The sequence below is a fragment of the Yoonia vestfoldensis DSM 16212 genome (assembly GCF_000382265.1).
GTDB lineage: Bacteria > Pseudomonadota > Alphaproteobacteria > Rhodobacterales > Rhodobacteraceae > Yoonia > Yoonia vestfoldensis.
Window position 1 is genome coordinate 1 of record NZ_KB907977.1, and the last position, 57,671, is coordinate 57,671.

Sequence of the window (57,671 nt, forward strand, 5' to 3'; positions counted from 1 at the left end):
TGTTTTTTGGTTGCGGGAGTAGGATTTGAACCTACGACCTTCAGGTTATGAGCCTGACGAGCTACCGGGCTGCTCCATCCCGCGCCATTGTGGCGCACCTAATTATGGTTAGGTGCATCGTAAGAGAGATACGCTTGCTGTGAGGCAAGCTTTGCGATGTTTATTAGGTTTGGCAGTGACTTACTCTCCCACGTCTTAAGACGCAGTACCATCAGCGCTGCGGCACTTAACGGCCGAGTTCGGGATGGGATCGGGTGTTTTGCTCGCGCTATGACCACCAAACCAAAAAAACAACGCCAGATCAAAGCGACCCGGTTTCGATCTGGGTGAGCAAGGCACGTTTGCGTAGCAAATGTGCAGCTCACTCAGTTGCTGTGAGGCACCTCTTTCCAATGGTGTTGGTTAAGGTGCCCCGAGCTACCGGGCGTTCTGTTTGTTCCAAGTCTTATACGACTGTTGGTGTTTGTGTATGTATCCTGATTTTTCGCCAGTCTTACTATTACTGGATCAAATCAAGCCTATCGGGCAATTAGTACCAGTCAACTGAACGCGTTGCCGCGCTTACATCTCTGGCCTATCGACGAGGTGGTCTACCTCGGCCCTCAGGGATACCTTGTTTTGAAGGGGGCTTCCCGCTTAGATGCCTTCAGCGGTTATCCTGTCCGATCATAGCTACCCTGCACTGCCGTTGGCACGACAACAGGTCCACCAGTGGATCGTTCACCCCGGTCCTCTCGTACTAGGGGCAACTCTTCTCAAGTATCCTACACCCACGGAAGATAGGGACCGAACTGTCTCACGACGTTCTAAACCCAGCTCACGTACCTCTTTAAACGGCGAACAGCCGTACCCTTGGGACCTGCTCCAGCCCCAGGATGAGATGAGCCGACATCGAGGTGCCAAACGGTGCCGTCGATATGGACTCTTGGGCACCATCAGCCTGTTATCCCCAGCGTACCTTTTATCCGTTGAGCGATGGCCCTTCCACTCGGGACCACCGGATCACTATGGCCGTCTTTCGACTCTGCTCGACTTGTCAGTCTCGCAGTCAGGCTGGCTTCTGCCATTGCACTCAACGAGCGATTTCCGACCGCTCTGAGCCAACCTTCGCGCGCCTCCGTTACAATTTGGGAGGCGACCGCCCCAGTCAAACTACCCACCACGCAGGGTCCCGGACCCGGATAACGGGCCGCGGTTAGACATCAAGCAAGATAAGGGTGGTATCTCAAGGGAGGCTCCACAGGAACTGGCGTCCCTGCTTCAAAGCCTACCACCTATCCTGCACATATCGTGCCTGATGCCAATGCGAAGCTATAGTAAAGGTGCATGGGGTCTTTCCGTCTAACCGCGGGTATCCTGCATCTTGACAGGAAATTCAATTTCGCTGAGTCCACATTTGAGACAGCGGGGAAGTCGTTACGCCATTCGTGCAGGTCGGAACTTACCCGACAAGGAATTTCGCTACCTTAGGACCGTTATAGTTACGGCCGCCGTTTACCTGGGCTTCAATTCGGAGCTTGCACTCCTCCTTTTAACCTTCAGGCACCGGGCAGGCGTCAGACCCTATACGTCGTCTTACGACTTCGCAGAGCCCTGTGTTTTTAGTAAACAGTCGCCACCCCCTGGTTTGTGCCCCCGCCCAAAACTTGCGTTCTGAACGGGCCTCCTTCTCGCGAACTTACGGAGGTATTTTGCCGAGTTCCTTAAATGTGGTTCTCTCAAGCGCCTTGGTATTCTCTACCAGTCCACCTGTGTCGGTTTAGGGTACGATCTAGCGGAGGGCTATTTCCAGGAACCTCTAAACGGCCTCCCCAATCCGATAAGGGGAAACAATCTTCGAGATCCGTCACATCCTCCTGGCCCAGGAATATTAACCTGGTTCCCATCGACTACGCCTTTCGGCCTCGCCTTAGGGGTCGGCTTACCCTGCTCAGATTAGCTTTAAGCAGGAACCCTTGGACTTTCGGCGAGGGAGTCTCTCACTCCCTTTGTCGCTACTCATGTCATCATTCTCACTAGTGATCTCTCCACCGGATCCCTCACAGGCCGGCTTCACAGAAAGCTCCCTGCGTCCAATATACCCCGAAGGGCATTAAAGACGCTTGGAACTATGTCACACTACGCTCTGCTACCATGCAATAAATTGCATCCCAGACTTCGGCTCATGGCTTGAGCCCCGTTACATCTTCGCCGCAGGACAACTTATTTAGACCAGTGAGCTGTTACGCTATCTTTAAAGGATGGCTGCTTCTAAGCCAACCTCCTGGTTGTTTTGGTCGTCCCACTTGCTTTCCCACTTAGCCATGAATTAGGGGCCTTAGTCGTAGGTTAGGGTTGTTTCCCTCTTCACAACGGACGTTAGCACCCGCTGTGTGTCTGCCGGATATTACTCCTCGGTATTCGGAGTTTGGTTAGGATCAGTAAGACGGTGAGTCCCCATTACCCATCCAGTGCTCTACCCCCGAGGGTATTCGTCCGACGCTCTACCTAAATAGATTTCGCAGAGAACCAGCTATCTCCGAGTTTGATTGGCCTTTCACCCCTAGGCACACCTCATCCCGACCTTTTTCAACAGGTGTGGGTTCGGACCTCCAGTTAGTGTTACCTAACCTTCATCCTGGACATGCCTAGATCACTCGGTTTCGGGTCTAATGCATCTAACTCAATCGCCCTATTCAGACTCGCTTTCGCTGCGCCTACACCTAACGGCTTAAGCTTGCTAGATACACTAAGTCGATGACCCATTATACAAAAGGTACGCTGTCAGGTCTCAAGGACCCTCCAACTGATTGTAGGCGTTCGGTTTCAGGTACTGTTTCACTCCCCTCGTCGGGGTGCTTTTCACCTTTCCCTCACGGTACTGGTTCGCTATCGGTCAGTAAGGAGTACTTAGCCTTCGAAGGTGGTCCTCCGATGTTCAGACAGAATTTCACGTGTTCCGCCCTACTTAATACGTCCAATCATGCTTCTTATACGGGACTGTCACCCACTCTGGTTGTGCTTTCCAACACATTCTAATCACATTCATGGCTCGGCTGGTCCCCGTTCGCTCGCCGCTACTAGGGGAGTATCTGTTGATTTCCTTTCCTCCGGGTACTTAGATGTTTCAGTTCCCCGGGTTTGCTTTTGTAAACCTATGTATTCAGTCTACAAATACCTGGTTTTGCTCATTATTAGCTGCTCCGAAGAGCAATAATAACAAACAATCAGGTGGGTTGCCCCATTCGGAAATCCATGGATCAAAGCTTATTCTCAGCTCCCCATGGCTTATCGCAGAGTATCACGTCCTTCATCGCCTCTTACTGCCAAGGCATCCACCAAACGCCCTTTTCGCGCTTGATTTGATCCAGAAAAAGCAAGGCTTCTTCTGTGGGCCCTCCCTTTTGTATCAAAAGGGCCCTTAATCAAAATGCATACATTGCAACGCCAGCCGCTGGTTCAGCAACTGGCATCGTTCGAGCAACATTACTGTTGCTCCGGTTAGTGTACTTGACTTGGAACAAAATAGATTTTCGAGGCGTCAAAGGTTCCATGCGGAACCTCAGCCTGTCTGGCCACCCCTCACGCGGGGCGCCTCTATTCTGATGTTGTATCTCTCTATACGATGTCAAATGACCCGAAGGCCAAGTCGTCCAGTTGGACGGCAAAACAGCCAAGGCTGCTTTACGGTCAAACTGTCATGCAAGTTGTTGGTGGGTCGAGGAGGACTTGAACCTCCGACCTCACGCTTATCAGGCGTGCGCTCTAACCACCTGAGCTACCGACCCAACGAGGTTGAAGTCAGAGACTTCAGTGGTGGAGCGTGTCGCGCCGAAGGCGCGCTGCCTAAGGTGACGATATGCTCCAGAAATGGTGGAGCGTATCGGGATCGAACCGATGACCCCCTGCTTGCAAAGCAGGTGCTCTCCCAGCTGAGCTAACGCCCCAAACGGTGCGTTTCGCCGACTGAGCGAAACTGCAAACTGAAGAGATATGAGGACGGCCTGGCTCCAGGTCACTGCAAGGAAAAGCAGTGCCTGTTATGCCGGCTTTGTTTGCCGACTGCTAAGTGTTTCACGATTTTCCATGCGCTGACGCTTCGCTACTTGAGCGCGTTGGTCTCGCATAAATCATACTAGAAACATCCTTAGAAAGGAGGTGATCCAGCCGCAGGTTCCCCTACGGCTACCTTGTTACGACTTCACCCCAGTCGCTGAGCTCACCGTGGTCCGCTGCCCCCATTGCTGGTTGGCGCACGGCCTTCGGGTAAACCCAACTCCCATGGTGTGACGGGCGGTGTGTACAAGGCCCGGGAACGTATTCACCGCGTCATGCTGTTACGCGATTACTAGCGATTCCGACTTCATGGGGTCGAGTTGCAGACCCCAATCCGAACTGAGACATCTTTTGGAGATTAACCCATTGTAGATGCCATTGTAGCACGTGTGTAGCCCAACCCGTAAGGGCCATGAGGACTTGACGTCATCCACACCTTCCTCCCGCTTATCACGGGCAGTTTCTCTAGAGTGCCCAACTGAATGATGGCAACTAAAGATGTGGGTTGCGCTCGTTGCCGGACTTAACCGAACATCTCACGACACGAGCTGACGACAGCCATGCAGCACCTGTCACTCTGTCTCTTACGAGAAAACCTGGTCTCCCAGGCGGTCAGAGGATGTCAAGGGTTGGTAAGGTTCTGCGCGTTGCTTCGAATTAAACCACATGCTCCACCGCTTGTGCGGGCCCCCGTCAATTCCTTTGAGTTTTAATCTTGCGACCGTACTCCCCAGGCGGAATGCTTAATCCGTTAGGTGTGACACCGAAGGGCAAGCCCCCCGACGTCTGGCATTCATCGTTTACGGTGTGGACTACCAGGGTATCTAATCCTGTTTGCTCCCCACACTTTCGCACCTCAGCGTCAGTATCGAGCCAGTGAGCCGCCTTCGCCACTGGTGTTCCTCCAAATATCTACGAATTTCACCTCTACACTTGGAATTCCACTCACCTCTCTCGAACTCTAGACTGGGAGTTTACAAGGCAGTTCCAGGGTTGAGCCCTGGGATTTCACCCCATACTTTCCAATCCGCCTACGTGCGCTTTACGCCCAGTAATTCCGAACAACGCTAACCCCCTCCGTATTACCGCGGCTGCTGGCACGGAGTTAGCCGGGGTTTCTTTACCAGATACTGTCATTATCATCTCTGGCGAAAGAGCTTTACGACCCTAAGGCCTTCGTCACTCACGCGGCATGGCTAGATCAGGCTTGCGCCCATTGTCTAAGATTCCCCACTGCTGCCTCCCGTAGGAGTCTGGGCCGTGTCTCAGTCCCAGTGTTGCTGATCATCCTCTCAAACCAGCTACTGATCGTAGACTTGGTAGGCCATTACCCCACCAACTATCTAATCAGACGCGGGCTAATCCTTCACCGATAAATCTTTCCCCCAAAGGGCGTATACGGTATTACTCCCAGTTTCCCGAGGCTATTCCGTAGTGAAGGGCATATTCCCACGCGTTACTAACCCGTCCGCCGCTAGACCCGAAGGTCTCGCTCGACTTGCATGTGTTAGGCCTGCCGCCAGCGTTCGTTCTGAGCCAGGATCAAACTCTCAAGTTGAAAGCACATCGCTGCGCTATCCTTGACGTTCGAACCTCTGCACATCACCATATGGCCTTACTGAAACCATATGGCGTTTCTCTGTTCTCGTGCTTCAGTAACCAAAGTTACCAGAAGCCGCCAAACAGTGAAGCTGACACCACATCATCGGACCGAAATCCTAGTGGCGTTGATATACAGACGTCTGATCCATCGAACTGAACCAAACCGCCCACATATCTCTTCAGATATATCAATTTCAAACAGCGTAGAGACAAAAAGAAACAAGTGCGCCCTAAACTTCCGGCGCGCCCGCCCTTCAACCTCAGATTTTCTTCTTAACGCCTCCGAACCTTCCAGATCGTTTCCGACCCGTCCAACCCGTCTAGCGCCCCGCCAGTGCATCGCTGCGCCGCCGGTGAGGGGGGTTCTACGGTTACTCACCACAAGCCGCAAGTGGTTTTTTCGACAAAAAGCACGGCAACGCACATTTTCTTGGAACCTTCATGACAAGCGCCAATAAAACAAGCGCTGTAGGCAGCAATACAAGGCGTTTTCGCACGCCGAACCCGACCCAAAGCGTGATGATCAGGCAGAATCAGCCCTCAACAGGTGGCGTATCCAAGCCCTTTTCACCCTGTCTTGCCCCTGACCCCCGCCCTACCGTGGAATCGGGCCTGCGGGCAGGAATCGAATGCCAGCGCCGCGCGGCGCTGTTCGCTGGCCGCATGTCGTATTCCGGCGGTTGCTTTGCTGCATCGCAGCTAATGTCCGCTTGCGCAGCGCCCTACCCGCCTGCGCGTTCTCTTCACGTGCCGCTCTGGCACAAAGCGAGGTAAGATGCTTGACCAAGCCCTGATGCTGGACCGCTTGCTGGCGCGCCGCCCCGCGCATGCGCTCGAACGCGACCTTTATTGCGACGATGGTGTCTATAGCCTCGATCTGGATCACATCTTCTATCGCGAATGGCTGTTCGCCCTGCCCTCTCCGGTGCTGCCAAACCCCGGTGCATTCGCGACGCTTCAGATCGGGGCCTATCCGGTTGTGATCGTGCGCAGCGCCGATGGCATGATCCGCGCCTTTCATAATGTCTGCCGCCATCGCGGCCAACGGCTTTGCGCCGCGACGACGGGATCGACGCCCAATCTGGTCTGTCCCTATCACCAGTGGACCTATGGTCTGGACGGCAAGCTTCTTTATGCCCGCGACATGGGCGACGGGTTCGATCCCGCAGCGCATGGGTTGAAAAAGGTCCATTGCGTCGATCTGGGCGGGATGGTCTTTGTCTGTCTTGCGCCGGTGCCGCCACCCATCGCGGATCTGGCCAAGCATCTGACAGCCTTCCTCGCCCCCTCCGGTCTCAAGGACGCCAAGGTCGCGCATAGCTCGACCATCGTCGAAAACGGCAACTGGAAGCTGGTGCTGGAAAACAACCGCGAATGTTACCATTGTTCAGGGTCGCATCCGTCGCTCTGCCGGACCTTCTCGGACAATCCCAAATTCGCCGCCATGTCCGGCCCCAACGAGGCCAGCCCTGAAATCCTGACCCATTGGAAACGGTGCGAGGCGGCGGGCCTGCCGTCACGCTTTACCCATGCGGATGACATGGGCTGGCGGCTGGCGCGGGTGCCTTTGCTGAACAATGCCGAAAGCTATACGATGTCCACGAAGGCCGCCGTGGCGAAACGGATGGGCACGATGCCGTTCAACGATGCAGGCACGCTGCTGTTCTATCACTATCCCAACACATGGAACCACTTTTTGGGCGATCATGCGATCACCTTCCGCGTCCTGCCGATCTCGGCCACGCAAACCGAGGTGACGACGACCTGGCTCGTCCACAAGGATGCGGTCGAAGGCGTGGATTACGACCTGAAAACCCTGACCGAGGTCTGGCTGAACACCAATGACGAGGATCGGCAGGTCGTCGAGGAAAACCAGAAAGGCATCCTGTCGCCCGCCTATGAACCCGGCCCCTATTCCCCCATTCAGGAAGAAGGCGTGATCCAGTTCGTGGACTGGTATGCGGGTCTGATGACAGGGCGGCTGACCCCGCAGCCCGCATTGGCGGCGGAATAAAATGCCCCCGCCCACACGGATCAGCACCACCGCCGCGTGGCGCGACGATGAATGGCTCGAATGTGTCATGGTCATTCCAGAGACACCGGATGTCGCGACCTTCGCCTTTCGGGCACCCTCCGGGGCGTGGTTCGATTATGAGCCGGGGCAGTTCCTGACGCTGGATCTGCCACTGGCCGGTGGCGCGGTGCAGCGGACCTACACCATCTCGTCCAGCCCCTCGCGTCCTTTGTCGATCTCGATCACGGTCAAGGCGCAAAAGGACAGCATCGGCACGCGCTGGATGCTGAACCATCTACGTCCGGGGATGAAGATCAAGGCCTATGGCCCTGCGGGCATCTTCAGCTTTCACCGGCATCCGGCGGAGAAATACCTCTTCATCTCGGCAGGGTCGGGGATCACGCCGATGATGTCGATGACGACCTGGGCATGGGATACAGGCGACATGCCCGATATCGTCTTTGTCCATGCGGCGCGGCGCCCATCCGACATCATCTTTCGCGAAAGGCTGGACCAGTTCGCCAACCGCGTGCCGGGGCTGCAACTGCGCTATACGGTCAAGGAACCCGACCCCTTCCGCGTCTGGCATGGCTATCACGGACGACTGAACCAGATCATGCTGGGGCTGATGGCCCCCGATTATCTGGAGCGTGAAGTGTTCTGCTGCGGCCCCGAACCTTTCATGCAGGCGGTGCGCGACATGCTGAACGCGCTTGGCTATGATATGGACCGCTATCATCAGGAAAACTTTCAGGCCCCCGTCGAAAAGGCCGCCGATGCGCCAGAGATCAACGACGTTACGCCGGATGCGGAAACCCGCGCGCAGATAAGTTTCACCGCTTCGGGCGTAATCGCGGCCTGTGCGGAGACCGACACGGTCTTGGCCGTGGCGCGGGCGAACGGTCTGAACATTCCGTCGGGCTGTACATTTGGCCTTTGCGGGACCTGCAAGATCCGCAAGACTGCGGGCGAGGTCCACATGGTCCACAATGGCGGCATCTCAGACGAGGATATCGCAGATGGCTATATCTTGGCCTGTTGCTCCAACCCGCTGGGCCGGATCGAAGTCGCCGTCTGATCTTCACTCATCAACATTCAGTGCGCTAAACAGGTCTGCGGTCCTGTCTTGCAGCACCGTATCGCCTATCTGGTGCGCCTGTTGAAAGGGTGCAAACCGACCGCCGGAAAAACCCAGAACTTTGTCTAAAATTGGTTGGATAAACGTATTTGGTGGAAATGGCATAGGGAAATCCTAGCTAGAAATGAAACTGCGTGCTTAGGCTTCGTTGAACTCATGCATAGAAGTTCCCGTCAGACCGGCGTCTTTGATTCTGTCAGCGAAAGTGTTGGAAATGAAAATTCCATTCCCACCGGCTCCTGCAAACTTGTCGATCCACGCGTGGTGATTGCCGATCGCTTCTTTTGAAAACACCCGTGATGCTGCCTCGCCTTCAACAGGCTTAAAGAAGCCACGCGCATTTCTGGGATAGGTCAGTTCCGGATGATAGGTATCAAGCCGGTTACACACGTTTAACCAAAAGTAGTCCGCGATCTTCTTGCCTTTTTCAAACACCTCAATAGGGAAAAATTGATGTGTATCCGGTTCCAATTCTTCCAGAATATCCTTGAACTTATGGTTCACAAAGAAGCAGCTTGAATGGCTGTCGACACCCAGCAATGGCACGGGGTGGTTGTTGCCATTATGCCTTTCGGTTTTTGTGGGCATATTATCTGGCTTTAGCGGGCGGCCAGAATTCCACTCAGTGATCAATTTCCCGCCATCAGGCGTCCGATCATAAAGTGCGATCTTATCAAAATCGCCATCTATCCATTTATGATAGACACCGTACATTGGCTTTTCATCTTTGGGCCGGATACCTGCGTTAACGTAATATGGCATGAGTTAGTCCTTCTGCCTGTTTTTTCCCAAAATACTCCGGGACCCAGGGCAGCGCCCCGTCTTGCTCCCTGAACAAAGAACCGCGCGCGTTACTCCGCCGCCAGCGCCGCCTTTGCCTGTGGCACGTAATTCAGGACCGGTCCCAACCAGCGTTCGACTTCGGCCACGTCCATGCCTTTGCGCGCGGCGTAGTCCAGCACCTGATCCTGTTCCACCTTTGCCACACCGAAATAATAGGCATCAGGATGCCCGATATAGAGCCCCGACACCGATGACCCCGGCCACATCGCCATGCTTTCGGTCAGCTTCACGCCTGTCGTGGCCTCTGCATCCAGCAGCCGGAACAAGGTGGTTTTCTCGGTATGGTCGGGCTGCGCCGGATAGCCCGGTGCGGGCCGTATGCCGCGATAGGGCTCACCGATCAGGTCGCCGGGCGCGAGGTTTTCATCGGGCGCATAGCCCCAAAGCTCGCGGCGGACCTTTTCGTGCATCCGCTCGGCAAAGGCTTCGGCGAAACGGTCGGCCAGCGCCTTGACCAGAATCGCGTTGAAATCGTCGTTTGCCCGCTCGAACCGTTCAGCCAGCGCGATTTCCTCGATCCCTGCCGTGACCACGAAACCGCCGACGTAATCGGGCACACCAACGGGGGCCACGAAATCGGACAGCGCCACATTGGGCCGCCCGTCGCGTTTGCTGACCTGCTGGCGCAGGGTGTGCAGCATCGCCAATTCGGACGTCCGGCTGTCATCGGTGAACAGGCGGATATCATCGCCCACCGCATTGGCAGGCCAGAATCCAACCACGGCACGCGGGCGGAACCATTTTTCCGCGATGATCTGCGCCAGCATCGCTTGCGCATCGGCAAACAGCGCGCGGGCCGCCTCGCCCTGTTTTTCGTCTTGCAGGATCTTGGGATAGATGCCCTTCATCTCCCAAGTCTGGAAAAACGGCGTCCAGTCGATGTAGCGGGCAAGCTCCCCGAGATCCCAGTCCTCATAGACACGTGTGCCAAGGAAGGATGGCGCAGACACGCGGTAATCCTGCCAGTCGAGTTTCAACGCATTGGCGCGGGCCGCCGCCAGCGGCAGGCGTTTCTTGGCCAGTTCCGCACGGGCGTGGTTATCCGCGACCTTTTCATATTCTGCGCGGATCGTGTCGATATAGCCTGCCTTTTGATCTGACGACAAAAGCGCCGAGACAACGCCCACAGCGCGGCTTGCATCTGTGACATAGACTGTCTGGCCTGCCGCATAATTGGGGTGGATTTTCACCGCCGTATGCACGCGGCTGGTGGTCGCCCCGCCGATCAGCAGCGGAATATCAAGACCTGCCCGTTCCATTTCGGCCGCCATATGGACCATTTCATCCAGCGATGGCGTGATCAGGCCGGACAGTCCGATGATATCGACCTTTTCGGCAATCGCTGTTTCGATGATCTTGGCGGCGGGCACCATCACGCCAAGGTCGATGATGTCGTAATTGTTGCAGGCCAGCACAACGCCCACGATATTCTTGCCGATGTCGTGCACATCGCCTTTGACCGTGGCCATCAGCACCTTGCCCGCGCTTTCGCGCCCCGTGCCGCCGTTCAGGCGCTTTTCCTCTTCCATATAGGGCAGCAGCACCGCGACCGCCTGTTTCATCACGCGGGCGGATTTGACGACCTGCGGCAGGAACATCTTGCCCGCGCCAAAAAGATCGCCCACCACGTTCATCCCCGCCATCAGCGGCCCTTCGATCACATGCAGCGGGCGGTCGGCCTGAAGCCGCGCCTCTTCGGTATCAGCGTCGATGAATTCGGTGATCCCGTTGACCAGCGCATGTTCCAGCCGCTTTTCTACCGTCCAGTCGCGCCATTTCAGATCACGTTCCTTGGCTTCGCGCGCGCCGGTAGATTTGAAGCGTTCGGCGATCACAAGCATGTTTTCGGTCGCATCCGGCGTGCGGTTCAGCACCACATCTTCGCAGGCGTCGCGCAAATCGGGGTCGATACTGTCGTAAACCGCCAACTGCCCTGCGTTGACGATGCCCATATCCATCCCCGCCTGAATGGCGTGATAGAGGAACACTGCATGCATCGCCTCGCGCACAGGTTCGTTGCCACGGAAACTGAAACTCAGGTTCGACACGCCCCCAGACACATGCACATGCGGCAGATCGGCGATGATCCGGCGGGTCGCGTTGATGAAATCGACGCCGTAGTTGTCGTGCTCCTCGATCCCTGTCGCCACGGCGAACACGTTGGGATCAAAGATGATGTCCTCGGGCGGGAAACCCACCTCTTCGGTCAAGAGCTTATAGGCGCGGGTGCAGATTTCGACCTTGCGGTCCTCAGTATCGGCTTGTCCCGCCTCGTCAAAGGCCATCACGACCACCGCCGCGCCATAAGCACGACACAGCCGCGCCTGATGCAGAAACGCCTCTTCGCCTTCCTTCATGCTGATCGAATTGACGATGGATTTGCCCTGCACGCATTGCAGACCCGCCTCGATCACCTCCCATTTGGAACTGTCGATCATCACAGGCACGCGGGCGATATCAGGTTCGGCGGCGATCAGGTTCAGGAATTCGATCATCGCCTGTTTGCTGTCGATCAACCCCTCGTCCATGTTGACGTCGATGATCTGCGCGCCGTTTTCGACCTGATCGCGCGCTACGTCGACGGCCGCCGCATAGTCACGGTTGGTGATCAGCTTGCGGAACTTGGCAGAGCCGGTGACATTCGTCCGCTCGCCCACGTTCACAAAGGGAATGTCGGGGGTCAGGGTGAACGGCTCCAGCCCCGAAAGCCGCATCAGCGGCGTATGCGCGGGGATCGCGCGCGGCTTGTAACCCGCCACCGCAGCGGCAATGGCGCGGATATGGTCGGGTGTCGAACCGCAGCAACCGCCGACGATGTTGACCAAGCCTTCCTTGGCGAAATCGGCGATCTGGCTGGCCATGAAATCGGGGCTTTCGTCATATTCGCCGAATTCATTGGGCAGGCCCGCATTGGGATAGGCGCAGACCAGCGTATCGGCCACGCCGGACAATTCCGCCAGATGCGCGCGCATTTCGGCAGCACCCAGCGCGCAGTTCAGCCCGATCGTCAAAGGGTCCGCATGGCGCACCGCATGCCAGAACGCGGTCGGCGTCTGGCCCGACAGGGTCCGCCCCGACCGGTCCGTGATCGTGCCGGAGATCATCACCGGCAGGCGCAGGCCATTGGCGGCAAAGATTTCCTCGCAGGCGAAAATCGCGGCCTTGGCGTTGAGCGTATCGAAAATCGTCTCGATCAGGATCAGATCGGCACCGCCGTCGATCAACCCGCGCAATTGTTCGGCATAGGCCGCGCGCAACTGGTCAAACGTCACCGCGCGGTAGCCCGGATTGTTCACGTCAGGCGACATCGACGCCGTGCGGTTCGTCGGCCCCAATGCGCCCGCGACGAAGCGCATCCGCCCGTCCTCTGCCGTCGCACGGTCGAGCGCCTGCCGCACCAGCCGCGCGCCGTGATAGTTCAGGTCGTAAACAAGATCTTCCAGCCCGTAATCGGCCTGAGCGATGCTGGTGGATGAAAACGTGTTGGTTTCGACGATATCGGCCCCGGCCATCGCATAGGCGTAATGGATATCCTCGATCGCCTGCGGCTGTGTCAGGATCAGCAGATCGTTGTTGCCCTGCTGCGGCAAAGGCTTGTCCCCGAAAATCCGCGGATGACAGGCGCAGCCAGCGCCATGGGCCGTGAAATCCGCCTCTCCGAACCCCAGCGCCTGAATTTGCGTGCCCATCGCTCCATCGAGGATCAGGATACGCTCTGCCGCCTCTGCGGCGATTTGGGCAAAAGCGGGGGATCTGGGCAAGGTCTTGGTCATGATAATCCGATCAAACGACGATAGGCACCTGACGTGCCGACGTTGTACCTAGGCGGAACCCGTGCTGAAAACAAATTCATGTTGGACAAGACTATCATGAAGGAAATTCATGTCAGCGCAGGCGACCTCGGCAGTGTGCAGCGCGACAGGACGGCGCTTTACATACCAGATTATTTCTGTCAGGTATATCAAACGCACCTGCGCGAGGTGCATCCTGCAAAGACATCTCACCTTCACGCCGGACTGATCCATGCCCGACCGCAAGCACGAGTTTCTGATCGACCTCATCGCCGCACAAGATGAAGGCTGTTGGCAAGGATGCAGGCTTGAACCGCGCCTTGTTGAGTGGATGCTGGACCAGCAGCTATCCCCTGTGCGGACAGCGGCGAATGACCCACGCGGCAAGGATGAGCCGGGCGTCGGGCGCTAGCCTTTCGCTTCGATTGCGCCCCATCCACAGGCGCGCCACGCACAAAAGCGGCACAGTACACCGGGCGGACACCCCAAAGTACCACCGCCTGGTGTCGTAACAGCACGGGCAGGTTGCGCGTCATGCCTGCCTTGCGGATGATCCGGCCTTGCCCTACATAACGTTATAACATAACACTAGTCGGATCACCGCAGCCAAACCCCGGTAGCCAGATGACCAGACCGATCCCCGTGACCTTGCTGACCGGATTTCTGGGTGCGGGGAAAACCACCCTGCTGAACCGGCTGCTGCATGATCCTGCCGCAGGCCGCGTCGCCGTTGTCGTCAACGAATTCGGAGAGGCGGGGCTGGATCACGACCTGATCGAAGGCGCTGCCGAAGATGTCGTCCTGATGCCAGCTGGGTGCATCTGCTGCACGATCCGGGGCGATCTGTCCAAGACGCTGGCCCGTTTGCTCGTGCGCCGGTCGGTCGGCGCATTGCACTTTGACCGCGTCATCATCGAAACGACAGGGCTGGCCGATCCCGGCCCGATCCACCACACGCTGCTGGTCGATCCGGTTCTGGCCGCTGATTATGCGCTGGATGGGACCGTGACGGCGGTCGATGTGGTGCTTGGCCTGTCGACGCTTGATCGTCATGCAGAAGCGCAGGCGCAGGTCGCAATGGCCGACAGGATCGTGCTGACCAAAAGCGATCTGGCGGACGCCACGACGTTGCGCGCGCTTGAATCGCGGCTGGACCGTCTGAACCCCGGTGCAAGGCGGATCATCGCCGACAAAGGCAGTGTGCCCGCTGGCATGCTGTTCGGACTCAGCGCGATGCGCCGGGCCATCACCGATGATCAGGCGATTGATTGGCTCGCCGCCCCTGCACCCGATCCGTTGGCCGGGTTGTCGGGTCTGCGACTGCCTGCGCAGCCTGCGATCAATCTGGCGGCGCCATCGCACCACGCCAGCGACGACCGGATCACGACAGCCGCAATCACGCTGGACACGCCAATCGCGCCAGAGGTGTTCGATCTGTGGCTGGACACGCTGATTGCCCTGCGCGGTCCCGACATTCTGCGGCTCAAGGGCATCGTGCATATCAAGGACCTGCCGACACCGTTCGTTTTCCACGGCGTGCAGCATATTTTCGAACCTCCCGTGCCGCTGGGTCATTGGCCTGCGGGCGACGGGACCAGTCGGATCGTCGTGATCGCGCGCGATATCCCGCTGCAAGATCTGCAGGACAGCCTGGCGATGCTAAGGCTGGCACCCGAAAACAATGCCACCACCCCCTGAACCGTTGACACGCTGAAGGCCCGTGGGTATGAAAAATATCTTAGTTTTTCATACCAAAGCAACCGGAAGGGACGACCATGACCCTGCATCGTCACGCGCTCTGCACAATCTTCGCCACCACATTGGCAATGGCGACAAGTGCCGCCGCAGAAGGCTCCCTCGCGCTTTTCGCAAATGGCGAAGCGCTGGCGACCGAAGGTTTTGTCGCGCCTGAATTGACACGTGACGGGTGGGAATTGCGGTTCGAACATATCTTCGTCACGCTGGCTGGTGTGTCCGCACTGCAGACCGACCCGCCCTATGATGCCGAAACGGGCGGGACGCCCGCTGCGACCATCACCGTCGCTTTCGAGGACGCGGCGCAGATGACCATCGACCTGACCGATACCGATGCGGACGGGCGCGTACTGCTTGGCACCGTCGCAGCCCCGGAAGGCCACTACAACGCGGTGACATGGTCCGTCGTCCCCGCGCAATCGGGTGACTGGGCGGGGCAGTCCATGGTGCTGATCGGCACGGCGACCCGCGACGGACAAAGCGTGGATTTCACCCTGACGAGTTCGGATAGGCATGATTACATCTGCGGCGAATATGTCGGCGAAGCGCGCAAGGGCTTTGTGACCGGCGGGGCGGAAGCGGACCTTGAACTGACCTTCCATCTGGATCATGTGTTCGGTCGTCTGGACAGAGGGGACGCGGATCAGATGAACATCGGCGCAGTGGGTTTCGACGCCTTTGCCGCAGGCGGGGTGCAGCAGATCGTGCTTGCCGGTCTGCACATCGGCCATGTGGGCGAGGGACATTGTGCTGTCAACTATCGTTAAGCCCCTGATCGTGGCCCTGCTGCTGGCGGGGCCGGCGGCAGCGCACGGCGCTTTCGTCGACGTCGAAAAGCTGGACGCTGTGGGCATCCAGGCCCGCTATGACACCGGCGCGGCGATGGCCGGTGCGCAGGTCGCCGTATTCGCCCCCGACAACCCGGCGCAGCCATGGCTGACGGGGATGACCGACGCTGACGGGCGGTTCGTTTTCGCCCCGGACGACAGGCCCGGCCGATGGGCCGTGCAGGTCAGGCAGGCCGGTCACGGCGCAATCGGCTATCTCGAGATTGGTGCGGATGGCGTGGCCAGCGCGTTCATCGCCCCGGCAACCGCTGCCGGGCTGACATGGACGCAGCGGGCGCTGATGATCGCCAGCGTCTTGTGGGGGTGCATCGGCACGGCGCTATATTTCCGGCCTACGCGCCGCATCCGGCAAGCCTGATGCATGTCCCAGACGGCATCCTGCCCCTTGGCATGACCCTTGGCGGGTGGGCCGTTGCAGCGGGGCTGACCGCCGTCTGCCTCAACCGGATCGCGGCGCAGCCGGACCCGCGCGAAGGCTTGCCGCGCGCGTCGATGATGACAGCCGCGTTCTTTGCCGCGTCGCTGATCCATATTCCGGTGCCGCCCAGCAGCGTCCACCTTATTTTGTCGGGCCTGATGGGTGCCATGCTGGGCTGGTATGCTGTTCCGGCGATCTTGATCGGGCTTGCGCTTCAGGCCGTGATGTTCGGGCATGGCGGGCTAACGACACTGGGGGTGAACGGGGTGATCCTTGGGTTGCCCGCACTTGGCGCCTTTGCGTTGACGCGCGGGCTGGGTCATGTGACGCATCCCGTGGCGGCGGCTCTGGTGTCCTTTGCGACCGGCGCGGGGGCGGTGGCGCTGGCGGTGACGCTGTTTGCAATGGTTTTGCTGGCAGGGCTGCCTGCGCATCTGGACGCGGGTGCCGAACGCGCCGCGATCATGGCACTGGCGCTGGCGCATCTGCCGCTGGCTTGCGCAGAAGGCTTGATCGTCGCGGCCGTTCTGGGTTTTCTGCGCCGCACCAACCCCGAGATGATCGGTGCGCGCTGATCCGATTGCTGACCCGCGCCTGCGCGTTTTGGCGGTGCTCGGGCTCGCCTTCAGCTTTTCGACGTTGCACGCGCCTGTGGCATTGACGCTGATGGCCGGACTGACCGTGATACTGATCTGGTGGTCCCGCCTGCCACCAAAAAGATTGCTGCGCGCCTTGCGCCTGCCGGGGGTGGTGGTGGCGGGACTGGTGGCGGTCCTGCCCTTCACAAGCGGGGACACGACGATCGCCAGCCTTGGCCCTCTGTCCTTGCGCGCCGAAGGCCTGACGGCCGCAGCGGGTATCGCATTGCGGTTTGTGGCGATCTTCGCGTTGATCGTTGTTTTTCTGGGCGCGCTGCCGGTGTCCCACCTGATCGCCGCGCTGCGCGGTCTTGGCCTGCCGATCTTGCTGGTGGACATGGCGCTGCTGACGCTCCGCCATATCGAGGACCTGCGCCACGATCTGGCCCGGATGCAAACCGCGATGCGTTTGCGCGGCGGGCGTGGCGGGACCCGACCATTCGCGCGCTTCCGGTCGACTGGGTGGCTGCTGGCAAGCCTGTTGCTGCGCAGTCACGCGCGGTCCGAACGGGTCTATCACGCGATGATCCTGCGCGGGCATGGGGCGACCGGGGCCGCGCTGCCGGACAGGATGCCGGTGCTGCGGTCCGATAAGCTGGTGCTGGCCGCGCTCTTTGGGCTTGCGGCCTGCCTGCTCGCAGTGGAACGTCTGGCATGACCGGATCTTTGCTGCAAACCCGCAACCTGAGCCTGACCCGCGCCAATGGCGACAAGGTCTTGCAGGGCGTCTCGCTTGACATCGCGCAAGGCGAACGCGTCGGCCTGATCGGCCCGAACGGTGCGGGTAAAACCACGTTGATGTTGTGCCTGACCGGGGTGATCCGCGCCACCGCAGGCGAAGTGCGGTTGGACGGCGCGCCCGTGGCACCCGGCGGGTTCCATCCCGGCATGGGCTTTGTGTTCCAGCAGGCCGATGACCAGCTTTTCAGTCCGACGGTCGCGGAAGACGTGGCCTTTGGCGCGCGCAATCTGGGGCTGTCGGGGGCAGCACTTGACGCGGCTGTGACGGCAGCGCTGGACCGCGTCGGAATCGCCGCGCTGGCGGACCGGCCCGTGCATCATCTTTCGGGCGGCGAAAAGCGGCTGGCCTGTCTGGCGGGCGTGCTGGTGATGTCACCGCGCCTGTTGTTGCTGGACGAACCCTCTGCCGCACTTGACCTGCGCAACCGCAGGCGGCTGATCGAATTGCTGGGCGGTATGGATCAGGCAATGCTGCTCGCAAGCCATGATCTGGAACTGGTACTGGAACTCTGCCCCCGCGTGATCCTGATCGACGACGGACGCATCGTGGCCGACGGTGTCGCAGAGGCCATCCTTGGCGATGCCGCCCTGATGGCGCGGCACGGCCAAGAGGTGCCGCATTCGCTGACCCACCACGCAAAGGTGGCGCATGGCCACGGACGGCTAGTCGTATAGATCGAACCTGCTGAGATTTCCCGAGGTCGCGCGAGACACCGCTTGATCCTCCAAGGCCGCCAATGCATCCGGGTGCAGGCGCGCGGGATCGACGATCAGGCTGCGCACGCCATGCGCACGGGCCAGCGCGATCCTGTCGGCCGCCGTCAGATCTGCCGAAAACAACGCCGCAGTCGCCGCTTGACGCATGGCCAGATCGTCGATCAACGGCTCTGGCCAAGGGATCGACAGCGCACGCTGCCCTGTCGCAACGACTGGCCAAGCCACATGGGGATGCGCTGCAACCTCTTGGTGATCGGGAATGTCGTCAGTCAAGGCCTGTGCGGCGGCATAAAGGTTTGGCGAGGGCCTTTTGTCATCGGCAGTCAGTCTTCCTAAATGCGTCGGAAAGAGGATGTGAAACAGCGCGACCGCCGTCACAAGAACACCAAGCACCACCTTACCATCGGGTCGATGATGTGACGTCTCGATCAGATCGAGGATCAACAGCGCCATGCCCAATTGCAGCACCAGCGTCACAGGCATCAAGAAACGTCCGGCCAGTTGGATCCCCGCAAGACCGAGCAGATAGACGCAGGCATAGACACCCAGTGCGGCCAGCAGCGCGATCTGTTTCGACCGCAGCAAGCCGACGAGACCGATAGCCGCCGGTACGAACGCCACGGTCAGATAGTCGGCGCCATAAAAATCGGCCCCCCCAGTCCAGTCGGAATTTCCCGGCCGGAACACAAGCGCCAAGGGATTGTGGTAAGGCCAGAATACAGTTGCCACAATTCCTGCGAGCATCGCGGCGATCACAGCCACCAGACTTGCCCATGTGCCAGCGCGATGAAACAAGGCAAAGCAACCAGCGCCGACGAACCCAATTGCCGCGCCAAGTTGATGCGTGGCGAACATGAATGCAGAAAGCGGAACCAACCACCATGCCAGTGCGGGTCGCTCAAGTGCGCGCAAGGTGATCCCCCACAGGGCCAGACTGGCACCAACAAGAAGAGTAGCCGGATATCCGGCGGCATATTGCAGGGTCGATGGCGCGATATAGCCGGTATGCTGAATCGGCGCGACCCAGGTAGCCATCAGGCACATGAACACGACCAGCGGCGACCACGGTGAGGACTGAAAAGCCCGCGCGAACATGTAGATACCCAAGGCCAAAACCGTCAGAGACAGATACGCGGCGCCAGCAAGGATCGCCCATTCGTCTAGTCCCAGCGCGCGTGCAATCAACGCGCCTCCGACCCACAACGGGTGAAAGTGCCGCGAACCCGTCGCATCGTCGATGAACGGATTCGTGGGTGCGTACGGGTTATTGATCAATTCTCTGAGGGCCGCCGCATGTTGCCAGATGTCACGTCCGCCGTGTTCCCATGTCATGTCCATGGCCGACAGCCATGCAAGAAACATAAAGAACGGCACGCAAACCACGACGAATAGAATATTCGGCAGCACCGACGCACGGCTTGGCACGTCAGTCGCAGCTCCGGTCCGGTTCCCGTCTGTCTTGCGCACGCACTTCAATCCTTCCCCAGAGCGCCAGGACCGCCCGGCCATTTCTCAAGTCTTACCTTTGCAACGCTGCACGCCGCCAGCGACAAATTTCACCGGCCACAACCGTCGGAATATGTGTGGGGAGGGCGACCTGATTTCATCTGGCAGCCGATCACGCAACGGTGCTAGGGCTGGCGCGCGGGGGCGATGGGGGAAGACACATCATGATCATCCTGACAATCTGGCCGCTTTTCGCGCTGATCTGCCTTGGCTTTGTCATGGCGCGCGCAGGCTTTCCCGAACCTGGGTTCTGGCCTGCGGCGGAGCGGGTGAATTACTATATCCTGTTTCCCGCCCTTTTGGTCGGCAGTCTTGCCATGGCACCTTTGGGTGATCCGGCGATCTGGCGGCTGGGTGGTGCCGCATTCGTCACGATCTGCATTGCCGCGCTTGGGCTTTACGGGTGGCGATGGTTCCGTCCGACCCCCGCGGCCCGGTTCGGCCCCGCGGTGCAGGGTGTGATCCGGATCAACACATATCTTGGCCTTGCCATCACGACGAGCCTGTCCGGGGCGGCTGGGATCGAGCGCGCTGCGGTCGTGCTGGCGGTCGTTGTGCCGCTGGTGAACGTCCTGTCGATCATGGCCCTTGCGGATCAGGGTGGGCCCAACAGGCTCTATGCCACCTTGCGGCTGATGGGGCGCAATCCTTTGATTCTTGCATGTCTTCTGGGGATCACGCTGGCGCTGACAGGGATCGGTCTGCCGTTTGGCTCGGCAACGCTTCTGTCGCTTCTGGGACAGGGCAGCCTGCCGCTGGGACTGCTTTGCGTGGGGGCCGCGTTGCGACCGGGTGCCCTGCGGTCCGACCTCGTGGCGATCGGCACGAACAGCACGCTCCGCCTGATCGGCATGCCTGCGCTTGCCGTCGTCATGGCATGGACCTTTGGGCTGAACGGGGTAGAGGCGCTGGTGCTTGTCATCTTCTTCGCCATACCGACCGCGCCGACATCCTATGTGCTGACCCGGCAATTCGGGGGAGATGCACCGTTTATGGCTGGTCTGGTCACCGCGCAGACATTGGCATCCGTCCTGACCATCCCGTTGATCCTGCTCGTGTTCGGGGCGTCCTGACGAATTTTCGCCCAGACCGGAACCGAATCGCAGCATTGGCGTTCTCTCTTCATGCATGTTCAAGCGAACAAGGAGAGCAAAATGAACTGGGATACTGTCAAAGGTAAATGGAAACAGATGAGCGGCAGCGCCAAGGAAAAATGGGGCGAGCTGACAGATGACGATCTGGCGCAGGTCGATGGCCAGCGCGAACAACTGGTTGGCAAGGTACAGGAAAAGTACGGCGTGGCCAAAGACGAGGCCGAACGCCAGGTCGATGAATGGGCCAGCAAGACCTGATCTGCCGCCTGATGAATAAAGAAAGCGGTCGCCATCGGCGGCCGCTTTTGTGTTCCGTCATGCGCGAAAGGCCCCGCGCCGCGCGCGGGACCTTGCCGTTCAGCGGATGACGCGGACGATCGTGCCGGTTTCGGCATCGACCAGCACCAACTGGTTGTTCACGTTCAGATACCGGAATTCCGGCTGCGTCGGGACGTCATACATGACGACCTCGGCGGGCACGCCCGCACCGACGGCGACTTCCCCATTCAGATAGATCGTCTCGACCGGATTGACCGACACGAACAGCAGCGTCTCCTCGGACGGCTCGACAGCCGAAACAGCCACAGCGGACCCCAGCAGGCCACCGGCGATCACACCGCCAACCGGGCCACCGGCGGCGAAGGCGATCAGTGACCCCACCGTCGCACCGACAGCGGCAGCCGTGTTCTGATCGGTCTGGGTCGCTTCGTCATCCGGCACGGTGACGGTCGACAGCGACAAGGTGCCGGGACGGTTGATCAGCGCCACGGGTGTGGCGTTCTCCTCGACATAGAGATATTCCGCCGAGGCCCAAGCCGTCTGGCCGTCAAAGCTGATCTGGCACCATGTGACGTCTTCAAGGCAGCCTTCGATGATGACCGTCTGGTTCAGTTCCAGCACGCCGACCGATGGCGCGAATTCGCTGGGCGTCACGCGGGCCGCGATTTCGGCACCAGCGCGGGCTTCGGTCGATTGGGCGAATGACGGCAGGGCAGCGGTCAGCGCGACCGCCGAAGCGATACCAAATGGCAAGAATTTCATGGGATAGTCCTTTCGTGCCGCCAAATGCTTGCCTGATGGTCAGGGGCTGTCCGGCGGGTACAGATCGACCTTAGCCGATCCTGCCTTGCGCGGAACACGTCTTGCGCAGGCTGGGCTGCTATCCGCTCGTGATCTGGATCAGTATGCTGGTGCCCGCGGCCGGACTCGAACCGGCACGGCCTTGCGGCCAAGAGATTTTAAGTCTCCGATGTCTACCATTCCACCACGCGGGCAAGCGGGGCGCGTGGTGCTTTCCTATGCAAGGCCGCAGGCGGCGGCAAGCCGGATCACAATTCCACCCCCGGCGGTGTCACCAAAAGCGCGCGTTCTTCCAGCCACGGGTTCAATGCGAGTGCCGCGCGCAGCACCTCCTACGCCTCCGCGTCGCGGCCAAGGCCGATCAACGTCAGCGCCTTGCCCGACAGGGCCGCCACATGCTGCGGATTGATGGCAAGGGCGGCATCCAGATCGACCAAGGCAGCCGCGAAATCTAGTTGGAGATATTGCGCGAAAGCGCGCTGGTTGTAGCCTTCGGCGTAATCGGGGCAATACGCGACCAGCGCGTCGAACCGCTGCACGGCGATCGCGGGCCGGCCGCCGGACAACAGCGCCATACCGTCATCCAGCATCGTCTTGGCCGTGGCGTCGGGCGCATCGGTCCACAAGCGCCACAAGCCTTGCGTCAGCACCGACGCTTCAGCAGAAGTGCGGGCAGAACTCAGGTCGGCAATGATCCGCGCCTGTGCCGCCGCATGATCAGGGGCCGCAGGGCACACCTCGGCCACAGCCGGCGTCGCAAGCACAAGTATGAGTGACAACATCCGCATGCCCCATGATCTGCGCCGGATGCGCCGCAGGTCAAGCCCGTTCAGGCATCAGGGCCGGGAGCGACGGGCGACACGCCCTCCTCCTTGACCGTCTGCATCGCCACATAGGTCGAGGTGTTGGACACATGCGGCAGGGTCGAGATCTTCTCGGCCAACACCGCGCGATAGCCGGTCATCCCTGCCGTGCGCACTTTCAGCAGGTAATCGAAAGCCCCCGCGATCAGGTGGCATTGCTCGACCTCCGGAATACGCAGCACGGCGGCGTTGAAGGCCGCCAACGCCTTTTCACGGGTATCGGTCAGGCGCACCTCGACAAAAGCTACATGGTCACGGTCCAGCCGGATCGGATCATAAAGCGCGCGATAGCCACGGATCACGCCGGTTTCCTCCAGCCTTCGCAACCGCGCCTGCGTGGGCGATTTGGACAATCCGATCCGGCGCGCAAGGTCGGTGATGCTGATGCGCCCTTCGACCGCCAGCACGTCAAGGATTTTTCGGTCGAATTTATCCAGTTCGCTGTTCTTTTCGGTCATGATGGTCACGCCTTTTCATCACTCTGGCCTGCGAATCGCGCATTAGCAGGCCAATCGCCTTTTCGCAATCGGCTATGATAGGCCATCTGGATAAGGATTCCGCCATGCCCCGTGATACTCCCCTGACTTTGCGCGACGCCATCGATGCCACAATCTACAGCGATGAGGCTGCGGCCGTCGCAGCCTTGGTCGAAACGGCGGCCCTGTCCGACACCGACCGCGCCCGCATCTGCGACCGCGCGGCGGCCCTTGTCACCCAGATCCGCACCAGCGCCGATCCGGGCCTGATGGAGGTATTCCTTGCCGAATACGGCCTCTCGACCGACGAAGGTATCGCGCTGATGTGTCTGGCCGAGGCACTGCTGCGCGTGCCCGATGCCGACACGATGGACGATCTGATCGAGGACAAGATCGCGCCCTCCGACTGGGGGAAACATCTGGGGCATTCGGCGTCCTCGCTGGTGAACGCCTCGACTTGGGCGCTGATGCTGACAGGTCGCGTGCTTGACGACGAAAAACCGGGGATCACGCGGCACCTGCGCTCTGCGGTCAAACGGCTGGGCGAGCCTGTGATCCGCACCGCCGTCGCGCGCGCGATGCGCGAAATGGGCCGCCAGTTCGTGCTCGGCGAAACCATCCAGAAGGCGATGAAACGTGCCGACGGCATGCAGGCCAAAGGGTTCACCTACAGCTATGACATGCTGGGCGAGGCGGCGCGGACAGAGGCTGACGCCAAACATTACCACCTCGCCTATTCCCGCGCGATTTCGGCCATCGCCGATCATTGCGTGCATGGCTCGGTTGCGGAAAACCCCGGCATTTCGGTGAAACTCTCGGCCCTCCACCCCCGCTATGAGGTGGCGCAACAGGTGCGCGTGATGGATGAGTTGGTGCCACGAGTGCGGGCATTGGCGCTGCTTGCGAAATCCGCCGGCATGGGTTTCAACATCGACGCCGAAGAGGCCGACAGGCTGGCGCTGTCGCTCGACGTGATCGCCGCCGTGCTGGCCGATCCCGCATTGGCGAAATGGGACGGGTTCGGGGTGGTTGTGCAGGCCTACGGGCAGCGCGCGCCCTTGGTGATTGACCAGCTTTACCGGATGGCCAGCGATCTTGACCGCAAGATCATGGTGCGGCTGGTCAAAGGCGCCTATTGGGATGCGGAAATCAAACGCGCGCAGGTGCAGGGCATCGACGGGTTCCCGGTCTTCACCGCCAAACAGCACACCGACATCAGCTATATCGCGAACGCGCGCAAGCTTCTGGGCCTGACCGACCGGATCTATCCGCAATTCGCCACCCATAACGCGCATACCGTCGCCGCCGTGCTCGACATGGCTGCCCAGATGGGGCGCGGCAAGGACACTTTCGAATTCCAGCGCCTGCACGGGATGGGCGAAACCCTGCATACGATCGTGTTGAACGCCGAAAACACCCGCTGCCGGATCTACGCCCCCGTCGGCGCGCATGAGGATCTGCTCGCCTATCTCGTCCGCCGCCTGCTGGAAAACGGGGCCAATTCCAGCTTCGTCAACCAGATCGTGGACGAAACCGTCCCCGCAAGCGTGGTCGCCGCCTGCCCGTTCGACGCCGCAGGCCTGCGCCCTGACCTGCCCACGGGTCCGGCGCTTTTCGGCCCCGCGCGGGTCAATTCCAAAGGCTGGGACCTGACGCATCAACCCACGCTCGACACCATCGAAAAGGCCCGCGCGCCCCTGCATGACGCCCATTTCATCGCAGGCCCCCTCACATCTTCCGAGCCCAAATATCCCCGCCGGAGGCAAGAAAATCTGTCCCCCGTGATCAACCCCGCACGTCCCGCCGATATTGTGGGGCAAGTGACGCCCGCCACCCCCGACGACGTGGCCGATGCCTTGGCCGGTGCCGCGATCTGGACCGCCGATCACGCGACCCGCGCGCAGGTCCTGCGCAACGCCGCCGATGCGCTCGAGGCCGATGCCGATACGCTCTTCGCGCTCCTTGCGCGCGAGGCGGGCAAGACCCTGCCCGATGCCGTGGCCGAACTGCGCGAGGCGGTAGATTTCCTGCGCTACTACGCCACCCAAGCAACCCCCGACATGCAGGCGCGCGGAATCTGGACCTGTATCAGCCCGTGGAACTTTCCGCTCGCGATCTTTCTGGGGCAGGTGTCGGCCGCACTCGCCGCAGGCAATGCGGTCATCGCGAAACCTGCCGAACAGACGCCACTCGTGGCCTTCCGCGCCGTGCAGATCCTGCATGATGCAGGCGTGCCTGTCGCAGCATTACAATTCCTGCCCGGCGGTGGCGATGTGGGCGCGGCCCTCACCGCCGACCCGCGTATCGGTGGCGTGGCCTTCACCGGATCAACGGCGACGGCGTTGAAAATCCGCGCCAGCATGGCGCAGCATTGCGCCCCCGGCACGCCGCTGATCGCCGAAACCGGCGGGCTGAACGCGATGATCGTGGACAGCACCGCGCTGCCCGAACATGCCGTGCGCGATATCGTCAACGGTGCATTCCGGTCTGCCGGTCAGCGGTGCTCTGCCCTGCGCTGCCTTTATGTGCAAAGCGATATCGCCGACAAACTGATGACCATGCTCAAAGGTGCCATGGACCAACTGACCGTCGGCGACCCGTGGCATCTGTCCACTGATCTGGGTCCGGTGATCGACGCCGCCGCGCACACGACCATCGCCGACCATATCGCGCAGGCCCGCAGCGACGGGCGTATCCTGCACCAGATCAGCGCCCCGCAAGGCGGGCATTTCATTGCCCCCACGGTGATCCGCGTGACCGGCATCGCCCAGATGACGCGGGAAATCTTTGGCCCTGTCCTGCATGTCGCGACCTTTGAGGCGCGCGACCTTGACCGCGTGATCGACGATATCAACGCCATGGGCTACGGGCTGACCTTCGGCCTGCACACCCGCATCGACGACCGCGTGCAGACGGTGGTCGAGCGGATCGAGGCGGGCAATATCTATGTCAACCGCGACCAGATCGGCGCCGTCGTCGGCAGCCAGCCTTTCGGCGGTGAAGGCCTGTCTGGCACCGGTCCAAAGGCGGGCGGGCCACACTACCTGCCCCGTTTCGCGGCACCTCAAGCGGCACAATCTACCGGCACATGGGACGTCGCCGCTGATCCTGCCGCCGTACAAAAACGGCTCGCTACAGCCCCCATGCCCCCAAGCCCCGCGCCGACCGACCTGCCCGGACCGACAGGCGAATCAAACCGCCACGGCCTGCACCCGCGCGGCGCGATCCTCTGCATGGGTCCGGGACCAGAGGCGGCATCCGCGCAGGTCGCGGCCATCGCGGCCTTGGGCGGTGTCGGGATCAGTGCGAACGGCGATCTGCCGCCCGAGGCGCTGACCACGCTGGCCCCCTTGTCAGGCGTCATCTGGTGGGGCGATGCCGACACCGCCCGCGCGCTGGAAACGGCGCTTGCGGAACGGAACGGCAAGATCATCGCCCTGATCACCGGCCAGCCCGACAGCGCCCATGCCTGCCACGAACGGCATGTCTGCATCGACACAACGGCAGCGGGCGGCAATGCCGCATTGCTGGCAGAGGTGGGCGGCCCCGCGCGCACTTGACCGCAAGCGCAAAGGCAGGAAAGGTCGCGGCATGATGCTGCCCATCCGCGACCACAACCCGTCCGAGGCCACGCCTTATGTCACGCTGATCCTGATCGCGATCAACGTGCTGGTCTATGTCTGGGGGCTGGCCATGCTGCAGACCGATCTGCAGGTCAGGCAGTTTTATTACGACTACGCCCTGATCCCCGTTCTGCTGTCCGAAGGGCAGAACGCCAGCGCGCTTGTCACCTCGATCTTCCTGCATGGGGGCTTTATGCATCTTGCAGGCAACATGCTGTTTCTGTGGATTTTCGGCGACAATCTGGAAGAGGAAATGGGCCACCTGCCCTTTCTCGCTTTCTACCTTGTCTGCGGCATCGGGGCGAGCCTTGCGCAATTCGTGGGCGATCCTTATTCGCAGGTGCCGATGGTCGGCGCGTCAGGTGCCATCGCGGGGGTCATGGGCGGCTATCTGCTGCTGTTCCCCAAGGCGCGCGTCGATATCTTCATCTTTATCGTGATCTTCTTTCGCATCCTGCCGATCCCGGCCTGGATCATGCTGGGCCTGTGGTTTGGCTTGCAGGTATTCGGCGGACTGTCGGTCGATACCTCGGCAGGCGGTGTCGCCTATTGGGCGCATGCGGGCGGTTTCGCCTTGGGGCTTGCGCTGACCGTGCCGGTCTGGCTGCGCCGCGGCGGGCAGGATTACTGGCGGCGGACCGATGGTCATCCGCCCCATCCCGAGGCGGCATACCGCCGCAGCAGCGTGCCGGTCGTGCGCCGCTGACAGCTTCTTATTTCCAAAAATACTCGTCTTTTCCCGGATGAAATCCGGGAAGGGGGGCTTTGCCCCCGCCCCCCGGACAAGGTCCGGGGCACTCCCCCAGGATATTTGAACTCGGAAGATGAGCCCCTTACGCCTTGCGGATCACCTTGGCGAAGGTCTCGAAAATCGCCTCGTTGGCACAGATCACCTGACCGCTGCCGATGATATCCGCCTCGGCCTGCAAGGGTTCCACGATCCCGCCTGCCTCGCGCACGATCACCAGACCTGCGGCCATATCCCAGGATTTCAGCCCACGTTCCCAGAATCCGTCATACCGCCCCGCCGCCACATAGGCGAGGTCAAGCGCTGCGGCCCCGAACCGGCGCACACCGGCGCAGGCAGGCAAAAGACGCGCAAGGTCCTGCAGCGTTTCGGGCAGATCGGCGCGACCGGCAAAAGGCAGGCCGGTTGCGAAAATGCTCTCGATCAGCTTATGGCGGCTGGATACGCGCAAGCGGCTTTCGTTCAGCCAGGCGCCGCCGCCTTTTTCAGCATAGAACATCTCGTCCTTCACAGGGTCATAGATTACGCCCGCCACGATCTGGCCCTTGTGTTCCAACGCGATGCTGACGGCCCAATGCGGCAGGCCGTGCAGAAAATTCGTGGTGCCGTCGAGCGGGTCGACGATCCAGCGGCGGGTCGGGTCCTCACCTTCGATCTCTCGGCCTTCCTCGCCCAGAAAGCCGTAGGACGGACGGGCATGCAGCAGGTCTTCGCGGATCATCTGTTCCGCCGCCTTGTCAGCGCGGCTGACGAAGTCGCCGGGGCCCTTTGTGCTGACCTGCAACTGCTCGACCTCGCCAAAATCCTTGAGCAAGGCGCGCCCCGCCTTGCGGGCGGTTTTCATCATCACGTTGAGATTTGCGCTGCCAGCCATCTGTCTTGCCTTTGGTTCGGGATCAAGGGCTGCCTATAGGCGGCAATGCGCATAAGGGCAAGGCATCAGCCGCGTTGCAGTTTCACCGCTTCCTGCCGCGCCAGACGGATCAGATGCGCCATATAGGGGCGGCTGGTGTCATCGCTGCGGGTCGCCGCATAAAGCCTGCGGGTGATGCCTGCGCGCGTCAGCGGACGGGTGATGTAATCGGAATGATAGCGCACCTGCCGCACCACCCAATCGGGCAGCACCGCGACACCGCGATTGGACGCGACCAGCAGCAGGATCACGGCCGTCAATTCAACCTGCCGCACCGCCGCCGGTTCGACCTTGGCGGGCGTCAGCAGTTGCGAAAAGATATCCAGCCGCGCGCGGTCCACCGGATAGGTGATCAGCGTCTGGCCACGAAAATCCTCGGCCTCGATCACGTCCTTGGCGGCCAGCGGATGCTGGGCGGCGGCCACGAAGACGGGTTCATAGTCAAAAAGCGGGGTGAAATCGGTTTCCGGCAGATCCTCGGGGTCGGAGGAGACGACAAGATCCACATCCTCGCGCCGCAGCGCGGGCAGCGCATCGAACGCCAGACCGGGCCGGATATCGACATCGACCTCGGGCCAGGCCTTGCGGAACTGTTCCAGCACCGGAAAAAGCCATTCGAAACAGGCGTGACATTCGATCGCGATATGCAGCCGGCCCGCCTTGCCCGACACGAGTCCTGTGAATTCGGCCTCCAGGGCGGCGACCTGCGGCAGGATCGCCTCGGCGGCGGCGAGCATCTTCATCCCCGCCGCCGACAGGCGCAAAGGCTTGGACCGGCGGACGAACAATTCCACGCCCGCCTGATCCTCGATCCCCTTGATCTGGTGCGACAGGGCCGATTGCGTCATGTTCAACTGGTCCGCCGCACGCGCCAGTCCGCCGGTATCATGGATCGCCTTGATCGTGCGCAGGTGGCGGAATTCGATGTGCATGTGAATGTCCTTCATGAACTTAGTGAAGGTTATGAATTTGTCTCAAGTCCATATTCATGACAGAACAGCAAAGCAAGCAAGAGGTATTGTCATGGCCACGCCGTCCGTTTCCTTCGAATTCTTCCCGCCCAAATCGCTCGAAGGGTCGTTCCGGCTGTGGGATTGCGTCAATACGCTTGCCCCGTTGGACCCGACATTTGTGTCGGTGACCTATGGCGCGGGCGGCACGACACGCCAGCTGACGCATGAAGCGGTCAGCACCATCCACCGCACCAGTGGATTGAACGTCGCGGCGCACCTCACCTGCGTCGATGCCACCCGCGCCGAAACGCTGGAAATCGCCCAGAATTACGCCGAAGCCGGTGTGCGCGAGATTGTCGCCCTGCGCGGCGATGCGCCAAAGGGGCAGGCGAAGTTCACCGCCCATGCAGACGGTTTCGCCAGCTCGGTCGAGCTGATCGAAGCTTTGGCCGAGACCGGCCAGTTCACGATCCGCGTGGGCGCCTATCCTGAAAAGCACCCCGAAGCCGCCGACCAGGCCGCCGACATTGCCTTTCTCAAGCGCAAGATCGATGCCGGTGCGAGATCGGCGATCACGCAGTTCTTTTTCGAGGCCGACACCTTTTTCCGGTTCCGCGATGCCTGTGCCAAGGCGGGAATCACCGCGCCGATCATTCCGGGTATCCTGCCGATCGAAAACTGGAACGGGACGCAGAAATTTGCGGCGCAATGCGGCACGCATATCCCGCAGGTGATCCGCGACGCCTTTGCCAACGCGACCCGCGACGGCACGACCGACCTGCTGGCCACGGCGCTGGCGACCGAGCTGTGCGATGATCTGGTGCGCGGCGGGGTGGAGCATCTGCATTTCTACACGCTGAACCGGCCGGAACTGACGCGCGATGTGTGCCATGCCCTCGGCGTGACGCCCAAAGCGCGGTTGCAAAACGTCGCCTGACACGGCAGCTTGCGCCGAAAAACCAAAGGCGCGCCGATGTTCATTGCAAAAACCCCAGCCGATCTGCCCGATCTGGACACCACACTGTCCATGTCGGGCCTTGATTTCATGCAGGCCATGCAGCGCGGCGAGATCAGCCGCCCGCCCATTTCCGGCCTGATGAACTACCACCTGCACGAAGTCGCGCCGGGCCGTGTCACCTTTCGCGGCACGCCCGAATTCCAGCATGCCAACCCGATGGGCGGGGTGCATGGCGGCTGGTATGGCACATTGCTCGACAGCTGCATGGCCTGCGCGGTGATGACGTTGCTGCCGCAGGGGTCTGTCTATACGACGCTGGAATACAAGGTGAATTTGACCCGCGCGATCCCCATCGGGACCGAGATTCTGGCCACCGGCATCAACGATCACGCAGGCCGCAGCACCGGTGTCGCGCACGGGGAAATCAGGGGTGCCGCCGATGGCAAGCTTTATGCCACCGGATCAACCACCTGTCTGATCATGCGCCCGTCGGAGAAATGACCGCCGCTGCACCCGTTGCGCGATGCTGTCGTGCAGCCGTTCGGACGGATCACGCCCGATCACCCGCCGCTTGCGCGCGATGAACAGCCGCGCCCAGCCGTGCCAGTTCCCGATGGAGGGCGCGTTCACATCCTGCGGAAACCTGTCGCGCCAGCCTGCGGGCAATGGCACCTCGCAGGCCGCAAGCCGGTCGAGCATCCAGACCAGCGGGATATTCGCCAAAGGCCGCGCGGGCGGATAAGCGCGCACCTGCCCGCCGACATCCGCGTGATTGCCCTTGAACCAGACCTGTTCGACATGCCCCTGCCAGCCCGGCGGGCAGGACCACAGCACCGGCGCATAGGCGCGGCGGCGTTCGTCGCGCGCCAAGGCGTGAAACCCGTGGCGCACATGCGGGGCAAGCGCGGCGCTGTGGAAATTGTGCTGCTCTTCCCCCCAGCGCCAGACCAAGGGCAACCGCAGGCCCAGCGCCTTGACGGTGTCCCAGACGGCGACGGCCTCGATCTCGACCTCGGGGTGGCAATGCAGACGGCGGAAATCATCGGCGAATTTGCTGCGCCCGACGGTGCGGTAATGCCGGTAGGCCAGTGTCACGTTCCGTTCTGTGGCGCAATCGGCGCGGATCAGCCCCACCATGCCGATCACCCCCGCAAGTGAGCGCACGGCGAAGGCGCCGCGCGAATAGCCGATCAGGACGATCCGGTCGCCGGGCCGGTAGCGTGACGCGATCACGCCATAAGCGCGCCGGATCGTGCGGTTGATCCCGCGTCCTGTGATGACATCCCAGGTATTCGCCCAGTCGCGCCACTGGATCCCCGCCTCATAATAGACGGTCATGTTGGCGCCCTGACTGACCTCGCGCAGCAGCTTGAAAGTCAGGCCCGCATTGGTTTCCGCCCCCGGTTCCAGCGACGACATCGTGCCATCCATGATGATGACATGGATCGCCGGACCCCGCTTGCGGATCGCGGCCTCTTCGGTACGCGGTTTGCGCCCGAAAAGGCCGAATACCCAATCACGCAGCGGCATCGGTACCCTGAACAGCCGTGATCGCCTGCCAGACGCGATGCGGGGTGAAGGGCATGTCGATCTGCGTGACGCCCGCATCCTGCAGAGCGTCGATCACCGCATTGCTGATCGCGGCGAGAGCCCCGACCGTCCCCGCCTCGCCACAGCCTTTCATCCCCATCGGATTATACAGAGACGGGGTGGATTCGGTGGCGAAACCGATCATCGGCAGATCATCGGCGCGCGGCATGGCGTAATCCATGAAACTGGCGGACAGTAACTGCCCGTCCGCGTCGAACACCGCGCGTTCGGTCAGCGCCTGCCCGATCCCTTGGGCGACGCCGCCATGCACCTGCCCTTCGGCCAGCATCGGGTTCATGAGATTGCCGAAATCATCGACGACCGTATAGCGGTCGACGGTGACGACCCCGGTCGCGGGGTCGATTTCCACCTCGGCCACATGCGCGCCATTGGGAAAGCTGCGGTTGTCGAGGGTGATGGTTGCGGAATGGCGCAACAGATCGGCGCGGCCGGCGGTGCGGGCCATCTCTGCGACCTCCAGCATCGTGGGTGTCAGGTTGGACCCGTCGATACGAAAGCGTTCGTCGTCAAAGCGGATCGCGGCGGCCACGACCCCCTCTTGCTCCACCAGAAAGGCGGTAAAGGCGTCGCGGATCACATCCACCGCCGCAAGTGTCGCGGTGTTCTGCACCGTCACCGACCGCGATCCGCCCGTGCCGCCGCCCGTCGGGATGCGGTCACTGTCGCCTTGCACCACGGTGATCCGGTCGGCGGGGATACCCGTTTGATCGCTCAGAAACTGCGCATAGACGGTTTCATGCCCCTGCCCGTTCGACTGCGTGCCGACATAGATCAGCGCGCCATCCGGCGTGAATTCAACGGCGGTGGTTTCATCAGGATCGCCAAGGATGCTTTCGATGTAATAACACAGACCCTGCCCGCGCAGTTTGCCTTGCAAGGCTGACGCCGCCTTGCGCGCGCCGAACCCGTCGCGGTCGGCGTTGCGACCTGCTGCTTCAAGAACCCGCATGAAATCGCCCACGTCATAGGTCATGCCCGTCACGGTGGTATAGGGAAACTGGTCCGGCCTGATAAAATTGCGCGCGCGCAGGTCCCAAGGATCGACACCAAGCGCGCGCGCAGAGGCATCCATCGTCCGTTCCAGTACAAAGATCGCCTCTGGCCGGCCCGCACCGCGATAGGCATCGACAGGCGTCGTGTTGGTATAGATCCCGCGCGTGCGCATATGGGCGGTCTGCACATCATAGGTGCTCATCAGCACCTTGGCAAACAGCTCTGTCTGGATCGCTTGGGCGAATTGGGAATTATAGGCCCCCATATTCGCAATGGTATCAAGCTGATACGCCGTTATCCGGTAGTCCGCATCGAAGGCAAGTGTCGCGGTCGTCGTCAGGTCGCGGCCTGCGTTGTCGGTCAGCATCGCCTCGGTGCGTTCCGACATCCAGCGCACGGGGCGGCCCAGCACACGCGCGGCATGGGCGACGCAGAACGGTTCGGGATAGCGCATCGCCTTCATCCCGAAACCGCCGCCAACATCGGGTGTGGTGACCCGGACATCCGCATCATTCAGCCCGAAATGGTGGATCAGGTCGCGTTTGGTGGCCCAGACGCCCTGCCCGTTCACCGCGACATGCAGGCGGCCATCCGTGACCTCGGCAAAGCAGCCGCGCGGTTCCATCGCGTTGACGATCACGCGGTTATCGAACACCTGCGCCGTCACGACATGGGCGGCAGCGGCGATGGCGGCGCGTGTCGTAGCCTCATCGCCCAGCGCCCAGTCAAAAGCGAGGTTATCGGGCGCTTCGGGATGGATGCCCACACCGCCGACAGCCAAGTCCACATGGACCGGAAGATCGTCGATTTCCAGCGCGATGGCCTCTGCCGCGTCCTTGGCAGCTTGCAAACTGTCGGCCACGATCATCGCCACAGGCTCGCCCACGTGGCGGACGCGACCTTGCGCCAGAATGGGCCGGACCGGTGCCGCAGCCCGCGATCCGTCGCTGTTGCGCAAGACCTTTCCTGCCAGCCCGATACGCACCCCCGCCGCCACCAGATCATCTGCCGTGACGATCAGCACGACCCCCGGCATCGCGCGGGCGTCGTCCAGATCCAGCGCCGTGATCGCCCCATGCGCCACCGGCGCCCGCAGGAAAAACGCATTTAAGGCACCATCCGGGGCCACATCATCGACATAGCGCCCCGTGCCTGTCAGAAAGCGCAGATCCTCGATGCGTGTGACCGACTGGCTCTTGCCGAACTTTTCCATGCTGATCCCCTTGGCTCTGTTGCCCAGACCCTAGCGGGCCAAACCCCCAAGTCCAGCCCGAACAAACCCTTTCCCTTGTGATCCTTGCTTGGTATCTGGCGACAAGCCGAAAAAGGACCGCATGTCATGCCGATGGAAAAGACCTTCAACGCCGCCGAGGCCGAAGCCCGCCTCTACAAGATGTGGGAAGAGGCTGGCGCCTTCAAAGCCGGGGCCAATGCCAGCCGGGATGAAACCTTTTGCATCATGCTGCCGCCGCCCAATGTGACGGGCCATCTGCATGTCGGCCATGCCTTCAACCACACGCTGATGGATATCCTGACACGCTGGAAACGGATGCAGGGTTACGACACTTTGTGGCAGCCGGGGCTGGACCATGCGGGGATCGCAACCCAGCTGATGGTGGAAAAGGAACTTGCCGCCACAGGCCAGCCCAAACGGGTCGAGATGGGGCGCGAGGCCTTCCTCACAAAGGTCTGGGAATGGAAAGGCGACAAGGGCGGCGTGATCGAACAGCAGGCGCGGCGCTTGGGCGACAGCATGGACTGGTCCCGTTCGGCCTTCACCATGTCGGGGGCCGAGTCAGCCCCCGCCACCGAACCTGCCGGCAATTTCCACGACGCCGTGATCCGCGTTTTTGTCGATATGTACAACAAAGGCCTGATCTATCGCGGCAAACGTCTGGTCAACTGGGACCCGCATTTCGAGACCGCGATTTCCGACCTCGAGGTCGAGAATATCGAGGTCGATGGCCATATGTGGCATTTCAAATACCCGCTCGCCGGTGGGGAAACCTATGAATATGTCGAGAAAGACGAGGACGGCAACGTCACCCTGCGCGAGATCCGCGACTACATTTCCATCGCCACGACCCGTCCCGAAACGATGCTCGGCGATGGTGCTGTTGCCGTCCACACGGATGACCCGCGCTATGCGCCCATCGTGGGCAAGCTCTGCGAAATCCCGGTGGGCCCGAAAGAACACCGCCGCCTGATCCCGATCATCATCGATCCCTATCCTGATCCGACGTTCGGGTCTGGTGCGGTCAAGATCACCGGCGCGCATGATTTTAACGACTACGAAGTCGCAAAGCGCAACAATATCCCGATGTATGCGCTGATGGACACACGCGGCCAGATGCGCGCCGACGGGCGACCCTATGCTGAAGAAGCGGCGATTGCGCAGGCCATCGCCAATGGCGAGCAAGCGTTCGACGAGGCGATGATCGCCGCAATGAACCTTGTCCCCGAGGCCTATCGCGGGCTGGACCGGTTCGAGGCGCGCGCGCGCGTGGTGGCGGATGTGACCGCAGAAGGTCTGGCCGTCATGGTCCCCACCCCGGCCCCCGAGCCGGGGCCTCAGTCTGATGTTGACGACGAGGTCCCGGATCAGGTCCGGGACGCGCCCACCATGATCCCCCTCGTCGAAGCCAAAAAGATCATGCAGCCCTTCGGCGACCGTTCGCGCGTGGTGATCGAACCGATGCTGACCGACCAATGGTTCGTAGACACCGCCAAGATCGTCGGCCCCGCACTGGAGGCCGTGAAACAAGGCCGCACCAAGATCATCCCCGAGTCAGGCGAAAAGGTCTATTACCACTGGCTGGAGAATATCGAGCCTTGGTGCATCTCGCGCCAGCTCTGGTGGGGACACCAGATTCCGGTTTGGTATGGCCCGAGAATCGTCCACCTGGACAAGCCAATTCACGTCAAAAAATATGAGACTGACGATGATTTGATTGAAGTCGCGGGCGAAACTGTTCCCATTCAAGGACGGACTGATTACGACACTGCTGAATACGAAAGCTATTGGAACCTCGATTATGACAATCAAGTCGCGTTTTGTGCAGTAGATGAAGACGAGCTGTTCAAACAAGCATATGCATATTATAGTGCGAAGCACGCAAAGCTGGCCGAAAAGGGAGATAAGCTTTACCTTCATGGTTTCCTATTGAGGAATGGCACAGATCCACGCGCCCGCCCAGCAAACCTAATTCCGCTGAAACGCGACCCCGACGTGCTCGACACGTGGTTCTCCTCTGGCCTCTGGCCCTTCGGCACGCTCGGCTGGCCCGAAGACAATGACGCGATGAAATACTTCCCTGGTGATGTGCTTGTCACCGGACAAGACATCCTGTTCTTTTGGGTCGCGCGGATGATGATGATGTCGCAAGCGGTCCTGAAACAGGACCCGTTCCACACCGTCTACCTGCACCAGCTCGTCCGCGACGCCAAAGGCGAGAAGATGTCGAAAACCAAGGGCAATGTCATCGACCCGCTCGACATGATCGACCAATATGGCGCCGATGCGCTGCGGTTCAGCAATGCGCAAATGGCGGCCATCGGCGGCGTGCTGAAAATCTCCGAGGACCGGATCAAGGGCTACCGCAATTTCGGCACGAAACTCTGGAACGCCTTCAGCTTTGCCGACCATTACGCCATCCCCTATCCGGGCGATCCGGCACAGCCAGAGGCGACCCTGACGCTGAACAAATGGATCATCGGCGAAACCGGCCGCGTGCGCGAAACCGTCGATGCCGCCCTGCACGCCTACCGCTTCAACGATGCGGCGGATGCGCTTTACGCCTTCACATGGGGCAAGGTCTGCGACTGGTATCTGGAGTTTTCCAAACCGATCCTGCAAGGCGACGACGCAGGCGCAAAGCTGGAAACCGAACAGACCCTGCGCTGGGTGCTGGATCAATGCCTGATCCTGCTGCACCCGATCATGCCCTTCATCACCGAAGAGCTTTGGGGGCTGGCGGACAACCGCGCCAAGATGCTCTGCCATGCCGACTGGCCCAGCTACGGCAGCGAACTGGTTGATGCGGATGCCGACCGCGAAATGAACTGGGTGATCGGCCTGATCGACAACACCCGCTCCGCCCGTGCACAGGTGCATGTGCCCGCAGGCGCGCAGGTGCCGCTCCTCGTCACGGGTCTCGACGCCAAAGGCCAATCGGCATGGGACAATAACGCCGCGCTGATCCGGCGGCTCGCGCGGATCGACAGCCTGACGCATGTCGATACCTTCCCCAAAGGCTGCGTCACGATCCCGATGGACGGCGGCACTTTCGGGCTGCCGCTGGAAGGGTTGATCGACGTCGCCGCCGAAATCGCGCGGCTGGAAAAGACATCCCAGAAACTCGCCAAGGAACTGGGCGGGTTGCGCGGGCGGCTGAACAATCCCGCTTTTGTGGCCTCCGCCCCCGATGACGTGGTGGCCGAAGCCCGCGCCAATCTGGCCTTGCGCGAAAACGAAGACACCCAGATCAAGGCTGCCATCGCGCGGCTGAAAGAACTGGGGTAAACAATACGGGGGCCATCCTCTCGCCCCCCACTTCTTTTTTCCAAAAATACTCCCCGCGCGGAGCGCATAAGAGTTTGAGCATGACCCATCCCCGCCTGACCCCGCTTGCCGCCTCTCTCCCTGCCACGGTCCCTTTCGTCGGACCAGAGGCGCAGGAACGCGCGCGGGGACAGGCCTTCATCGCGCGGCTCGGGGCCAACGAAAGCGCCTTTGGCCCCTCCCCCCGCGCCATCGCCGCCATGCAAACAGCGGCAGGAGAGGTCTGGATGTACGGCGATCCGGAAAGCCACGATCTGCGCAGGGCACTTGCCGCCCATCATCGCACAGGCATCGACAATATCATGGTGGGCGAAGGCATCGACGGGCTGCTCGGCCTGCTCGTGCGGCTTTACATCGGCGCAGGTGACGGTGCTGTCACATCGGACGGGGCCTATCCGACCTTCAACTACCATGTCGCGGGGTTCGGCGGGGTGCTGCACAAAGTGCCTTACGCGGGCGACCACGAAGACCCCGCAGCCTTGGTCACCAAGGCGCATGAAACAGGCGCGAAACTCGTCTATATCGCGAACCCCGACAACCCGATGGGGAGCTGGCATCAGGGACCCGTCATCGCCCAGATGGCCGCCGACCTGCCAACCGGCTGCCTGCTGCTGCTGGACGAGGCCTATATCGACCTCGCCCCTGACGGCACTGCCCCCGAGATTCCCGCAGACACGCCCAACGTCATCCGCCTGCGCACCTTTTCCAAAGGGCATGGCATGGCGGGGGCGCGGGTCGGTTACGCCATCGGTGCGGCGGATGTGATCGCGGGCTTCAACAAGGTACGCAACCATTTCGGCATGTGCCGGATTTCTCAGGCAGGTGCGCTAGCCGCCTTGCAGGACAGCGCGTGGATGGATCATGTCCGCGCGGCTGTTGCACAATCGCGCGCCGAGATCGGGCGCATCGCCAGCGCCCACGGCTTGACCGCCCTGCCCTCTGCCACCAATTTCGTCACGATCGATTGTGGCCGCGACGGGGCTTTCGCGCGCGCGGTCCTGTCGGGGCTGGTCGCGGATGGCGTGTTCGTACGGATGCCCTTCGTCGCGCCACAGGACCGCTGCATCCGCGTCAGTTGCGGCACACCCGACCAGATCGCTGCCTTTGCACGGTCTCTTCCGATTGCGCTTGGGCAGGCCAAGATGGGCTGAAAAGGCCCCGACAACGCGCCATGCACAGCACTTGTCCGAAAAAACCCCTGCTAACCCTTAGGTTGTGCCGATTCCCCCAAATTTGCACCAAGCTTGCCATCAAATTGCCTTTGTTAGACTTCAGCTTCGTTCGTTAATAAAGCGAAGATGAATGATTGAGGGTGATTTTCCTCACGTGGCAACAGATAGGTGTAGAAACATGTCCATGACGTCCCGTAAATTCCGCCCCACAACAATGCTGTCCGGGCGGCTCCAAACACTTGCGACCCGCATCCTTGCGGTTGTCGGTGCAGCACTTTTGACGACAGGTGCTGTGTCGGCCCAAGGCGTGAACATCACGCCTGACCTGCCTTACTTCGAATTCGACACAGGCCGCGATTTTCTGGTGATCGAACGCAACCAGAACCCCGAAGCACGGACGCCTGACTTCTTCACGATGACATCGCGCCAGTGCCCCCCGTTCTGCATCCAGCCGATGTCCGGTGGTGAAGGCGTTACGACGGTCGGCGAACTGGAAGTGCTTGACTTCATGCGCGAACATGTCGCCAACGGCACTGGCCACATCATCGACGCGCGGCTGAGCGAATGGTTCGAGCGCGGCACGATCCCCGGCGCAATCAACCTGTCGTTCACGCTGTTCGACAACCCCGAAGACAACCCGTTCATCGTTCCTGTGCTGACAGCCCTTGGCGGTACGCAGGCAACCGACGGCACATGGGATCTGACCGAAGCCCGCGAACTGGTTCTTTTCTGCAACGGCCCATGGTGCGGCCAGTCGCACCAGGCACTCGATAACCTGCTGAAAATCGGCTATCCTGCCGAAAAGCTGCGCTATTATCGTGGCGGGATGCAGGGATGGGTGTCGCTTGGCCTGACTGTCGAGGTTATCGGCCAGTAAGCCACGCCAGGTAAATGCAATAAGGGAGGATCGGTTTCATGTTCAAGGTTGCGTCATGCGTCACGGTGATCATGGGATCGGTCCTTTTTCCATGTGTCGTCCATGCGGCTGTGGAAACACCCCGCATCACGATCAATGCAACAGATTCGGATCTGCATCTTGCCGATCTGACAACCCTGACCGACAGGGACAAGCGCAGGCTTGATTTTTATGCCGGCAGGATCATCGAAGAAATCACCGCCATCAGCACGCTTGAGGATTCTGGCGATGTCGCAGCGGTCGACACCAAGATCGGCGAGACGCGGACGATGGCAGATCGCTTTACCATCTCGTCCGAGGAGCTCGGGCTGAGCGCCGAAGAAGCCCGGCAATACTTTCTGGTTCACATGATGGGGAACTTTTCCGGGCGGTTGCCCGAAGCCTTTGTCGGATCGGCCGGCATTTTTGATCTGAACCTGCTGTTTGTCGATACGGACGGAACCGAACAGTCACCCGTTGCCACCGGCGATTACGTTGATCTGCTGCGCAACCAGACCGTCGGCGGTGTCGTTCCGGCTGAATAACAGCCGACATCGGCCTTCCCCCTTTGCCGAAATCGTGACTTGCCTTCCATCTACTGGAACGCCGCATCGACGCCTTTGAAACTAGATCAAAGGATAAGATGATGAAGCGTTTCTGGATCAGCCTTCTCGCTGTTGCGGCAATCGGCACGACAACGATCGCCCAGACGGACCATGCGGGCCACGGCGACATGACTCATGCAACGGACCATGGCGATGCGGCAGCCGCCTTTGCGGCGGTGAACGACACGATGCATGGCGCCATGATGATTCCCTTCACCGGCGACGCCGATGTCGATTTCATCCGTGGGATGATTCCGCATCATGAAGGCGCTGTCGCCATGGCCGAGGTCGTCCTCCAATACGGCAACGACCCCAAGGTGCGCGAACTTGCGCTTGCCGTGATAGCAGCCCAAGAGGCCGAAATCGCCTGGATGCGCGACTGGCTCGCCGTTAACGCCCCCGCCGATTAGGCGGAGGCGATGACGCTGGATGCGGCCTCCAATGCGCCGCGGCCATGCGGGATCTGCAAGGCCTTGAGCCCCGCGTCGATGGTCCCCAGAGCGCCCATGATCATATGGGCGTTCACATGTCCCATATGACCGATTCGGAAATAGGCATCCGATGGCGCCCGTCCCAGCCCGATCCCCAGCGTCAGCCCGCAGGTATGTTCGCACCAATAGCGCAGCTTGTCCCCCAAGGGCGACCCGATGACTGCCGAGGTGACCGCATGCGACCGATGCGCCGGATCGGCAACGTTAAGATGCAGCGGACCTTCCGATGACCAGCGATCGAATGCCGCCCAGACGGTGCGTGCCAGCGTGGCATGGCGCGCAAAGACATTCTCGAGCCCTTCGGCCATGATCATGTCAAGAGCGGCACGCAGTCCGTAAATGTGATGCGTCGGCGCAGTCCCGTTGAAGTATTGATAATACAGTTCTGGCGACGACCGCGGCCGCCAATCCCAATACCGCGTGACGCAATCGCCGCGCGCTGCATCGGCCTTGTCGTTGAACCAGACGAAACTGACCCCGGCAGGCGTCATCAGCCCTTTCTGGCACCCGGCGACCATGACATCGACGCCCCATGCGTCCATCTCAAAGCGGTCACACCCCAAGGACGCGATGCAATCGGCAAGCAACAGCGCCGGATGCCCCGCCGCGTCGATCGCTGCGCGCAGCGCTGCGATGTCGTTCTTGACGCTGGTCGAGGTATCGACATGGACCGCCAGCACTGCCTTGATCCGCCCTGCGGTATCTGCGGCCAGATGTTCCGTCACACGGGCCGGATCGACGGGCGCACTGACCCCGAAATCCAGCGTTTCGACGATGATCCCCATCGCTGCCGCCATCTCTCCCCAGCCGACGCAGAACGCCCCGGTGGCCAGCACCAGCACGGTATCGCCGCGTGACAGCGTGTTGGCGAGTGCCGCCTCCCATGCCGCATGGCCATTTCCGATATAGATCGCGACTTTGGCCTTGGTCATGGCGACGGCCTGCAGATCGGGGATCAGGCTGCGCGTCAGGTTATGCAATTCGCCTTCGTAGATATTGGGTGACGCACGATGCATCGCGCGCAGGACGGCATCGGGCATGACCGAGGGACCGGGGATAGCCAGATAGGCCCGACCATTGGAGAGTGACATGAATGCGCTTTCTGAAAGGTTGCTGTCGGACACTAACGCCGCCGGCCGCCGCGTCAACCATGCCCAACTTGCCCTGCGCCCCCATTTGCGATTAGACCCAAGTGGAAACAAGCCCAGAAGGCAGCCAATGCCCCCACCTGTCCCCACAGCCGGCAAAGACCAGTCCGCAACCAGCCTGTTCTGGTGGCTTTGGCGGGATTATTTGCGTCATCACAAAGGGCTGCTGGCGCTGGCGCTGATCCTGATGGCGATCGAAGGGTCGATGCTGGCGCTGCTCAGCCGGATGGTGCAGCCGATGTTCGACGATGTCTTCACGGCAGGCGACCGTGACGCGCTGTATTGGGTGGGCTTTGCGGTAATGGGCATCTTCATGCTGCGCGCCCTCACCGCGGCAGGCCGGTCGATCCTGATGACGCTGATCCAGCAATATGCCGAAGCCGACATGCGCCGCCACCTTCTGGCGCATATGATGACGCTTGATACCGGGTTCTTTCAGACCCACCCGCCGGGGCAGTTGATCGAACGGGTGCAGGGCGATGTGGGCGCGATCAACAGCGTCTGGGCCAGTATCCTGACCGCGCTCGGGCGCGATCTGGTGTCGCTTGTAGGGCTGTTTTCGGTCGCATTGTGGATCGACTGGCGCTGGACACTGATTGCCGTTGTGGGTGTGCCGCTGCTCGTCATGCCGTCCTTGCTGGTGCAGGCCTATATCCGCAGGCGCGCCCGCACCGCGCGCGAAATCGCGGGCCGCATATCGACGCGGCTGGACGAAGTGTTCCACGGCATCAACCCGATCAAGCTGAACAGGCTCGAAAAATATCAGGGCGACCGCTATAACGCCCTGATCAAGGAAGGGATCGACGCCAATGTGCGCACCTCGGTCGGGCAAGCCACTGTGCCAGCACTGATCGACATCATGACAGGCATCGGGTTTCTGGGCGTGCTGATCTATGGCGGGTCCGAAATCATCTCGGGCGAAAAGACCGCTGGCCAGTTCATGGCCTTCTTTACAGCCATGTCGCTGGCGTTCGATCCGTTGCGCCGGTTGGGCGCGATGGCGGGCCAATGGCAGATGGCCGCCGCCAGCGTGGAACGGTTGCAGCAGGTGCTGACCATGCAGCCCACGATCCTGTCGCCCGCACAGCCACGCGCTGTGCCGACGGACCTCCCCGAGATCACGCTCGAAGATGTCCATCTGCAATACGGCGACCTGCCAGTGCTGCGCGGCGCGAGCTTCACGGCGCAGGCGGGCAAGACCACCGCGCTGGTCGGGGCCTCGGGCGCGGGCAAAAGCACGATCTTCAACGTGCTCACCCGTCTGGTCGAACCCGGCACGGGCACGGTCACGATCAACGGCACACCGATCAACACCCTGGATCTGGGCGCATTGCGGGGCCTCTTTTCCGTCGTGTCACAGGATGCGGCGCTGTTCGACGAAACGCTGCGCGACAATATTCTTCTGGGACGGACCGACATCACAGACACCGACTTGCACAAGGCCCTGGATGCGGCCCATGTCACCGATTTCCTGCCGATGTTGTCCGACGGGCTGGACAGCCCCGCAGGGCCGCGCGGGTCGAACCTGTCGGGCGGGCAGCGCCAGCGTGTCGCCATCGCACGCGCCCTGATCCGCAACACGCCGATCCTTCTGCTCGACGAGGCGACAAGCGCGCTCGACACCAAATCCGAAAACATCGTGCAGACCGCGCTCGAGAAACTGTCGGCGGGCCGCACCACACTTGTGATCGCGCACCGCTTGTCCACGATCTATAATGCGGACAATATCGTGGTCATGGATCAAGGCCGCGTCGTCGATCAGGGCACACATGACGAATTGATCGCGCGCGGCGGGATCTATGCCGACTTGAACCGCCTGCAGTTTTCGCAACAAGAGGAAAAGACCGATGTCTGACCGCGTCGTCCTGTCGATCACCGGAGCGGACCGGGTGGAATTCCTGCAAGGGCTGGTCACCAATGACGTGACCCGCGCGGCGGGCGGCATCGTCTATGCCGCCTTGCTGACGCCACAAGGCAAATACATCGCCGATTTCTTTGTTGTCGGGCAGGATGACCGCCTGCTGGTCGATGTCGCACAAAGCCATGCCGCGACCTTGCTGCAACGCCTGACCATGTACCGCCTGCGCGCGGCGGTGCAGATCGCGCAGACCAACCTGATCGCCTCGCGCGGGACGGGGCCTGTGCCAGAGGGTGCACTAACCGATCCGCGCCATCCCGCCCTTGGCTGGCGGCATTACGGCCACAGCGACATCAGCGACCAGACCGATTGGGACGCGATCCGCGTCGCCCATCTGATCCCCGAGACGGGGATCGAACTGACCCCTGAAACCTATGTGCTGGAAACGGGGTTCGAGGCGCTGCACGGCGTCGATTTCAAGAAGGGGTGCTATGTCGGGCAGGAAATCGTCGCGCGGATGAAGCACAAGACCGAATTGCGCAAGGGTCTGGCACGGGTCCAACTTAACGGAATGGCCCAGCCCGGCGACACGATCACGGCGGATGGCAAAGAGGCGGGCGTGCTGCACACGGTCAGCGGGGATCAGGCCATCGCCTATCTGCGGTTCGACCGCGCCAACGGCCCGATGCAGGCAGGCAGCGCGACCGTGACTTTGGGCGACTGACACCAGCCATCTTCCGAGCAAAAATATCCCGGGGGTCCGGGGGCTGGCCCCCGGGCTAAGCCGGCAACTAGGCGCGTTCGACGTATTCGAACAATTCGGTGTTCACGACGATATCCTCGTCCGTGCCGACGAAAGGCGGGATCATGACTCGGACGCCGTTATCGAGGATCGCGGGCTTGAAGCTGTTCGCCGCCGTCTGGCCTTTGACCACGGGTTCTGTTTCGACCACCTTGCAGACCACGCGCTGCGGCAGAGTGACGTTCAACGCCTCTTCGCCGTAATACTCGATATGCACGACCATGCCGTCCTGCAGGAACGGGCGGCGGTCGCCCAGAATATCGACGGGCAATGCAATCTGCTCATAGGTCTCGCTGTCCATGAAGGTCAGCATGCCGTCGGTTTCATACAGGAACTGCTGGTCCTTCTGGTCCAGACGCACGCGTTCGACCTTGTCGGCGGACCGGAAACGTTCATTCAGCTTGCGACCGTCGCGCAGGTTTTTCAGCTCGACCTGCGCGAATGCGCCGCCTTTGCCGGGCTTGACGTGGTCGACTTTCACAGCGCCCCACAAGGAACCTTCGTGTTCCAGCACGTTGCCGGGGCGGATTTCGTTACCATTGATTTTGGGCATGGGTCACTTCATGACAGAATGGGGGCCAAGGGTTGTTTGGCGATCGACCCCGCCTATATATGGGCGATGGCATGCTGGCAAGATCAGTCAGGTCGCCGATCGTCGATGTTGAGCTATGCGGTTCGTGCATGGCTGATATGCCAAAAGAGAACCCCCGAATCGCCTCCAACGGTGCATAAGGGCGAGCACGCGGAACCGCAAGAGCAAAAAAAGGAAGCAAAATGAGAGATTTCGTCGACGGAACAGCCTTCAACAACGAGCAGGGCAACCGTGCCCGCAAGCTTTTTGCTGCCGTCGTGCTTGCTGCGCTTGATGACGCGATCGCGGATGACAAGAAATACGGCAATGGTCCCGAACAGATCGCCCGCTGGGCCCGTTCGCGCGATGGCCGTGAAGTCTTGTCCTGTGCCGGGATCGACCCCAACGAACGTGTGGTCAACGGCCTGATGGAATTCGTCGGCAAAGGCATCCGCACCTCGGTCGCCTTGTCGCGCGAAGAAAGCGAACGTCGCAACGCAGCCGAGCAGGAAGCGCGCGCCGCCTGAAAGCGACGCCATCCATGACGGTTTGAAAAGCGCGGCCCCTCGGGGTCGCGTTTTTCGTTTGCGGCGGCCCGCCCGATGCGTATCAAGCACCGACAGGGGGCGCAAAATGACCAAGGCGATCATGATTCAGGGCGCGGGGTCCAATGTGGGGAAATCCATGTTGGTGGCGGGCATCGCGCGTGCCTGCGTGCGGCGTGGCCTGTCTGTCGCCCCGTTCAAGCCGCAGAACATGTCCAACAACGCCGCCGTCACCGCCGACGGCGGCGAGATCGGGCGCGCGCAGGCGTTGCAGGCGCTGGCCTGCGGACTGGCCCCGATGATCGACATGAACCCCGTCCTCCTCAAACCCGAGACCGATATCGGCGCGCAGGTCATCGTGCAGGGGCAGCGTGTCGCGACCCTGAAGGCGCGCGACTATGGCAAACACAAGGCGACCCTGCTGCCCGCCGTGCTGGACAGTTTTCACAGGCTGGCGCAAGGCCGCGACCTGATCATCGTCGAAGGCGCGGGCAGCCCGGCCGAGGTCAATCTGCGTGCAGGCGACATTGCCAATATGGGCTTTGCCGCGGCGGCGGGTGTGCCTGTCGTGCTGATCGGCGATATCGACCGTGGCGGTGTCATCGCGCAGATGGTCGGTACACATGCGGTGCTGCCGCAAGATGATCTGGCCTTTATCAAAGGCTATGCGATCAACAAGTTCCGCGGTGATCCGACCCTGTTTGCCGATGGCATGGATATCATCACCACGCGCACCGGCTGGACCCCGCTGGGGATCATCCCGTGGTTCGCGGATGCATGGAAACTGCCCGCCGAGGATGTGATGGACATCAAAAGCCGCACAGGTGGCGATATCCGCATCGTTGTGCCGCGCCTGAACCGGATCGCGAATTTCGACGATCTTGATCCGCTTTCGGGGACCCCCGGCGTCAGCGTCGACATCGTCGAGGCGGGGCGTCCCCTGCCTGCCGATGCTGATCTGGTGATCCTGCCGGGATCGAAATCGACCATCGCGGATCTTGCGCATTTGCGTGCGCAAGGCTGGGACATCGACCTTGCCGCGCATATCCGGCGCGGTGGCCATGTGCTGGGCATCTGCGGCGGCTATCAGATGCTGGGGCGCACCATCGCCGACCCCGACGGGATCGAAGGACCGGCCCGCAGCGTGGCAGGGCTGGGGCATCTGGATGTGACGACGGTGATGCAGCCACAAAAGCGGCTGGCGCTGTCGCGGGCTGTCTATCGCGCGACGGGCGACATCGTCAGCGGCTATGAAATCCACATGGGCGAGACGACCGGCCCCGATTGCGCGCGCGCATGGCTGTCGCTGGATGGGCGCGGCGAAGGGGCGGCATCACCCGACGGGCGGATCATGGGCTGTTATCTGCACGGGCTGTTCAGCGCCGATGCCTTCCGGTCCGGGTTCTTTGCGCAGATGGGCAAGCCTGTCGCGTCCTATGGCTATGACGCGCAGGTCCAGGCCACGCTCGATGCGCTGGCCGATCATCTGGAACAGCATCTGGATATCGACGCGCTGTTGGCGCTGGCCGGACCTTTGGTCAGTCCAGATCGCGCGACACCAGCACGCGGTTGATCTCGCGGCGGACCAGTTTGCGCACGTTGCGCGTGATCCGTTCGCCCATATCACCCGCCAATTCCTCGCGCAGGATGCGGACAACGGCGGCGCGCAGGGCACCCTCGTCGATCTGAGAGGCGAAATGCTGTTCGACAATGTCGCTTGCGATCCGCGTTTCCAGATCGGAGACATCTGCATCGCTGGGGTCCAGTTCTTCGGGCTCCGGCTGGGGTATGTCTGCGACAGGAACATCGTCGGAAAGTGGTGTGACGAGGGTGGCCGAATCATCCTGTGGTGGTTCAAAAGCGCTTGCCGCCCAAGCCGCCTGGTCGAAAGTTTCGCCGCCGTCGGGTTCCCAATCTTCGGCGCGCGCCGTGACCGCGACTTCGAGTTCGGCGACCCTGTCCCCCAGGCTTGCCTTGTCGGTCGGCACTGCGTTGTGCAGGACAAGCACCTCGTCCTGGTCGCTTTGCGGTTTGTTTTCAGATACTTCTGTATCTACCGCGGGATCGTCTATCCGCAGTGCGGGGGTCAGGATCAGGCGGTCCTGCGGCGTGATCTTGCGCGTTGCGGCGCCGTCCTTGTAGGCCACAAGGTTACGGACCGAGGACACAAGCTCGTCAATCTCGTCCGACCGCGCCATGTTCGACATCGTTCATCCCTGCTGTACATCCGACCGCCAGATCCTAGCGGAAGGGGTCTGACAAAACAACAGCGCGGTTATTCGCGGGTCAGCGCTTCAAGCACGCGGTCCAGCGCTTCGCCCTGAGACGAGGTCGCCGTCGGCGCGCCGTTGACAAGATTGTAATAGGCGGTGACGTCATATTGCTGCACCGGCAATTGCAGATGGTCAGCCGTCAGTAGCCCCATCGCCGAAAGGACCGCGTAAGACGCGATCACCTCGTCGACATCCGCCGCGATCCGGTTGGCGCGCGCGTCAAGCAATTCCTGTTCGGCGTTCAACACGTCAAGGGTGGTACGCGATCCCAGCGAGGCTTCTTCACGCACACCTTCAAAGGCGATACGCGCCGCGCTGATCTGCTGCTCGGACGCTTGTGCAGAGGCCCGCGCCACCTGCAACGCAGCATAAGCATTGCCAACCTGCTGTTCGATCCCGATCCGCGCCAGATGCAACCCGGCGCGGCTGGCGTCGCGATTCGCCTGCAATTGCCGGATCTGGCTGGAAATCGCGCCGCCGCTATAGATCGGGCCACCCAACGACAGGCCGATTTGGGCGCTCTCGTTCCATTCCTCATCGACGGCCACGAACGTGTCGAGCGACAGTGTCGGACGCAGCGCAGCTTCACCGCGCTGGATGCTGAGTTCGGCAGCCGCGACAGAATGCTGTACTTCCAGGACAGCGGGATGGTTGCGCACGGCAAAAGCCTTGGCTTCCTGAAGCGATTGCAGGACGGGCGCGGGTGCAGCAACGCCGGACCCGCTTGGTGCGCTGCCGACGGCGGCACGGTATTCCTCGATGGATTGCGCGAGATTGCCCTGCGCGGCAGCCAGCAGGCTTTGTGATCCGGCAAGGCGCGCCTCGGCCAGCGACACATCGGTGCGGGTCACCTCACCCACCTCGAAACGGTCGCGTGCTGCCTGCAATTCCTGTGTGATCAGGCGCAGGTTGTTCTGGCGCAATTCGACGAATTCGCGTTCGCGGCGCACGTTCATATACGCCTGCACGGCGCGCAGCAGAACATCCTGCTCTACGCTGCGTAGCGACTGACGCGTGCTCAGCACGATCTCTTTTTGCGCTTCGATCGCCAGACGGTTTGCCCCGCCGTCATAAATCGTCAAGGCTCCCGCGATGCGGGCGGTCGTGGACGAGGTCCGTTGCGGTGCGGGGGCCGGCGTGGCGGAATTATATGTCCGGCTGGTCGAGATCGCCCAGTTGAGCACCGGCAGCGTCGCAGCGACGGATTGCGCGACATTTTCATCGGCCGCACGCAAAAGAGCGCGGTTCTGGTCCAGCAACCCCGAATTTGCATAAGCCGCCGCCAACGCATCGGCCAGCGTTTCGGCCTTGGCAGCGGGGGCCACCACCAGGGTCATCATCATCGCCAATCCGGCCAATGCACTGCGTTTGATCATCTTCAGTCCCTATGGTGTCATCAGTTTGCAAGCCCTGTCACGGGCTGGTCGTTTCAGTCAGAATGCAAAGGCAACGGGGTGCCGGAAACCGTCCAGCACAGGCGCACCGGCGTTGAAGCCAAAGCGCCAGTTGACCACGCCATCAATCTTGTGGCCGACCCGCACGACACCCAGCGCACCTTCCGCAAAGAGACAGACGATCCTGCCGCCGTCACGCAATTGCACCAGCAAATCATCGGGCAGGTATTCGACCGCACCCTGCACCATGATCAGGTCGTAAGGCCCGGATTTCGCCGATCCCGCGATCAGCGGGCCCGCCATGACGGCCGCATTATCGATTCCGTGACCCGACAGCAGGGTCTGCGCCTCTTCGGCGCGGGCGTCGTCATCCTCGATCGCGACGACGAAATCGCACAGGCTTGCAAGAATAGCGGTCGAATAACCAAGGCCGCAGCCGATATCGAGAGCGACGTGACCCGGCTGCACATCGGCCAGTTCCAGCATCTTGGCGAGCGTGCGTGGTTCCAGCATGATCCGGCCGTTGCCGATATCGAGGTTTTCGCCGACATAGGCCGCCTCACGCAGATTGTCGGGCACGAAGTCTTCGCGCGGGATGCTGAGCATTGCGTCGATGATCGGGAAACGGGTCACGTCGGACGGGCGGACCTGCGTGTCGACCATCATCGTGCGGCGGGCTGTGTAGTCGGTCAAAATCTAAACTCTTTCGTTTAGTTGCTTTCTCGTTTGATGGCATATTCGGCCCGAAGCGGCAACGGTTGATCGCAGTTTGCCTTGTGGCTTGGTGCCGCGCGTCGCCTGCGGCATCCGTATCGTCGTGATCGCTATGGCAGCTCCGACGAAAGGATGATCTGCAGGGCCATGGTAACGGAGTTTCACGTCTCGTCATCATCCTTGTGCACCACCGCATGGCTATGAAATGTAAGGCCCAAAGTCGCCACCACCATCACGTCTTATCTCTGAGAGCATCCCATGACCAGATTCGCCCTGACCGTCACCTGCGACAGCGCCCGTGGCATCGTCGCCGCCATCGCCGGATTTCTGGCTGATCATGGCTGCAACATCACCGACAGCTCCCAGTTCGACGACACCTTGACCGGCAAGTTCTTCATGCGGGTCAGCTTTACCAGCGAAACGGGTGCGACGCTTGCCATGATGGCGGATGAGTTCAGCGCGATCGGCACCCGATTCGGCATGGACTACGCCTTTCACGACGAAGCAGTGCGGATGAAAGTCATCATCATGGTGTCGCGGTTCGGGCATTGCCTGAACGACCTGCTCTATCGGTGGCGGATCGGCGCGCTGCCCATCGACATCGTGGCCGTGGTTTCGAACCACATGGATTACCAGAAAGTCGTGGTGAACCACGATATCCCGTTCCACTGCATCCCCGTCACCAAGGAAAACAAGCCCGAGGCCGAGGCTCGCATCATGGATGTGGTCGATTCGACGGGCGCAGAGCTTATCGTTCTGGCGCGTTACATGCAGGTCCTGTCGGATCGGATGTGCCAGCAGATGTCGGGCAAGATCATCAACATCCACCATTCCTTCCTGCCCAGCTTCAAGGGCGCCAACCCTTACAAGCAGGCCTATGAACGCGGGGTCAAACTGATCGGGGCGACATCGCATTACGTCACCGCCGACCTCGATGAGGGGCCGATCATCGAACAGGACATCGCGCGGGTCACGCATGCGCAGTCGCCTGCCGATTACGTCAGCCTTGGGCGCGACGTCGAAAGCCAGGTTCTGGCGCGCGCGATCCACGCCCATATCCACCGCCGCGTCATGCTGAACGGCAACAAGACGGTCGTGTTTCCGGCTTCGCCGGGGTCTTATGCCTCCGAACGGATGGGCTAGGTCAGAGCGGGACGACGGCAGGCCAGACATAGCCTGCCGTCAGATGCGCGTCAGTCGTAACGTCGGTCAAACGTGATGACCGTGCCATCCGCGCGGGTCAGGCTGCGGGCGTAGATCTCGCGCGGCATGACAAGATCGTCGTCCACGAAACCGTTGACCGCGACGCTTTCACCGACTTCAGCAGGCACCCAGTTCGGGCCGACATAGATACGGATGCTGCCGCTTGCGTCAGTCAGGCGGAATTCATCTTCATCGGTGATCCGCTCGACGATACCGGCGACGGTCACCATCGTGCCGCGCTGCACGTCGGCGATTGGTGTCGTGGGCGTATCGGCAAAGGCGGCAGGGGCGGTCAGGGCAGCGCAAAGGGCGGCGATAGCAAGAAATTTCATGGCGGTTCCTTTTGGTGTGTCGGTCTGGGATCGGCGTCAGTCAAGCGCGACAATCAGCAGCGCGGCAAAGGCTGCCGCTCCGGCGACAAGCCACCCCCGTGGCACGCGAATGTCGACATCGCCGGACAGCCAGTCGCGCAGGGTGCGCAGGTTCAGCTTTTGCGGGTCGTTTGTGGTCTGGCCGTCTTGCGTGGTCCGGTCGTTGGTCATGTTCTGCGTTTCGGTCATGCGTCACTCCTTTGATGGATCGGTCGTCGATCCGATGGGCGTGTTTTATGATGTGAGTCTGACCAGTGCCTGACGGGATACCGCATTCACGCGGAAAGGTAGGATAGCACGATCTTGCAGCCGCCGCCGTCCGCAGCCTCTACCGTGACAGCGCCCGCCTGCGCGCGTTGCAGCCGGTCCACGATGGCAAGGCCAAGGCCCGTACCACCAAGTGCCGCCGCCGGACCGCGCCAGAACGCCTCGAAGACCCGCGATTCCGCTGCGGCGGGCAGACCCGGCCCATGATCGCGCACCGCAACGTCGGGCCCCGGCCCGACGACAATCTCGACAACGCCGGGACCGCCGTGCAGAATCGCGTTCTCGATCAGGTTCGTCAGCGCCAGTTCCACGCCTTCTCGGTTCGCGCGGACCAGCATGGGCGCATCGGGTACGGACAGCGACAACGCGACCCCCTTGGCATAGGCAAACGGGGCCAGTGCCGCCGTGACGGTCCCTGCCGGGTCGCGCAGGTCCAGCGCCGCATCGTCCGGCACCGTCAGCACATCCGTCCGCGACGCCGCAAGCACCTGCTGCACCGTGCGCGACAAGGCCGCAAGGTCCGCGCGCAAGCGCTCTGTCGTGTCGCCGGGCGGCAGCGCGTCAAGCCGTGCGACAAGAACCGCGACAGGCGTGCGCAGCGCGTGTGCGGCCTCTGCGGCATGGCGGGTTTCGGCAGCCAAGGCGGTGGTCAGGCGGTCGAGCGCGCGTTCGGTCGCGGCGATCAGGTCAGCCACTTCGGCCGGGACAGGCCCGGCAGGCGGCGGCGTTACCGCGCCGGGCCGGATCGCGCGCGCCCATGCAGCGGCGCGGGCCACGGGGGCCAGTTCGCGCCGGATCAACAGCGCGCTCCCCACGATCAGCAGAAAGGCCATCGGCAGCACGGGACCCCAGACGTGCTGGCGCAATTCGCTCAGGTAGGCGCGCCGCAACAGCCCCGCAGGGTCGGCGTTCATCACGAAGATCATGCGCAGCCCGTCCGTTCGCCCCTCGAATTCATGTCACGCAATGACGCGCCGCATGTCAGGCAGCCCAATCCGCGTGATCCAGTCATCGGCATAGATGTCGATTGCCGACGGGGGGATCAGGTTCGCGTTCATCGCGTCGACCACCATGCCAGTCCTGTCGACCAGCGCAAAGGCATAGGCCTCTGGAAAGTCTGCGAATATCGTGCGCGCAGGGGCATCGGCAGGCAGAATCGTCCCGTCCAGTGCGGCACCCAGCCGTTCGGTCATATCCGCGACCGCCTCGGCCTCGATCGCCGGGCGGTCGGTGCCGTAATAGGTGCCGACGACCACGACATTCAGCGCGACGACGCTCAGCGCGATCACGACAAGGCCGCGCGTCAGCGTCTGGGCGAGCGGGCGCTTGGCAGCAATCATCCAGCCGCCTCGCGCGGCAGCATATAGCCCACGCCGCGCACCGTCACGATGGGCAAGGGGGACCCTGCCGCGTCCAGCGCGCGGCGCAACCGCGAGACGGCAGCTTCCAGCGCGTTCGGACCGACCTCGTCGTCGAAACCGTAAATCGCCTCTTCCAGCATCTGCCGCGAAACGACGCGGCCCGCCGCACGCATCAGTTGTTCGAGAACGCCAGTTTCGCGACGGCCAAGGATCAAGGGCTCGCCATCGACATTGACACTGCGGGCGACCGTATCCAGTGCCAAAGGCCCGATCCTCAGAATCTTGTCGGAACGGTCGCCGGGGCGGCGCAGGATCGCGCGACAACGGGCCACAAGCTCGGGCATTTCGACGGGTTTGACCACGTAATCATCCGCACCGCCGTCCAGACCGGCCAGACGGTCCGCCAGTTGATCGCGGGCTGTCAGCACGATCACAGGCACACGCCCGTCGTCCCGCAGGACCGGCAAAAGCAACGCACCATCGCCGTCGGGCAGACCAAGGTCCAGCAAGACCAGCGTGTAATCGGCCAAAGCCGCCATGTCGCGTGCATCGGCAGCGGTCGCCGCGTGATCGACAGCAAACCCCGCGCGCCGCAAGGCATCGCAGACAGCCTCGGCCAGCGGCGGGTGGTCTTCGACAAGCAGGACGCGCATCAGGGGCCGCTTTCCATTCTTGGCCGGGTCGCGCGGCCGGGACAATCCATGCCGCCCGTCACGACGGCGGCTGTCACCAGACATGCCGCGATTTGAATGGCCGGTCGAGAGTCTTTAGACGCCAAACCTGACAGGAGGCTGACGATCCGCGGGGTTGGCGCGGCGTCGGTCCGGTGCCCGATGACTATCCCTGCGCGGCCCAGACATAGATGACATAGCCTGCCAAAAGGGCCGCCCCCATCCCGCGACCAATCGCCGGACGGGTCAGCAACAGGCCCGTCAGCACCAGTGACGCCGCGATCATCACCGGCAGATCGAAGCTCAGGAACCGTGTGGCGACAGGCACAGGCGCAATCACGGCTGTCAGCCCCAGAATTCCCAGCACGTTAAAGATGTTGGAGCCGACGATGTTGCCGATCGCGATCTCGGACTGGCGGCGCAAGGCTGCGATCAGCGATGTCGCAAGCTCTGGCAGGGACGTGCCGACCGCGACGATAGTGAGCCCGATGAATGCTTCGGAAATCCCGAAGCCCCGCGCGATGTTCACGGACCCGTCCACCAGAAACCGTGCCCCCGCCATCAGCACGGCCAGCCCGCCGATGACCCACAGGATCGACACCCGTGTCGATGCCGGTGCGGGCAGGTCCGCATCATCGGGCTCGGCTGCGCCCGGCGCGCGGTAAGCCCAGACCAGATAGACCGCCAGTCCCGCAATCAGGACAAGCCCAGGCAACAACCCGATCTGCCCAAGCGCAAAGACCGGCAGCAGCACCAACGCCGCACCGACCATCACCAGCGTGTCCCGCCGCAATGTTGCACCCGTGACGGTAATCGGCCAGACCAGCGCTGTCAGACCGACGATCAGCAGGATATTGGCGATGTTCGACCCCACGATGTTGCCAACGGCGATATCGGGCGCGCCGCGCAAGGCTGCCTGCACCGACACCAGCAATTCAGGCGTCGAGGTGCCGAAACCGACCACCGTCAGCCCGATCAGCAAAGGCGGGATCGCCAGCTGTCGCGCGACACCGACACTGCCACGCACAAGCGCCTCGCCGCCGAAAAACAGGCCGATCAGGCCGGCGATCACATAAACATAATCCATCTGGAGGGTCCTTTGGGGATAGCGTGCCTATCCTTGCGTCAAAGACCTGTGTATCGGCGCAGGCGACCACAAGCGGTGCGCGAAAATAATCTGCGGCAGGGCACCTTGTCGTTTCGGAACGGGATCAGGCCGCTGCGGCGGCGTGCGGCTTTGGCCAATATTTTTTTGAAGCAGCGAGAGCGACTTGTGCCAGCAGCCCACCGACGATCATGAGCGTGTCGAGGACGATATCCTGACCTGTCACCGTCTTGACCGCCTGAATCGCAAAAGCCAGCAAAGTACCCAGCGCGAATACCGGCAGCGCCTGCTGCCCCAGCAGGGCCAAGGGGGCCGCGACGGCATGATGGCACACCTGCCTGACGATGGCGAAGCTCGACAGGAAATAGGCCAGCGCCAGAATATGCAGCAGCCGGGGCGCGGCAAGATAGCTTTTGTTGAAGCCCGTGATGACCCAAGGAACGCCTGCGTCCTGCGCCGCTTTCAGGCCATCACGCATGACCCCCGCGAAACCGGGCCACTGCGTCCAGACAAGCGACAGCACAAGAAAGCCGCCGGTCAGCCATTGCAGCCACGGCAGGACTGGCACGAAACGCCTGCCCGCCTTGTGCGCGACGCCGGTCAGCACGCCGATGGTGAACAACAATTGCCATGACAACGGATTGAGAAACCAGCCGCCGTCCTGCGGGTAATTCGGAAAATTGACGCGGGGGATCCCCGCTGCGAGCCAGATTGTGACAGAGAGGCCCAGCACCGTCCGCGGCCAGCGCAACGCGCCCCAGATGACGGGCGGCACCAGCAGCAAAAGCACCAGATAAAGCGGCAGGATGTTCACATACCCCAGTTGATGCCCCAACAACGGCACCCCGATCAGGAACCCCAGCGGATCGGTCACCAGCACCCAAATTCCGTGCTTGCGGATCATCTCTGGTGCGTCGAACCAATGGGCCGCAGCGGCGGCGATCGCCAGTGCCGTCACCGTGATCAGGATATGCACCTGATAAAGCGTCCAGACCCGCGCCAGCACGCGGGTAATGCCAGCAACAGGATCGCCGCGCCGAAAATAGCCCGAATACGCGATGCCCGCGGCGATGCCCGACATAAACACGAAACCCTCTGCCGCGTCGGAAAAGCCGAAGTTCCGGTTGGTGAAGTTTTCCAGATAATTGCGTGGCGCGTGGTTGATGAAGATCATGACCAAGGCAAGCCCGCGGAAAACATCAAGCCGTGGGTCACGTCCGCCGGCCGGTCCCATCCGGCTGCCGATGATGTCAGACATGCTGCAACTGCCCGGTCAGCAGCTCTGGCTGCTCGGCGGTGTCGCCCGCTTGCCAGCTGTCCAGCACCTTTGTCCGCAGGCGCATCACGGGTGCAGGCGATGCTTCTTCAGGCGTGATGAAAAGCGACGCAGCGCCCGGCTTTGACGTCCACGAAATGATCAGGGGCGACAACACCATCGGCAGCGTCACCGGCAAGAACCAAGGCACCAGCGCGGGGGACAGAGCTGCTGCAAGGGCAAGCCCGATCAGCCCAAGACCCACGATCCATGAGCTGGCGGCGAATGCCTCGGACAGATCCAATTGCCCGTCGCCGCGGTTGTGCGCAGGCCAGCCGCCATCGCGCCCCGACAGAACCTGAAAGACGGACCGCGTTTGATACATCATGAAGATCGGGGCCGTGATTGACGACAGCAAGAGCTCGGTCATGGTCGAGGCGGTCGCGGCCCACCAGCCCCCGAACCGCCCGGCCCGGCCCCGCAGGACCGCATCCGCGCCGATCAGCAGTTTGGGCAGGATCAGTAGCCCGAAAATACCGATCACAAGCGCGACGGCCAGCGCCGTCTCGTCCGGCGGAGTGACGGGGAGCGGCCAGTATTGCGTCGGAAAATGCACGACGGGCGGCCCGAAGACCGGCGCGGCGATGCTGGCCAGCAGGAAGCCAAGCCAGACCACCGACGCCAGATAGGCCAGGATTCCTTGGAGGAAAACAAACCTGCTCCACCCGCGCAGACCGGGGGCGAACAGCAGCCGCGCATGTTGCAGGTTGCCCTGACACCAGCGCCGGTCGCGTTTGGCGTGATCGACGATGTTGTCAGGCCCTTCTTCGTAGCTGCCGCCCAGATCATCGTCGAGCCGGACCGTCCAGCCAGACCGCGCCAGCAACGCCGCCTCGACATAATCGTGACTCAGGATGTGACCACCGAAAGGCGGCTTGCCCGCCAGTTCGGGCAGCCCGCAGCTTTGTGCGAAGGCACGGATGCGGATGATGGCATTATGCCCCCAGAACGGCCCTGTCCGCCCTTGCATCATCGCCAGACCGCGCGCGAA

48 protein-coding genes, 4 tRNA genes and 3 rRNA genes (1 of these 55 running past the window's edge) are annotated in these 57,671 nt (G+C 61.5%); 25 read left to right on the plus strand and 30 right to left on the minus strand.

Translation table 11 applies throughout. The features are described 5' to 3' along the window. Positions 1-7: 7 nt before the first annotated feature. From H147_RS0105900 to H147_RS0105925, 6 genes are all read right to left on the minus strand, one after another. Positions 8-84 (minus strand) — tRNA-Met (locus tag H147_RS0105900). Between the two features lie 83 nt (positions 85-167). Beyond that, positions 168-282 (minus strand): 5S ribosomal RNA (gene rrf / locus H147_RS0105905). A 226-nt stretch (positions 283-508) separates the two neighbouring features. Beyond that, positions 509-3,342 (minus strand): 23S ribosomal RNA (locus tag H147_RS0105910). A gap of 348 nt (positions 3,343-3,690) precedes the next feature. Then, a tRNA-Ile gene (locus H147_RS0105915) sits at positions 3,691-3,767 on the minus strand. 83 nt (positions 3,768-3,850) lie between these two features. Continuing rightward, positions 3,851-3,926, minus strand: a tRNA-Ala gene (locus H147_RS0105920). 204 nt (positions 3,927-4,130) lie between these two features. Further along, positions 4,131-5,593: ribosomal RNA gene (locus tag H147_RS0105925) — 16S ribosomal RNA — on the minus strand. Together the 16S, 23S and 5S rRNA genes with 3 tRNA genes alongside form the textbook arrangement of a ribosomal RNA operon. An 819-nt stretch (positions 5,594-6,412) precedes the next feature. Here H147_RS0105925 and H147_RS0105930 point away from each other — a divergent pair. Both H147_RS0105930 and H147_RS0105935 read left to right on the plus strand, forming a co-directional pair. Beyond that, positions 6,413-7,651 (plus strand): aromatic ring-hydroxylating oxygenase subunit alpha, encoded by a 1,239-nt coding sequence (locus H147_RS0105930; protein ID WP_019954429.1) that lies wholly within the window; start codon positions 6,413-6,415, stop codon positions 7,649-7,651. Position 7,652: 1 nt separating this feature from the next. Then, a complete protein-coding gene (locus tag H147_RS0105935; protein ID WP_019954430.1) occupies positions 7,653-8,729 on the plus strand; it encodes an FAD-binding oxidoreductase in 1,077 nt (358 codons plus the stop codon). A gap of 198 nt (positions 8,730-8,927) precedes the next feature. On the opposite strand, the gene H147_RS0105940 is transcribed toward H147_RS0105935, so the two are convergent. Together H147_RS0105940 and metH are read right to left on the minus strand one after the other, a co-directional pair. Then, positions 8,928-9,551 carry an imm11 family protein gene (locus H147_RS0105940; RefSeq protein ID WP_245541112.1) on the minus strand — a complete coding sequence of 208 codons (624 nt, stop codon included), beginning with the start codon at positions 9,549-9,551 and terminating at the stop codon, positions 8,928-8,930. Between the two features lie 89 nt (positions 9,552-9,640). After that, positions 9,641-13,405, minus strand: a complete 3,765-nt coding sequence (gene metH, locus H147_RS0105945) for a methionine synthase (protein WP_019954432.1) — start codon at positions 13,403-13,405, stop codon at positions 9,641-9,643. 250 nt (positions 13,406-13,655) lie between these two features. Here metH and H147_RS0105955 point away from each other — a divergent pair, with 250 nt between their 5' ends. The 7 genes from H147_RS0105955 (at position 13,656) to H147_RS0105985 (ending at position 18,498) form a co-directional block, all read left to right on the plus strand. After that, positions 13,656-13,835 carry a hypothetical protein gene (locus H147_RS0105955; RefSeq protein WP_019954434.1) on the plus strand — a complete coding sequence of 60 codons (180 nt, stop codon included), beginning with the start codon at positions 13,656-13,658 and terminating at the stop codon, positions 13,833-13,835. Positions 13,836-14,047: 212 nt separating this feature from the next. After that, positions 14,048-15,121 carry a CobW family GTP-binding protein gene (locus tag H147_RS0105960; RefSeq protein WP_019954435.1) on the plus strand — a complete coding sequence of 358 codons (1,074 nt, stop codon included), beginning with the start codon at positions 14,048-14,050 and terminating at the stop codon, positions 15,119-15,121. A gap of 77 nt (positions 15,122-15,198) precedes the next feature. Next, positions 15,199-15,945, plus strand: coding sequence for a hypothetical protein (locus tag H147_RS0105965; RefSeq protein ID WP_019954436.1), 747 nt, complete (start codon positions 15,199-15,201; stop codon positions 15,943-15,945). Between the two features lie 10 nt (positions 15,946-15,955). Then, positions 15,956-16,384, plus strand: coding sequence for a carboxypeptidase-like regulatory domain-containing protein (locus H147_RS0105970; RefSeq protein ID WP_019954437.1), 429 nt, complete (start codon positions 15,956-15,958; stop codon positions 16,382-16,384). Next, complete coding sequence (cbiM, locus tag H147_RS0105975) at positions 16,384-17,019, plus strand: cobalt transporter CbiM (protein ID WP_019954438.1); 636 nt, start codon at positions 16,384-16,386, stop codon at positions 17,017-17,019. The genes H147_RS0105970 and cbiM overlap by 1 nt, the downstream gene beginning before the upstream one ends. Beyond that, positions 17,009-17,740 carry a cobalt ECF transporter T component CbiQ gene (gene cbiQ, locus H147_RS0105980; protein WP_019954439.1) on the plus strand — a complete coding sequence of 244 codons (732 nt, stop codon included), beginning with the start codon at positions 17,009-17,011 and terminating at the stop codon, positions 17,738-17,740. The genes cbiM and cbiQ overlap by 11 nt, the downstream gene beginning before the upstream one ends. Further along, entirely contained in the window at positions 17,737-18,498 is a 762-nt protein-coding gene (locus tag H147_RS0105985; RefSeq protein ID WP_019954440.1) for an energy-coupling factor ABC transporter ATP-binding protein, read from the plus strand. The genes cbiQ and H147_RS0105985 overlap by 4 nt, the downstream gene beginning before the upstream one ends. On the opposite strand, the gene H147_RS0105990 is transcribed toward H147_RS0105985, so the two are convergent. Then, positions 18,487-20,007 carry a putative glycosyltransferase family protein gene (locus H147_RS0105990; protein ID WP_162561640.1) on the minus strand — a complete coding sequence of 507 codons (1,521 nt, stop codon included), beginning with the start codon at positions 20,005-20,007 and terminating at the stop codon, positions 18,487-18,489. The genes H147_RS0105985 and H147_RS0105990 overlap by 12 nt on opposite strands. Before the next feature lie 203 nt (positions 20,008-20,210). Here H147_RS0105990 and H147_RS0105995 point away from each other — a divergent pair, with 203 nt between their 5' ends. Together H147_RS0105995 and H147_RS0106000 are read left to right on the plus strand one after the other, a co-directional pair. Beyond that, positions 20,211-21,119 (plus strand): AEC family transporter, encoded by a 909-nt coding sequence (locus H147_RS0105995; protein WP_019954442.1) that lies wholly within the window; start codon positions 20,211-20,213, stop codon positions 21,117-21,119. Between the two features lie 81 nt (positions 21,120-21,200). Then, on the plus strand, positions 21,201-21,398 hold the full coding sequence (locus tag H147_RS0106000; protein WP_019954443.1) for a CsbD family protein: 198 nt from the start codon (positions 21,201-21,203) through the stop codon (positions 21,396-21,398). A 99-nt stretch (positions 21,399-21,497) separates the two neighbouring features. Here H147_RS0106000 and H147_RS0106005 read toward each other — a convergent pair whose 3' ends face one another. The 4 genes from H147_RS0106005 to H147_RS0106020 form a co-directional block, all read right to left on the minus strand. Continuing rightward, the gene (locus H147_RS0106005; RefSeq protein WP_019954444.1) at positions 21,498-22,181 is read right to left on the minus strand and encodes a DUF1236 domain-containing protein; all 684 of its coding nucleotides are present in this window, start codon (positions 22,179-22,181) and stop codon (positions 21,498-21,500) included. Positions 22,182-22,328: 147 nt separating this feature from the next. Next, positions 22,329-22,414 (minus strand) — tRNA-Leu (locus H147_RS0106010). Between the two features lie 138 nt (positions 22,415-22,552). After that, positions 22,553-23,008 (minus strand): tetratricopeptide repeat protein, encoded by a 456-nt coding sequence (locus H147_RS19405; RefSeq protein WP_019954445.1) that lies wholly within the window; start codon positions 23,006-23,008, stop codon positions 22,553-22,555. Positions 23,009-23,049: 41 nt separating this feature from the next. Continuing rightward, positions 23,050-23,541 carry an Lrp/AsnC family transcriptional regulator gene (locus H147_RS0106020; RefSeq protein ID WP_019954446.1) on the minus strand — a complete coding sequence of 164 codons (492 nt, stop codon included), beginning with the start codon at positions 23,539-23,541 and terminating at the stop codon, positions 23,050-23,052. 104 nt (positions 23,542-23,645) lie between these two features. Here H147_RS0106020 and putA point away from each other — a divergent pair, with 104 nt between their 5' ends. Then, a complete protein-coding gene (gene putA / locus H147_RS0106025) occupies positions 23,646-27,119 on the plus strand; it encodes a bifunctional proline dehydrogenase/L-glutamate gamma-semialdehyde dehydrogenase PutA (RefSeq protein WP_043699472.1) in 3,474 nt (1,157 codons plus the stop codon). A gap of 34 nt (positions 27,120-27,153) precedes the next feature. Further along, a complete protein-coding gene (locus H147_RS0106030; RefSeq protein ID WP_026352291.1) occupies positions 27,154-27,888 on the plus strand; it encodes a rhomboid family intramembrane serine protease in 735 nt (244 codons plus the stop codon). Between the two features lie 127 nt (positions 27,889-28,015). Here the strand turns inward: H147_RS0106030 and H147_RS0106035 are convergent, their stop codons facing one another. Continuing rightward, positions 28,016-28,804: an inositol monophosphatase family protein gene (locus H147_RS0106035; protein ID WP_019954449.1), complete on the minus strand. Its 789-nt coding sequence runs from the start codon at positions 28,802-28,804 to the stop codon at positions 28,016-28,018. A gap of 65 nt (positions 28,805-28,869) precedes the next feature. Beyond that, on the minus strand, positions 28,870-29,775 hold the full coding sequence (locus H147_RS0106040; RefSeq protein WP_026352292.1) for a LysR family transcriptional regulator: 906 nt from the start codon (positions 29,773-29,775) through the stop codon (positions 28,870-28,872). A 91-nt stretch (positions 29,776-29,866) separates the two neighbouring features. Here H147_RS0106040 and metF point away from each other — a divergent pair, with 91 nt between their 5' ends. Then, a complete protein-coding gene (gene metF / locus H147_RS0106045; RefSeq protein WP_019954451.1) occupies positions 29,867-30,733 on the plus strand; it encodes a methylenetetrahydrofolate reductase [NAD(P)H] in 867 nt (288 codons plus the stop codon). 36 nt (positions 30,734-30,769) lie between these two features. Then, positions 30,770-31,255 (plus strand): PaaI family thioesterase, encoded by a 486-nt coding sequence (locus tag H147_RS0106050; protein ID WP_019954452.1) that lies wholly within the window; start codon positions 30,770-30,772, stop codon positions 31,253-31,255. Here H147_RS0106050 and H147_RS0106055 read toward each other — a convergent pair. Continuing rightward, positions 31,217-32,284 carry a T6SS phospholipase effector Tle1-like catalytic domain-containing protein gene (locus H147_RS0106055; RefSeq protein WP_019954453.1) on the minus strand — a complete coding sequence of 356 codons (1,068 nt, stop codon included), beginning with the start codon at positions 32,282-32,284 and terminating at the stop codon, positions 31,217-31,219. The genes H147_RS0106050 and H147_RS0106055 overlap by 39 nt on opposite strands. Then, positions 32,271-34,571, minus strand: a complete 2,301-nt coding sequence (locus H147_RS0106060) for a xanthine dehydrogenase family protein molybdopterin-binding subunit (protein ID WP_019954454.1) — start codon at positions 34,569-34,571, stop codon at positions 32,271-32,273. The genes H147_RS0106055 and H147_RS0106060 overlap by 14 nt, the downstream gene beginning before the upstream one ends. Positions 34,572-34,697: 126 nt before the next feature. On the opposite strand from H147_RS0106060, the gene H147_RS0106065 reads away from it, so the two are divergent. The 5 genes from H147_RS0106065 (at position 34,698) to copM (ending at position 41,001) form a co-directional block, all read left to right on the plus strand. Then, the gene (locus H147_RS0106065; RefSeq protein ID WP_019954455.1) at positions 34,698-37,880 is read left to right on the plus strand and encodes a valine--tRNA ligase; all 3,183 of its coding nucleotides are present in this window, start codon (positions 34,698-34,700) and stop codon (positions 37,878-37,880) included. An 80-nt stretch (positions 37,881-37,960) separates the two neighbouring features. Beyond that, positions 37,961-39,070 carry a pyridoxal phosphate-dependent aminotransferase gene (locus tag H147_RS0106070; protein ID WP_019954456.1) on the plus strand — a complete coding sequence of 370 codons (1,110 nt, stop codon included), beginning with the start codon at positions 37,961-37,963 and terminating at the stop codon, positions 39,068-39,070. Between the two features lie 199 nt (positions 39,071-39,269). Then, positions 39,270-39,968: a rhodanese-like domain-containing protein gene (locus H147_RS0106075; protein ID WP_245541113.1), complete on the plus strand. Its 699-nt coding sequence runs from the start codon at positions 39,270-39,272 to the stop codon at positions 39,966-39,968. A 38-nt stretch (positions 39,969-40,006) separates the two neighbouring features. Next, positions 40,007-40,531, plus strand: coding sequence for a hypothetical protein (locus tag H147_RS0106080; protein ID WP_019954458.1), 525 nt, complete (start codon positions 40,007-40,009; stop codon positions 40,529-40,531). A 98-nt stretch (positions 40,532-40,629) separates the two neighbouring features. Further along, positions 40,630-41,001, plus strand: coding sequence for a CopM family metallochaperone (gene copM / locus H147_RS0106085; protein WP_019954459.1), 372 nt, complete (start codon positions 40,630-40,632; stop codon positions 40,999-41,001). Here the strand turns inward: copM and H147_RS0106090 are convergent. Continuing rightward, the gene (locus H147_RS0106090) at positions 40,998-42,173 is read right to left on the minus strand and encodes a pyridoxal-phosphate-dependent aminotransferase family protein (RefSeq protein WP_026352294.1); all 1,176 of its coding nucleotides are present in this window, start codon (positions 42,171-42,173) and stop codon (positions 40,998-41,000) included. The genes copM and H147_RS0106090 overlap by 4 nt on opposite strands. Positions 42,174-42,300: 127 nt before the next feature. On the opposite strand from H147_RS0106090, the gene H147_RS0106095 reads away from it, so the two are divergent. Beyond that, positions 42,301-44,085 (plus strand): ABC transporter ATP-binding protein, encoded by a 1,785-nt coding sequence (locus H147_RS0106095; RefSeq protein ID WP_019954461.1) that lies wholly within the window; start codon positions 42,301-42,303, stop codon positions 44,083-44,085. Next, complete coding sequence (gene ygfZ, locus H147_RS0106100) at positions 44,078-44,812, plus strand: CAF17-like 4Fe-4S cluster assembly/insertion protein YgfZ (RefSeq protein WP_019954462.1); 735 nt, start codon at positions 44,078-44,080, stop codon at positions 44,810-44,812. The genes H147_RS0106095 and ygfZ overlap by 8 nt, the downstream gene beginning before the upstream one ends. A 67-nt stretch (positions 44,813-44,879) precedes the next feature. On the opposite strand, the gene efp is transcribed toward ygfZ, so the two are convergent. Then, entirely contained in the window at positions 44,880-45,443 is a 564-nt protein-coding gene (gene efp / locus H147_RS0106105) for an elongation factor P (RefSeq protein WP_019954463.1), read from the minus strand. A gap of 221 nt (positions 45,444-45,664) precedes the next feature. Here efp and H147_RS0106110 point away from each other — a divergent pair, with 221 nt between their 5' ends. Beyond that, positions 45,665-45,988 carry a DUF6280 family protein gene (locus H147_RS0106110; RefSeq protein ID WP_019954464.1) on the plus strand — a complete coding sequence of 108 codons (324 nt, stop codon included), beginning with the start codon at positions 45,665-45,667 and terminating at the stop codon, positions 45,986-45,988. Positions 45,989-46,094: 106 nt separating this feature from the next. Beyond that, positions 46,095-47,579, plus strand: a complete 1,485-nt coding sequence (locus tag H147_RS0106115) for a cobyric acid synthase (protein ID WP_019954465.1) — start codon at positions 46,095-46,097, stop codon at positions 47,577-47,579. Here the strand turns inward: H147_RS0106115 and H147_RS0106120 are convergent. The 3 genes from H147_RS0106120 to H147_RS0106130 form a co-directional block, all read right to left on the minus strand. Then, on the minus strand, positions 47,545-48,213 hold the full coding sequence (locus H147_RS0106120) for a hypothetical protein (protein WP_019954466.1): 669 nt from the start codon (positions 48,211-48,213) through the stop codon (positions 47,545-47,547). The genes H147_RS0106115 and H147_RS0106120 overlap by 35 nt on opposite strands. Before the next feature lie 68 nt (positions 48,214-48,281). Then, positions 48,282-49,655: a TolC family outer membrane protein gene (locus H147_RS0106125; protein ID WP_019954467.1), complete on the minus strand. Its 1,374-nt coding sequence runs from the start codon at positions 49,653-49,655 to the stop codon at positions 48,282-48,284. Positions 49,656-49,712: 57 nt separating this feature from the next. Next, positions 49,713-50,339, minus strand: a complete 627-nt coding sequence (locus tag H147_RS0106130) for a protein-L-isoaspartate O-methyltransferase family protein (protein ID WP_019954468.1) — start codon at positions 50,337-50,339, stop codon at positions 49,713-49,715. A 306-nt stretch (positions 50,340-50,645) separates the two neighbouring features. On the opposite strand from H147_RS0106130, the gene purU reads away from it, so the two are divergent. Continuing rightward, a complete protein-coding gene (gene purU / locus H147_RS0106135; protein WP_019954469.1) occupies positions 50,646-51,530 on the plus strand; it encodes a formyltetrahydrofolate deformylase in 885 nt (294 codons plus the stop codon). A 50-nt stretch (positions 51,531-51,580) separates the two neighbouring features. Here the strand turns inward: purU and H147_RS0106140 are convergent, their stop codons facing one another. The 8 genes from H147_RS0106140 to mdoH form a co-directional block, all read right to left on the minus strand. Then, on the minus strand, positions 51,581-51,922 hold the full coding sequence (locus tag H147_RS0106140) for a single stranded DNA-binding domain-containing protein (protein WP_019954470.1): 342 nt from the start codon (positions 51,920-51,922) through the stop codon (positions 51,581-51,583). A gap of 36 nt (positions 51,923-51,958) precedes the next feature. Further along, positions 51,959-52,150 carry a hypothetical protein gene (locus H147_RS19410; protein WP_019954471.1) on the minus strand — a complete coding sequence of 64 codons (192 nt, stop codon included), beginning with the start codon at positions 52,148-52,150 and terminating at the stop codon, positions 51,959-51,961. 86 nt (positions 52,151-52,236) lie between these two features. Continuing rightward, positions 52,237-53,154, minus strand: a complete 918-nt coding sequence (locus tag H147_RS19415; protein WP_019954472.1) for a sensor histidine kinase — start codon at positions 53,152-53,154, stop codon at positions 52,237-52,239. A 33-nt stretch (positions 53,155-53,187) separates the two neighbouring features. Next, a complete protein-coding gene (locus H147_RS21320; protein WP_019954473.1) occupies positions 53,188-53,568 on the minus strand; it encodes a hypothetical protein in 381 nt (126 codons plus the stop codon). Further along, entirely contained in the window at positions 53,565-54,242 is a 678-nt protein-coding gene (locus H147_RS0106155; protein WP_051108189.1) for a response regulator, read from the minus strand. The genes H147_RS21320 and H147_RS0106155 overlap by 4 nt, the downstream gene beginning before the upstream one ends. A gap of 184 nt (positions 54,243-54,426) precedes the next feature. After that, positions 54,427-55,347: a calcium/sodium antiporter gene (locus tag H147_RS0106160; protein ID WP_019954475.1), complete on the minus strand. Its 921-nt coding sequence runs from the start codon at positions 55,345-55,347 to the stop codon at positions 54,427-54,429. Positions 55,348-55,471: 124 nt separating this feature from the next. Continuing rightward, entirely contained in the window at positions 55,472-56,623 is a 1,152-nt protein-coding gene (locus H147_RS0106165; protein ID WP_019954476.1) for an OpgC family protein, read from the minus strand. Further along, on the minus strand, positions 56,616-57,671 hold the 3' portion of the coding sequence (mdoH, locus tag H147_RS0106170) for a glucans biosynthesis glucosyltransferase MdoH (RefSeq protein WP_019954477.1). The gene runs 735 nt beyond the window's last position; the window shows 1,056 of its 1,791 coding nt (coding positions 736-1,791); its start codon lies beyond the right edge, outside the window; the stop codon is at positions 56,616-56,618. Before mdoH ends, H147_RS0106165 begins: the two co-directional genes overlap by 8 nt.

Bases quoted from the DNA above. Each gene is read 5' to 3' on its own strand.
- H147_RS0105930 (WP_019954429.1), top strand. From the start codon at position 6,413: ATGCTTGACCAAGCCCTGATGCTGGACCGCTTGCTGGCGCGCCGCCCC.
- H147_RS0105935 (WP_019954430.1), top strand. From the start codon at position 7,653: ATGCCCCCGCCCACACGGATCAGCACCACCGCCGCGTGGCGCGACGAT.
- H147_RS0105940 (WP_245541112.1), bottom strand. From the start codon at position 9,551: ATGCCATATTACGTTAACGCAGGTATCCGGCCCAAAGATGAAAAGCCA.
- metH (WP_019954432.1), bottom strand. From the start codon at position 13,405: ATGACCAAGACCTTGCCCAGATCCCCCGCTTTTGCCCAAATCGCCGCA.
- H147_RS0105955 (WP_019954434.1), top strand. From the start codon at position 13,656: ATGCCCGACCGCAAGCACGAGTTTCTGATCGACCTCATCGCCGCACAA.
- H147_RS0105960 (WP_019954435.1), top strand. From the start codon at position 14,048: ATGACCAGACCGATCCCCGTGACCTTGCTGACCGGATTTCTGGGTGCG.
- H147_RS0105965 (WP_019954436.1), top strand. From the start codon at position 15,199: ATGACCCTGCATCGTCACGCGCTCTGCACAATCTTCGCCACCACATTG.
- cbiM (WP_019954438.1), top strand. From the start codon at position 16,384: ATGCATGTCCCAGACGGCATCCTGCCCCTTGGCATGACCCTTGGCGGG.
- H147_RS0105985 (WP_019954440.1), top strand. From the start codon at position 17,737: ATGACCGGATCTTTGCTGCAAACCCGCAACCTGAGCCTGACCCGCGCC.
- H147_RS0105995 (WP_019954442.1), top strand. From the start codon at position 20,211: ATGATCATCCTGACAATCTGGCCGCTTTTCGCGCTGATCTGCCTTGGC.
- H147_RS0106000 (WP_019954443.1), top strand. From the start codon at position 21,201: ATGAACTGGGATACTGTCAAAGGTAAATGGAAACAGATGAGCGGCAGC.
- H147_RS0106005 (WP_019954444.1), bottom strand. From the start codon at position 22,181: ATGAAATTCTTGCCATTTGGTATCGCTTCGGCGGTCGCGCTGACCGCT.
- H147_RS19405 (WP_019954445.1), bottom strand. From the start codon at position 23,008: ATGCGGATGTTGTCACTCATACTTGTGCTTGCGACGCCGGCTGTGGCC.
- H147_RS0106020 (WP_019954446.1), bottom strand. From the start codon at position 23,541: ATGACCGAAAAGAACAGCGAACTGGATAAATTCGACCGAAAAATCCTT.
- putA (WP_043699472.1), top strand. From the start codon at position 23,646: ATGCCCCGTGATACTCCCCTGACTTTGCGCGACGCCATCGATGCCACA.
- H147_RS0106030 (WP_026352291.1), top strand. From the start codon at position 27,154: ATGCTGCCCATCCGCGACCACAACCCGTCCGAGGCCACGCCTTATGTC.
- H147_RS0106035 (WP_019954449.1), bottom strand. From the start codon at position 28,804: ATGGCTGGCAGCGCAAATCTCAACGTGATGATGAAAACCGCCCGCAAG.
- H147_RS0106040 (WP_026352292.1), bottom strand. From the start codon at position 29,775: ATGCACATCGAATTCCGCCACCTGCGCACGATCAAGGCGATCCATGAT.
- metF (WP_019954451.1), top strand. From the start codon at position 29,867: ATGGCCACGCCGTCCGTTTCCTTCGAATTCTTCCCGCCCAAATCGCTC.
- H147_RS0106050 (WP_019954452.1), top strand. From the start codon at position 30,770: ATGTTCATTGCAAAAACCCCAGCCGATCTGCCCGATCTGGACACCACA.
- H147_RS0106055 (WP_019954453.1), bottom strand. From the start codon at position 32,284: ATGCCGCTGCGTGATTGGGTATTCGGCCTTTTCGGGCGCAAACCGCGT.
- H147_RS0106060 (WP_019954454.1), bottom strand. From the start codon at position 34,571: ATGGAAAAGTTCGGCAAGAGCCAGTCGGTCACACGCATCGAGGATCTG.
- H147_RS0106065 (WP_019954455.1), top strand. From the start codon at position 34,698: ATGCCGATGGAAAAGACCTTCAACGCCGCCGAGGCCGAAGCCCGCCTC.
- H147_RS0106070 (WP_019954456.1), top strand. From the start codon at position 37,961: ATGACCCATCCCCGCCTGACCCCGCTTGCCGCCTCTCTCCCTGCCACG.
- H147_RS0106075 (WP_245541113.1), top strand. From the start codon at position 39,270: ATGTCCATGACGTCCCGTAAATTCCGCCCCACAACAATGCTGTCCGGG.
- H147_RS0106080 (WP_019954458.1), top strand. From the start codon at position 40,007: ATGTTCAAGGTTGCGTCATGCGTCACGGTGATCATGGGATCGGTCCTT.
- copM (WP_019954459.1), top strand. From the start codon at position 40,630: ATGATGAAGCGTTTCTGGATCAGCCTTCTCGCTGTTGCGGCAATCGGC.
- H147_RS0106090 (WP_026352294.1), bottom strand. From the start codon at position 42,173: ATGTCACTCTCCAATGGTCGGGCCTATCTGGCTATCCCCGGTCCCTCG.
- H147_RS0106095 (WP_019954461.1), top strand. From the start codon at position 42,301: ATGCCCCCACCTGTCCCCACAGCCGGCAAAGACCAGTCCGCAACCAGC.
- ygfZ (WP_019954462.1), top strand. From the start codon at position 44,078: ATGTCTGACCGCGTCGTCCTGTCGATCACCGGAGCGGACCGGGTGGAA.
- efp (WP_019954463.1), bottom strand. From the start codon at position 45,443: ATGCCCAAAATCAATGGTAACGAAATCCGCCCCGGCAACGTGCTGGAA.
- H147_RS0106110 (WP_019954464.1), top strand. From the start codon at position 45,665: ATGAGAGATTTCGTCGACGGAACAGCCTTCAACAACGAGCAGGGCAAC.
- H147_RS0106115 (WP_019954465.1), top strand. From the start codon at position 46,095: ATGACCAAGGCGATCATGATTCAGGGCGCGGGGTCCAATGTGGGGAAA.
- H147_RS0106120 (WP_019954466.1), bottom strand. From the start codon at position 48,213: ATGTCGAACATGGCGCGGTCGGACGAGATTGACGAGCTTGTGTCCTCG.
- H147_RS0106125 (WP_019954467.1), bottom strand. From the start codon at position 49,655: ATGATCAAACGCAGTGCATTGGCCGGATTGGCGATGATGATGACCCTG.
- H147_RS0106130 (WP_019954468.1), bottom strand. From the start codon at position 50,339: ATGATGGTCGACACGCAGGTCCGCCCGTCCGACGTGACCCGTTTCCCG.
- purU (WP_019954469.1), top strand. From the start codon at position 50,646: ATGACCAGATTCGCCCTGACCGTCACCTGCGACAGCGCCCGTGGCATC.
- H147_RS0106140 (WP_019954470.1), bottom strand. From the start codon at position 51,922: ATGAAATTTCTTGCTATCGCCGCCCTTTGCGCTGCCCTGACCGCCCCT.
- H147_RS19410 (WP_019954471.1), bottom strand. From the start codon at position 52,150: ATGACCGAAACGCAGAACATGACCAACGACCGGACCACGCAAGACGGC.
- H147_RS19415 (WP_019954472.1), bottom strand. From the start codon at position 53,154: ATGATCTTCGTGATGAACGCCGACCCTGCGGGGCTGTTGCGGCGCGCC.
- H147_RS21320 (WP_019954473.1), bottom strand. From the start codon at position 53,568: ATGATTGCTGCCAAGCGCCCGCTCGCCCAGACGCTGACGCGCGGCCTT.
- H147_RS0106155 (WP_051108189.1), bottom strand. From the start codon at position 54,242: ATGCGCGTCCTGCTTGTCGAAGACCACCCGCCGCTGGCCGAGGCTGTC.
- H147_RS0106160 (WP_019954475.1), bottom strand. From the start codon at position 55,347: ATGGATTATGTTTATGTGATCGCCGGCCTGATCGGCCTGTTTTTCGGC.
- H147_RS0106165 (WP_019954476.1), bottom strand. From the start codon at position 56,623: ATGTCTGACATCATCGGCAGCCGGATGGGACCGGCCGGCGGACGTGAC.